Source organism: Duganella sp. AC237, from assembly GCF_979254035.1.
Map to the genome: position 1 here is coordinate 3,603,837 of NZ_CEEDEW010000003.1, position 56,668 is coordinate 3,660,504.

The 56,668-nt window shown below is 65.9% G+C and carries 50 protein-coding genes (2 of these 50 only partly in view); 21 read left to right on the top strand and 29 right to left on the bottom strand.

Features of this window, described 5'->3' with window-relative positions; all coding sequences use genetic code 11:
- Positions 1-209, top strand: partial view of an Hpt domain-containing protein gene (locus tag AC0IYS_RS16065; protein WP_471706089.1) — the 3' portion only. 202 nt of this gene lie to the left of the window's left edge; the window shows 209 of its 411 coding nt (coding positions 203-411); its start codon lies off the left edge, out of view; its stop codon occupies positions 207-209.
- 425 nt (positions 210-634) lie between these two features.
- The gene (locus AC0IYS_RS16070) at positions 635-1,039 is read left to right on the top strand and encodes a hypothetical protein (RefSeq protein ID WP_471706090.1); all 405 of its coding nucleotides are present in this window, start codon (positions 635-637) and stop codon (positions 1,037-1,039) included.
- Positions 1,040-1,139: 100 nt separating this feature from the next.
- On the opposite strand, the gene AC0IYS_RS16075 is transcribed toward AC0IYS_RS16070, so the two are convergent.
- Entirely contained in the window at positions 1,140-2,720 is a 1,581-nt protein-coding gene (locus AC0IYS_RS16075; protein WP_471706091.1) for a TIGR03013 family XrtA/PEP-CTERM system glycosyltransferase, read from the bottom strand.
- Positions 2,721-2,938: 218 nt separating this feature from the next.
- Between AC0IYS_RS16075 and nadB the strand changes: the two genes are divergently transcribed.
- Positions 2,939-4,552, top strand: coding sequence for an L-aspartate oxidase (gene nadB, locus AC0IYS_RS16080; protein WP_471706092.1), 1,614 nt, complete (start codon positions 2,939-2,941; stop codon positions 4,550-4,552).
- 10 nt (positions 4,553-4,562) lie between these two features.
- Complete coding sequence (locus AC0IYS_RS16085) at positions 4,563-5,105, top strand: GNAT family N-acetyltransferase (protein WP_471706093.1); 543 nt, start codon at positions 4,563-4,565, stop codon at positions 5,103-5,105.
- Here the strand turns inward: AC0IYS_RS16085 and AC0IYS_RS16090 are convergent.
- The 5 genes from AC0IYS_RS16090 to AC0IYS_RS16110 form a co-directional block, all read right to left on the bottom strand.
- The gene (locus tag AC0IYS_RS16090) at positions 5,092-5,844 is read right to left on the bottom strand and encodes a substrate-binding periplasmic protein (protein ID WP_471706094.1); all 753 of its coding nucleotides are present in this window, start codon (positions 5,842-5,844) and stop codon (positions 5,092-5,094) included. The two genes, AC0IYS_RS16085 and AC0IYS_RS16090, sit on opposite strands and share 14 nt — an antisense overlap.
- Positions 5,845-5,981: 137 nt before the next feature.
- The gene (locus tag AC0IYS_RS16095) at positions 5,982-6,770 is read right to left on the bottom strand and encodes a PEP-CTERM sorting domain-containing protein (protein WP_471706095.1); all 789 of its coding nucleotides are present in this window, start codon (positions 6,768-6,770) and stop codon (positions 5,982-5,984) included.
- A 100-nt stretch (positions 6,771-6,870) separates the two neighbouring features.
- Positions 6,871-7,737, bottom strand: coding sequence for a carboxylating nicotinate-nucleotide diphosphorylase (gene nadC / locus AC0IYS_RS16100; protein ID WP_471708891.1), 867 nt, complete (start codon positions 7,735-7,737; stop codon positions 6,871-6,873).
- Complete coding sequence (nadA, locus tag AC0IYS_RS16105) at positions 7,737-8,882, bottom strand: quinolinate synthase NadA (protein ID WP_471706096.1); 1,146 nt, start codon at positions 8,880-8,882, stop codon at positions 7,737-7,739. The genes nadC and nadA overlap by 1 nt, the downstream gene beginning before the upstream one ends.
- A 21-nt stretch (positions 8,883-8,903) precedes the next feature.
- Positions 8,904-10,505, bottom strand: a complete 1,602-nt coding sequence (locus AC0IYS_RS16110) for an ABC-F family ATPase (RefSeq protein WP_471706097.1) — start codon at positions 10,503-10,505, stop codon at positions 8,904-8,906.
- 149 nt (positions 10,506-10,654) lie between these two features.
- On the opposite strand from AC0IYS_RS16110, the gene AC0IYS_RS16115 reads away from it, so the two are divergent.
- The 3 genes from AC0IYS_RS16115 (at position 10,655) to AC0IYS_RS16125 (ending at position 15,581) form a co-directional block, all read left to right on the top strand.
- Positions 10,655-10,972, top strand: coding sequence for a hypothetical protein (locus AC0IYS_RS16115; protein WP_471706098.1), 318 nt, complete (start codon positions 10,655-10,657; stop codon positions 10,970-10,972).
- Positions 10,973-11,205: 233 nt separating this feature from the next.
- Complete coding sequence (locus AC0IYS_RS16120) at positions 11,206-14,928, top strand: TonB-dependent receptor (RefSeq protein ID WP_471706099.1); 3,723 nt, start codon at positions 11,206-11,208, stop codon at positions 14,926-14,928.
- Between the two features lie 140 nt (positions 14,929-15,068).
- Entirely contained in the window at positions 15,069-15,581 is a 513-nt protein-coding gene (locus AC0IYS_RS16125) for a hypothetical protein (protein ID WP_471706100.1), read from the top strand.
- Positions 15,582-15,584: 3 nt separating this feature from the next.
- Here AC0IYS_RS16125 and AC0IYS_RS16130 read toward each other — a convergent pair whose 3' ends face one another.
- From AC0IYS_RS16130 to queE, 5 genes are all read right to left on the bottom strand, one after another.
- A complete protein-coding gene (locus AC0IYS_RS16130; RefSeq protein ID WP_471706101.1) occupies positions 15,585-16,505 on the bottom strand; it encodes an LD-carboxypeptidase in 921 nt (306 codons plus the stop codon).
- Between the two features lie 27 nt (positions 16,506-16,532).
- Positions 16,533-17,480, bottom strand: coding sequence for an alpha/beta fold hydrolase (locus AC0IYS_RS16135; protein WP_471706102.1), 948 nt, complete (start codon positions 17,478-17,480; stop codon positions 16,533-16,535).
- Between the two features lie 106 nt (positions 17,481-17,586).
- Positions 17,587-18,069: a tRNA adenosine(34) deaminase TadA gene (gene tadA, locus AC0IYS_RS16140; RefSeq protein WP_471706103.1), complete on the bottom strand. Its 483-nt coding sequence runs from the start codon at positions 18,067-18,069 to the stop codon at positions 17,587-17,589.
- Positions 18,062-18,508 carry a 6-carboxytetrahydropterin synthase QueD gene (queD, locus tag AC0IYS_RS16145; protein WP_363495767.1) on the bottom strand — a complete coding sequence of 149 codons (447 nt, stop codon included), beginning with the start codon at positions 18,506-18,508 and terminating at the stop codon, positions 18,062-18,064. The genes tadA and queD overlap by 8 nt, the downstream gene beginning before the upstream one ends.
- An 11-nt stretch (positions 18,509-18,519) precedes the next feature.
- Positions 18,520-19,155 (bottom strand): 7-carboxy-7-deazaguanine synthase, encoded by a 636-nt coding sequence (queE, locus tag AC0IYS_RS16150; protein WP_471706104.1) that lies wholly within the window; start codon positions 19,153-19,155, stop codon positions 18,520-18,522.
- A 165-nt stretch (positions 19,156-19,320) separates the two neighbouring features.
- Here queE and AC0IYS_RS16155 point away from each other — a divergent pair, with 165 nt between their 5' ends.
- Complete coding sequence (locus AC0IYS_RS16155) at positions 19,321-20,220, top strand: sensor histidine kinase (protein WP_471706105.1); 900 nt, start codon at positions 19,321-19,323, stop codon at positions 20,218-20,220.
- Between the two features lie 80 nt (positions 20,221-20,300).
- A complete protein-coding gene (locus AC0IYS_RS16160; RefSeq protein ID WP_471706106.1) occupies positions 20,301-21,335 on the top strand; it encodes a GGDEF domain-containing protein in 1,035 nt (344 codons plus the stop codon).
- Here the strand turns inward: AC0IYS_RS16160 and AC0IYS_RS16165 are convergent.
- The 4 genes from AC0IYS_RS16165 to AC0IYS_RS16180 all read right to left on the bottom strand — a co-directional run bounded on the left by AC0IYS_RS16165 (position 21,319) and on the right by AC0IYS_RS16180 (position 23,591).
- Positions 21,319-21,573, bottom strand: coding sequence for a hypothetical protein (locus AC0IYS_RS16165; RefSeq protein ID WP_471706107.1), 255 nt, complete (start codon positions 21,571-21,573; stop codon positions 21,319-21,321). The two genes, AC0IYS_RS16160 and AC0IYS_RS16165, sit on opposite strands and share 17 nt — an antisense overlap.
- Positions 21,561-22,403 (bottom strand): DNA/RNA non-specific endonuclease, encoded by an 843-nt coding sequence (locus AC0IYS_RS16170; RefSeq protein ID WP_471706108.1) that lies wholly within the window; start codon positions 22,401-22,403, stop codon positions 21,561-21,563. The genes AC0IYS_RS16165 and AC0IYS_RS16170 overlap by 13 nt, the downstream gene beginning before the upstream one ends.
- A 208-nt stretch (positions 22,404-22,611) precedes the next feature.
- Positions 22,612-22,827, bottom strand: a complete 216-nt coding sequence (locus tag AC0IYS_RS16175) for a hypothetical protein (protein ID WP_471706109.1) — start codon at positions 22,825-22,827, stop codon at positions 22,612-22,614.
- Between the two features lie 107 nt (positions 22,828-22,934).
- On the bottom strand, positions 22,935-23,591 hold the full coding sequence (locus AC0IYS_RS16180) for an HAD family hydrolase (RefSeq protein WP_471706110.1): 657 nt from the start codon (positions 23,589-23,591) through the stop codon (positions 22,935-22,937).
- Between the two features lie 144 nt (positions 23,592-23,735).
- On the opposite strand from AC0IYS_RS16180, the gene AC0IYS_RS16185 reads away from it, so the two are divergent.
- Entirely contained in the window at positions 23,736-26,126 is a 2,391-nt protein-coding gene (locus AC0IYS_RS16185; RefSeq protein ID WP_471706111.1) for a diguanylate cyclase domain-containing protein, read from the top strand.
- A gap of 81 nt (positions 26,127-26,207) precedes the next feature.
- Positions 26,208-27,497, top strand: coding sequence for an NCS2 family permease (locus tag AC0IYS_RS16190; protein WP_471706112.1), 1,290 nt, complete (start codon positions 26,208-26,210; stop codon positions 27,495-27,497).
- Here the strand turns inward: AC0IYS_RS16190 and AC0IYS_RS16195 are convergent.
- Entirely contained in the window at positions 27,490-27,744 is a 255-nt protein-coding gene (locus AC0IYS_RS16195) for a hypothetical protein (protein ID WP_471706113.1), read from the bottom strand. The genes AC0IYS_RS16190 and AC0IYS_RS16195 overlap by 8 nt on opposite strands.
- A gap of 125 nt (positions 27,745-27,869) precedes the next feature.
- Between AC0IYS_RS16195 and AC0IYS_RS16200 the strand changes: the two genes are divergently transcribed.
- The gene (locus AC0IYS_RS16200) at positions 27,870-28,328 is read left to right on the top strand and encodes an Lrp/AsnC family transcriptional regulator (RefSeq protein WP_471706114.1); all 459 of its coding nucleotides are present in this window, start codon (positions 27,870-27,872) and stop codon (positions 28,326-28,328) included.
- Between the two features lie 140 nt (positions 28,329-28,468).
- On the top strand, positions 28,469-29,521 hold the full coding sequence (locus tag AC0IYS_RS16205; protein ID WP_471706115.1) for a GGDEF domain-containing protein: 1,053 nt from the start codon (positions 28,469-28,471) through the stop codon (positions 29,519-29,521).
- Here the strand turns inward: AC0IYS_RS16205 and AC0IYS_RS16210 are convergent.
- Complete coding sequence (locus AC0IYS_RS16210) at positions 29,500-30,507, bottom strand: SDR family oxidoreductase (protein ID WP_471706116.1); 1,008 nt, start codon at positions 30,505-30,507, stop codon at positions 29,500-29,502. The genes AC0IYS_RS16205 and AC0IYS_RS16210 overlap by 22 nt on opposite strands.
- Before the next feature lie 94 nt (positions 30,508-30,601).
- On the opposite strand from AC0IYS_RS16210, the gene AC0IYS_RS16215 reads away from it, so the two are divergent.
- Positions 30,602-31,528 carry a LysR family transcriptional regulator gene (locus AC0IYS_RS16215; RefSeq protein WP_471706117.1) on the top strand — a complete coding sequence of 309 codons (927 nt, stop codon included), beginning with the start codon at positions 30,602-30,604 and terminating at the stop codon, positions 31,526-31,528.
- 4 nt (positions 31,529-31,532) lie between these two features.
- Here AC0IYS_RS16215 and AC0IYS_RS16220 read toward each other — a convergent pair whose 3' ends face one another.
- Positions 31,533-31,937 (bottom strand): DUF4124 domain-containing protein, encoded by a 405-nt coding sequence (locus tag AC0IYS_RS16220; RefSeq protein ID WP_471706118.1) that lies wholly within the window; start codon positions 31,935-31,937, stop codon positions 31,533-31,535.
- A gap of 156 nt (positions 31,938-32,093) precedes the next feature.
- Between AC0IYS_RS16220 and AC0IYS_RS16225 the strand changes: the two genes are divergently transcribed.
- A complete protein-coding gene (locus AC0IYS_RS16225) occupies positions 32,094-32,843 on the top strand; it encodes a DUF481 domain-containing protein (RefSeq protein WP_471708893.1) in 750 nt (249 codons plus the stop codon).
- 31 nt (positions 32,844-32,874) lie between these two features.
- Positions 32,875-34,086 (top strand): formate-dependent phosphoribosylglycinamide formyltransferase, encoded by a 1,212-nt coding sequence (gene purT / locus AC0IYS_RS16230; RefSeq protein WP_471706119.1) that lies wholly within the window; start codon positions 32,875-32,877, stop codon positions 34,084-34,086.
- 42 nt (positions 34,087-34,128) lie between these two features.
- Here the strand turns inward: purT and AC0IYS_RS16235 are convergent, their stop codons facing one another.
- Genes AC0IYS_RS16235 through AC0IYS_RS16250 form a run of 4 tightly spaced genes read right to left on the bottom strand, consistent with a single transcriptional unit; the run spans position 34,129 to position 38,035 of the window.
- Positions 34,129-34,866 (bottom strand): LytR/AlgR family response regulator transcription factor, encoded by a 738-nt coding sequence (locus tag AC0IYS_RS16235; RefSeq protein ID WP_471706120.1) that lies wholly within the window; start codon positions 34,864-34,866, stop codon positions 34,129-34,131.
- A 53-nt stretch (positions 34,867-34,919) separates the two neighbouring features.
- Positions 34,920-36,107, bottom strand: coding sequence for a sensor histidine kinase (locus tag AC0IYS_RS16240; RefSeq protein ID WP_471706122.1), 1,188 nt, complete (start codon positions 36,105-36,107; stop codon positions 34,920-34,922).
- The gene (locus AC0IYS_RS16245; RefSeq protein ID WP_471706123.1) at positions 36,104-37,597 is read right to left on the bottom strand and encodes a carotenoid oxygenase family protein; all 1,494 of its coding nucleotides are present in this window, start codon (positions 37,595-37,597) and stop codon (positions 36,104-36,106) included. The genes AC0IYS_RS16240 and AC0IYS_RS16245 overlap by 4 nt, the downstream gene beginning before the upstream one ends.
- A gap of 9 nt (positions 37,598-37,606) precedes the next feature.
- Positions 37,607-38,035 carry a DUF2141 domain-containing protein gene (locus tag AC0IYS_RS16250; RefSeq protein WP_471706124.1) on the bottom strand — a complete coding sequence of 143 codons (429 nt, stop codon included), beginning with the start codon at positions 38,033-38,035 and terminating at the stop codon, positions 37,607-37,609.
- Between the two features lie 202 nt (positions 38,036-38,237).
- Here AC0IYS_RS16250 and AC0IYS_RS16255 point away from each other — a divergent pair, with 202 nt between their 5' ends.
- The 3 genes from AC0IYS_RS16255 (at position 38,238) to AC0IYS_RS16265 (ending at position 43,985) form a co-directional block, all read left to right on the top strand.
- Positions 38,238-42,050: a CHASE domain-containing protein gene (locus AC0IYS_RS16255; protein WP_471706125.1), complete on the top strand. Its 3,813-nt coding sequence runs from the start codon at positions 38,238-38,240 to the stop codon at positions 42,048-42,050.
- Between the two features lie 323 nt (positions 42,051-42,373).
- Positions 42,374-43,564 carry a porin gene (locus AC0IYS_RS16260; RefSeq protein ID WP_471706126.1) on the top strand — a complete coding sequence of 397 codons (1,191 nt, stop codon included), beginning with the start codon at positions 42,374-42,376 and terminating at the stop codon, positions 43,562-43,564.
- 10 nt (positions 43,565-43,574) lie between these two features.
- On the top strand, positions 43,575-43,985 hold the full coding sequence (locus tag AC0IYS_RS16265; RefSeq protein WP_471706127.1) for a type 2 periplasmic-binding domain-containing protein: 411 nt from the start codon (positions 43,575-43,577) through the stop codon (positions 43,983-43,985).
- Between the two features lie 67 nt (positions 43,986-44,052).
- Here the strand turns inward: AC0IYS_RS16265 and AC0IYS_RS16270 are convergent, their stop codons facing one another.
- The 3 genes from AC0IYS_RS16270 to AC0IYS_RS16280 all read right to left on the bottom strand — a co-directional run bounded on the left by AC0IYS_RS16270 (position 44,053) and on the right by AC0IYS_RS16280 (position 48,255).
- On the bottom strand, positions 44,053-45,435 hold the full coding sequence (locus tag AC0IYS_RS16270) for an MATE family efflux transporter (protein WP_471706128.1): 1,383 nt from the start codon (positions 45,433-45,435) through the stop codon (positions 44,053-44,055).
- Positions 45,436-45,542: 107 nt separating this feature from the next.
- Complete coding sequence (locus tag AC0IYS_RS16275) at positions 45,543-47,213, bottom strand: methyl-accepting chemotaxis protein (protein WP_471706129.1); 1,671 nt, start codon at positions 47,211-47,213, stop codon at positions 45,543-45,545.
- A gap of 91 nt (positions 47,214-47,304) precedes the next feature.
- Positions 47,305-48,255 carry a 2-hydroxyacid dehydrogenase gene (locus AC0IYS_RS16280; RefSeq protein WP_471706130.1) on the bottom strand — a complete coding sequence of 317 codons (951 nt, stop codon included), beginning with the start codon at positions 48,253-48,255 and terminating at the stop codon, positions 47,305-47,307.
- Between the two features lie 288 nt (positions 48,256-48,543).
- Between AC0IYS_RS16280 and AC0IYS_RS16285 the strand changes: the two genes are divergently transcribed.
- A complete protein-coding gene (locus AC0IYS_RS16285) occupies positions 48,544-53,523 on the top strand; it encodes a hybrid sensor histidine kinase/response regulator (RefSeq protein WP_471706131.1) in 4,980 nt (1,659 codons plus the stop codon).
- Between the two features lie 104 nt (positions 53,524-53,627).
- Positions 53,628-53,882, top strand: coding sequence for an NHLP-related RiPP peptide (locus AC0IYS_RS16290; RefSeq protein ID WP_471706132.1), 255 nt, complete (start codon positions 53,628-53,630; stop codon positions 53,880-53,882).
- A 41-nt stretch (positions 53,883-53,923) separates the two neighbouring features.
- Here the strand turns inward: AC0IYS_RS16290 and AC0IYS_RS16295 are convergent, their stop codons facing one another.
- The 4 genes from AC0IYS_RS16295 to AC0IYS_RS16310 form a co-directional block, all read right to left on the bottom strand.
- The gene (locus tag AC0IYS_RS16295; protein ID WP_471706133.1) at positions 53,924-54,985 is read right to left on the bottom strand and encodes a WD40/YVTN/BNR-like repeat-containing protein; all 1,062 of its coding nucleotides are present in this window, start codon (positions 54,983-54,985) and stop codon (positions 53,924-53,926) included.
- Positions 54,986-55,084: 99 nt separating this feature from the next.
- A complete protein-coding gene (locus AC0IYS_RS16300) occupies positions 55,085-56,233 on the bottom strand; it encodes a putative peptide maturation dehydrogenase (protein ID WP_471706134.1) in 1,149 nt (382 codons plus the stop codon).
- A gap of 50 nt (positions 56,234-56,283) precedes the next feature.
- Positions 56,284-56,577, bottom strand: a complete 294-nt coding sequence (locus AC0IYS_RS16305) for a type II toxin-antitoxin system RelE/ParE family toxin (protein WP_471706135.1) — start codon at positions 56,575-56,577, stop codon at positions 56,284-56,286.
- Positions 56,577-56,668: the 3' end of a TA system antitoxin ParD family protein gene (locus tag AC0IYS_RS16310; RefSeq protein WP_471706136.1), read on the bottom strand. Its footprint extends 130 nt past the window's final position; 92 of the gene's 222 nt are visible here — the last part of the coding sequence; its start codon lies beyond the right edge, outside the window; the stop codon is at positions 56,577-56,579. The genes AC0IYS_RS16305 and AC0IYS_RS16310 overlap by 1 nt, the downstream gene beginning before the upstream one ends.

The window sequence follows — 56,668 nt, forward strand, 5'->3', positions numbered from 1 at the left end:
ATAGCCTGCGCGGTTCCATCGGCACGCTGGGGGCGAAGCGCCTGGTGGCGTCGTCGCTCAAGCTAGAGCAGGCGATCGCCGAACGCCAAAGCGGGCATATCCCTCCCCTGTTCGCCGAGCTTGAATCAGAATATCAGCTGGTACTGCGGCAAGCAGAAGATTGGCTGCTGCTTAACTCTCCCCAAGACGGCAAGACGACACGGGCATAACGCCTGCAAACAGGTACCGGCGGGCTCCTCGCCTCTGTCTGCCTGCCACACTAAATCTCACTATATCGCTCAACAATCGTAACGAACGCTCATGTTGCAGTGCACACTGGTATGCTCGATTCAAGCATTTCGGGCCCCGTTAACGAATCGTTACAATTGTTACCCTCATTAGGGACTTGCAATCCAAAGTGAGAAAGTGTTCATGTTAATATCGCCACCATTCGATATCTCTCCTGCTATCACATAGCTGCGCCGGACGTGCGACACGGATTTCGTCAATATCGTAAGCTAACGGACAAGGTTCCGTCGTCTGCGTACTATTGCGTAATAGACAATTTGCCGAGATGCAAGTATAATGCTGCAATGCGTCTTAAATGGCGATTACCAAGGGTAACTAATATATGGATTTATTCAACAAGTCAGGTGTGTTGGTATCATCGGTTCTGGTTCTGGTCGGAGCGTTGATCGCCTGCCAGGCGCAGGAAGGTACCGTACCCGCCTCGACCGTGATTGAAGCCGCCGCGATGCAAATCGGTCCGCAAGGCCAACCAGCGGCGGAGCGACGTTTGCAAGAGTGGGCAGACCAGGGTTCCGCGGTTGCCCAGCGCGAACTGGCATTGCGGTATTTGTCCAACCCGGCCAAGCGCAGCGAAGCGATCGCCTTGTTCGAGCGCGCCGCCAGCGCCGGCGATGCCCAGGCGGCAGTCGGCCTGGTCGGCATGGCGCGCGAAGCGGGCGACGGCATGGGTGGCGTCGCCGCCGCCAACGCGGCGCGCACCGCCGGCCGCGTGATCAAGGAAGCGACCAGCGTCAACTACGCGCCGCGCTAAGGTTTTCCCTTACCACAGTTCCAAGCTCGTCATTAGCGCCATCAAACCGCGGCACCCCAGGTGCGGCGGTTTTTTTTGGCCTGGCGCCGAGCATCCGCTTTCAGGCCTTGGTATCCAGCTGGGCGATATACCAGCGCAGCGCCTGGTCCAGGCCGCGCCGCAGGTCGTGGGTCGGCACATAGCCGAGCAAACTGGACGCCTTCGAGATGTCCGCCTGCGAGTGGCGCACGTCGCCGGCGCGGAATTCGCCATAGGTGGGCTGGTAGTCGCGCAGATGTGGGTAACGCTCGACCAGCAAGCCATGCAATGTCAGATACAGCTCGTTCAGACTGGTGCGCGCATTGAGCGCGACGTTGTAGACCTGATTGACGGCGGCCGGCTTGTCGGTCAGCGCCGCCAGCAGATTGCGCACGGCGTCATCGACCGAGGCGCCGTAGCCGTGGCGCACCTGCGCCAGGCCGGTGATGCCCGGCTTGATGCCGTGACGCACATTGTAATAGGCGATCTCCTGGCACAGCTGCTCGACGAAGTAGGCGCGCTCCGGGCGCGGACCGACAAAGCTCATCTCGCCCTTGAACACATTGAGCATCTGCGGCAGTTCGTCGATGCGCAGCTTGCGAGTCCAGCGGCCCACCGCCGTCACGCGCGGATCGTCCTGCGAGGCCCATTTCGGCTTGCCGTCCAGCTCCGCGTCGACCCGCATGCTGCGGAACTTCAGCACCTTGAACGGCCGGTTGTCGCGGCCGACCCGCTCCTGCTGGTAGAACACCGGCCCGCCATCCTCGAGCTTGATCGCCAGCGCCGTCAGCAGCATCACCGGCAGCGCCGCCAGGCAAATCGCGCCGCTGGCCAGCAGGTCGAAGGCGCGCTTGACCGCCGCCCGGAGCGGGCTCTGGTCGAAGCCGCCGCCGAAGATCAAATAGCTCGGCTGCAGCGAATCGACGCGGATCTGGCACGCCTCGCGCTCGAAGAAACTGGCGGCGTCGGTGACGCGCACGCCGCCCAGCGCGCACTCGAGCAGCTGGCGCACCGGGAAAGCGCCATTGCGGCGGTCGCCCACCGAGACGATGATCTCGTCGGCGGCATGGCGCCGCGCCAGCGCCAGCAGCGACAGCTCCGGCGGCAGCAGCATCGTCAGCGGCACGCAGCGCAACTCGCCCTCGACCGGCACGCACCCAACCACCCGGAACTGGTGGAAACCGACGCCCGTGGTGGCCAGGTCCATGCACTCGCGCGCGGTGGCGCCGTCGCCGATAATGATCAAACGCTTCTCCAGCATGCTCGACTGCGCCGACGTGAACACCAGCAGCCGCGCCAGCAGCACCGACGCGCCGCCGACGACGAACACCACGCTGCCGAGCCGCACGAACTGCGTGCCAGGCAGCAGTTGCGCCAGCAGGCTGAACAGGATAAAACCCAGCACGAACGACGGCAGGATGCGCACGAAAGTACTTTTGATGTCCTCGCGCGACTGGTTGTGCTGGTACATGCCGAGGGCGCCCATGCTAAACACCAGCACCACCGCGAACGCCAGCGCCGGCGGATACAGGCTGTCGGGTGCCGGGCCGCCCTGGCGCCACAACGGCGCGCTCGCCACGGCGGCGGTTAACAGGACCAGCAGCTCCAGCATCAGCAGCATGAAGGCCATTTTCGACACGTAATGATGAAATATCCTGATCACAATAAGCTCCCTGCCGCGCTGAGCGGCGGAGCTTTCATGATGGAGACAACCGCGTCGGTTCACCTTGCGCGGCCACAACCGCAAACCGGCGCCAGCGCAAACCGGACGCGAAAAGGGGATAAACCCGGCCTAAAACCGGGGTAAAAGCCGGGGAATATGACGAAGATGTGACAAATAGTCTATAGTCATGCTTCCTTACAGCATTTCTACATGTGATCATGAAATTTGATGTTGCAATCGTCGGCAGCGGACTGGCCGGCCTCTCGGTCGCCCTGCACCTGGCCGAAACGCGCACAGTCGCGATTATCTCCAAACGCGCGCTCAAAGACGGCGCCAGCAACTGGGCGCAGGGCGGCATCGCCGCCGTGCTCGATTCCGGCGATAGCCACACCCAGCACATCGACGACACCCTGGTCGCCGGCGGCGGCCTGTGCGACGAAAGCGCCACGCGCTACATCGTCGAGCACGGCCGCGAGGCGATCGAATGGCTGATCGCGCAGGGCGTGCCGTTCACCCGCGACTCGTCGGCCGAACTGGGCTTCCACCTGACCCGCGAAGGCGGCCACAGCCAGCGCCGCATCATCCACGCGGCCGACGCCACCGGCCACGCGGTGCAGGTCACGCTGGAGGAAAAAGTCCGCGCCCATCCGAACATCACCTTGTTCGAGCATCACTGCGCGATCGACCTGATCACCTCCGACAAGTTGCATCCGGTCAAAAAAGGCCATTCCCAGCCGAAATGCTACGGCTTGTACGTGCAGGACGAAAAATCCGGCCAGGTGCACACGTTCGCCGCCGAGCACACCGTCTTGGCCACCGGCGGCGCCGGCAAGGTCTACCTGTACACCACCAACCCGGACACGGCCAGCGGAGACGGCATCGCCATGGCCTGGCGCGCCGGCTGCCGCATTTCGAACATGGAGTTCATCCAGTTCCACCCGACCTGCCTGTACCACCCGTACGCCAAGTCGTTCCTGATCACCGAGGCGATCCGTGGCGAGGGCGGCCTGCTCAAGCTGCCGCCTGAAGCCGGCGCCGCCGCCGGCACCCGCTTCATGCTGGCCCACGACGAGCGCGCAGAACTGGCGCCGCGCGACGTGGTCGCCCGGGCGATCGACTTCGAGATCAAAAAGCGCGGCCTCGACTACGTGCACCTGGACATCAGCCACAAGCCGGCCGCATTCCTGATCGAACACTTCCCGACGATCTATGCGCGCTGCCTGGAACTGGGCATCGACATCACCAAGCAACCGATCCCGATCGTGCCGGCCGCGCACTACACCTGCGGCGGCGTGGTCACCGACCTGTTCGGCCGCACCGACCTGCCCGGCCTGTACGCCGTGGGCGAGACCGCCTGCACCGGCCTGCACGGCGCCAACCGCCTGGCCAGCAACTCGCTGCTCGAATGCGTGGTCATCGGCAGCGCCTGCGCGCGCGACATCGCCTCCAAGGAAAAAGGCGAAGTGCCCTACCTGCCCGACTGGGACGAAAGCCGGGTCACCGACGCCGACGAGGAAGTGGTGATTTCCCACAACTGGGACGAGCTGCGCCGCTTCATGTGGAACTACGTCGGCATCGTGCGCACCACCAAGCGTCTGGAGCGCGCGCAACACCGCATCGCGCTGCTGAAGGAAGAAATCGACGAGTATTACCGCAACTTCCGCATCACGCACGACCTGCTGGAGCTGCGCAACCTGGTCGACGTGGCCAACCTGATCGTCAACAGCGCGCTGCAGCGCCGCGAAAGCCGGGGCCTGCACTTCAGCCGCGACTATCCGGAAACCTTGCCGAAAGCGTTGCCGAGCATCCTGATGCCGCCGCGCCGCAACTAGGACGGGCGCCATGACGGTCACCGTACGCGCCGCCGCGCCCGCCGACATTGCCGCCATGGAAGCGCTGATCAAGCGCTCCGGAATCGAACTGAGCGAAGGTTTTTACACCGGCGAACAGGCGCGGGCGGTAACGCAATACGTGTTCGGCGTCGACACCCAGCTGGTGGCCGACCAAACCTACTTCCTCATCGAGCAGCACGGCAAGCTGGCGGCGTGCGGCGGCTGGAGCAAGCGCAGCACGCTGTTCGGCGCCGACCGCACCAAAAAAAGCGTGGACGCCCTGCTCGACCCGGCCAGCGAACCGGCCCGCATCCGCGCCTTCTTCGTCGACCCGTCCGCCGCGCGCCAGGGCTTGGGCCGGCTGCTGCTGCAACACTGCACCGATGCCGCCGCCGAGGCCGGCTTTCATACGCTGGAACTGGCGGCCACCATGCCCGGCGTGCCGCTGTATCTGGCCTGCGGATTCGAGGAGATAGAACGCTTCGAGATCACCCTGCCCGGGCCGGTCCAAGTGCCGCTGACCCGCATGCGCAAGGCCATCAAGGCACGCTGACCAGGTGGCGCCGGGCCATGCGACGCAGTTCGCCGCTGCTCTTCAGTTCCGACAGCAACTGATCGAAGGCGCCGGCCAGCCCCTCGCCGATCGCGGTCTTGGGAAAGGCGAAATAGGCGTTCTGCGTATCGATCAGCGGGGCCACCGGCACCAGCTTGTCGGTCAAGCCCATGCGCTGTATCACCGGATCGGTGTCGCGCCGGTTGCTGGCGAACATATCCACATGGCCGTAGATCAGCATCATTAACCCGTTCTCGACGTTGTTGGCGACACTGATATTCAAGCCGACCGCCGCGGCCGTGAACGCTTCCCCGTAACTCCAGCCATTGAGCGTGACGATGCGCTTGCCCTTGAGCGCGGCGTAGTCGCCGCCCCAGAACACCATGCCCTTGGCGCGCGAATAAAACGCCACCTGGTCCTGGAAAAACGGCTGTTCGGTAAAGCGCATGGTTTGCTCGCGCTCGGCGGATTTATAGGGACCGACCAGCACGTCGGCCAGGGCCATGCTGACGCGCTGCTGCGCGCGCCGCCAGGGATAGACTTCGAACTGCACGGCGCGGTCCAGTCGCCGGGCCAGCAGCCGCACCACCTCCACACCCAGCCCGGAAAATGCGCCATCGGCGTGACGCTCGTACACGCCTTCGAAGCGCGTGCCGACCACCCGCAGCGGCGCTTTGTCGGCGCACAAAGCAAAATGCGGCAAAGCGCCGAGCGCGATGCCGCATGTGCCGAACAGCAAACGCCGTCGAACGAGAAAAGCTAACCGGTCTTTCTGAAACGCCGCGATCACGCGCAAGCAGCCTCCCTGCCGGAGCATCCGGCACAAAATACCTTGTACTGGGGGATTCTAGCAGCTCATCGCGGCATCGCCGCCATTTAAACCTTGGTGGATTTCTTGCGGCGGGCAACCCAGCCCATCATGCCCAGTCCCGCCAACATCATGGCGTAGGTTTCCGTTTCCGGAACTGCCAGCGCGACGGAACCGAAACCGTCGATGTAGGCATAGCCGGTGTGGGCGGTGGGCTCGCAGTCGGCTGCCAACAGCGACAGCGTGAAGTCGTGACCGGACAGGGACTGGTCGATGCTGAGTTGCTCGACCTGCCACTGCGGGGTATAGAAGTACTCGCCTTCGCTGAGGAAACGGGAATCGACGCCGCCGCCGCCATCGCCAGCGTTGTAAGTGCGGCTGAGGACCAATTGGCCGGTGGTGTTGTCGGTCAGGGTCAGGATCATCGCAGCCGATTCATCCTCGGCATGGCCGCCGTTTTCCAGCACGGCCTTCCAGGCGAAGTAGATATCGGTGTCGGTGTAGTTCTTGACTTGCTGGCTGATGACGGTGCCGAAGCCGCCATAAGTGGTATCTTCCGCACGGTACGAATAATCACCATAAAGAACTGTCGTACCGATCAGGGTGCCCACGTTGGGATCGACGTAATTCTTGTCGATGACCGCGCCGCGCTCTCCGCCGTCCGAGTTCAGAGCGCCACCAGCCAAGAAATCGCCCGGCGTGATGGAGGAGTTCGGGCTGCTGCCGCGATAGCCGCCACCGGTGCTCCAACCACTTGTGTCGCCGCTTTCGAAGCCGCCGTTGACAAAGCCGCCCGCCTGCGCCACACCGCTCAAACCCACCAACGCCATCATACCTACAATTTGCTTCAGACTCATAAACTAGCTCCCTGGTTAATAGTGGTAAAAAAACAAGGGAGATTATATTAGCTTTAAGTCATCTTTAACAATTGTATTATTTGCATATTTTTCAAATAATTTAATTGACAATTCGCAAAGAATAGTCTGTGGCGCGTATGTCTTTTGTCAAGCTTCCAATCGAGATGCGGTTGACGCCGGTTTCGGCGATGGCCCGCACGGTATCGAAGTTGATGCCGCCCGACGCCTCCAGCAGCGCCCGTCCGGCATTGATGGTGACCGCCTCGCGCATCGTCTCGTTGCTGAAGTTGTCCAGCAGGATGGACTCCGCGCCCGCCGCCAGCGCCTCGGCCAGCTCGTCCAGGTTCTCGACCTCGACCTGGATCGACACGCCCTTGTCCAGCCGCTTGGCCGCCAGCACCGCGTTGGTGATGCCGCCGGCCGCCGCGATATGGTTCTCCTTGATCAGGATGCCGTCATACAGGGCCAGGCGCTGGTTCTGCCCGCCACCGACGCGTACCGCGTATTTCTGCGCCAGGCGCAGCCCCGGCAAGGTCTTGCGGGTGTCCAGGATGGCCGCGCGGGTGCCGACGATGACGTCGACGTATTTGCGGGTAGCGGTCGCCACGCCCGAGAGCAGTTGCAGGAAGTTCAGCGCCGCCCTTTCCGCCGTCAGCAGCGCGCGCGCCGGACCCTGGATCGTGCAGACCACGCTGTCGGCCTTCATCATGTCGCCCTCGGCGTACTGCCAGTCGATCTCGATGCCGGCCTGCATGCAGTTCATCACGCCCTCGAACCACGGCGCGCCGCACAGCACCGCGTCCTCGCGCACGATCACGCGCGCGGTGGAGCGGCCGCCGTCCGGCACGAGCAAGCCGGTCAGGTCGCCGCTGCCCACGTCTTCCAGCAAGGCCGACAGAAGATTGGCCTCGAAGGCCGTTTTCAGCGCCTCGTCGAACGGCGCGAATTTATTCAACAAGGTACTCATCATGCGGGACCGATTCCTGAAAACAGTTGTGCTTCTTTGGCCAGGTCGGCGCCGGGCTGCACCCGGGCCTTCTTGGCCGCCGCGAAATCGAGCATGCGGTTGATCGACACCACCGCCTGGCGGCCGATCTTCGGATCGACATGGATCTCGTTGGTCGTGCTGGTTTCCATGTTCTCCAGCACGTCGGCCAGGTTTTGCAGGCCGTTCATCGCCATCCACGGGCAATGCGCGCAACTCTTGCAGGTGGCGCTGTTGCCGGCGGTCGGCGCCTCGATGAAGCGCTTGCCGGGCGCGGCCGCGCGCATCTTGTGCAGGATGCCGTTGTCGGTGGCGACGATGAAGGTATCGGCGTCGGACTCGACGGCGGCGTTGATGATCTGCGTGGTCGAGCCGACCACATCGGCCAGCGCCACCACGTTGGCCGGCGATTCCGGATGCACCAGGATCTTGGCGTCCGGATATTGCGCCTTCAGCAGGTCCAGTTCGACGCCCTTGAACTCGTCGTGCACCAGGCACGAGCCCTGCCACAGCAGCATGTCGGCGCCGGTCTGCTTCTGGATGTAGGAACCCAGGTGACGGTCCGGCGCCCACAGGATTTTTTTGCCCTGCGCGTGCAGATGGGCCACGATGTCGAGGCCGATCGACGACGTCACCATCCAGTCGGCACGCGCCTTGACGGCCGCGCTGGTGTTGGCGTACACCACCACCGTGCGGTCCGGATGGGCGTCGCAGAAGGCGGTGAACTCGTCGACCGGGCAACCCAGGTCGAGCGAACAGGTCGCGTCCAGGTCCGGCATCAGGATGCGCTTTTCCGGGCTGAGGATCTTGGCGGTCTCGCCCATGAAGCGCACGCCGGCCACGACCAGCGTCCTGGCCGGATGGTCGCGCCCGAAGCGCGCCATCTCCAGCGAATCGGAGACGCAGCCGCCGGTTTCCTCGGCCAGGTCTTGCAGGTCGCCGTCGACATAGTAGTGCGAGACGAGCACCGCCTCCTTCTCGACCAGCAGTTGCTTGATGCGGGCCTTGAGCGCGGTGCGCTGTTCGGCCGTCGGTGTCGCTGGCGTGCGCGCCCAGGCGTGGGCGGTGCAGCTGGCTCCGTCTTGAGGATGATCGTACTCGACGGATTTGATCTCTATGGTTTGCATGGTTCCGACGTGGCTAAGAAGTTAATCGATGCCCTGGCTGGTCAGGTAGTCCTCGTAGTTGCCGCGGAAATCGACCACTTCGTTTTCCTTGATCTCGATGATGCGGTTGGCCAGCGACGAGACGAACTCGCGGTCGTGCGAGACGAAGATCAGGGTGCCGGCATACTTCTCCAGCGCGATGTTGAGCGACTCGATCGATTCCATGTCCATGTGGTTGGTTGGTTCATCGAGCAGCAGCACATTGTGGCGGCCCAGCATCAGCTTGCCGTACATCATGCGGCCCTTCTCGCCGCCGGACAGCACCTTGACCGACTTCTTGACCTCGTCGCCGCCGAACAGCAGGCGGCCCAGGATCGAGCGCACGGCCTGGTCGTCGTCGCCTTCCTGGGTCCAGTCGCCCATCCAGTCGGTCAACGTCGTGTCCTTGGAGAATTCCTCGGTCGGATCCTGCGGCATGTAGCCGACGTTGGCGTTCTCGGCCCACTTGACGGTGCCGTGGTCGGCGTGCAGGCCGGCGATGTCGTCGCCGCCTATGCAACGCAGCAAGGTGGTCTTGCCGGCGCCGTTGGCGCCGATGATGGCGATGCGCTCGCCCGCCTCGACCATGATGCTGAAGTTATTGAACAGCTGGCGGTCGTATTTCTTGGCGATGCTGTCGACTTCGACGGCCAGGCGGTGCAATTTCTTCTCGCCGTCGAAGCGCACGAACGGATAGGCGCGCGACGACGGCTTGATGTCGTCGACCTTGATCTTCTCGATCTGCTTGGCGCGCGAGGTCGCCTGGCGGGCCTTGGATTTGTTGGCGGCGAAGCGGCGCACGAAGTCCTGCAGTTCGGCGACCTTGTCCTTGGCCTTGGCGTTGTTGGCCAGTTGCTGGTTGCGCGCCTGGGTCGAGGCGAACATGTACTCGTCGTAGTTGCCCGGATAGATCTTCAACGTGCCGTAGTCCATGTCGGCCACGTGGGTGCAGACCTGGTTGAGGAAGTGGCGATCGTGGGAAATGATGATCATGGTGGAGTTGCGGTCGTTCAGCACGTCCTCCAGCCAGCGGATGGTGTTGATGTCCAGATTGTTGGTCGGCTCGTCGAGCAGCAGGATGTCCGGATTCGAGAACAGCGCCTGGGCCAGCAGCACCCGCAGCTTCCAGCCCGGCGACACGTTGCTCATCGGGCCCTTGTGCAGCTCGATGTCGACGCCGGCGCCCAGCAGCAGCTCGCCGGCGCGCGACTCGGCCGTGTAGCCGTCGTACTCGGACACTTTGCCTTCGAGCTCGGCGGCCTTCATGTAATCGTCGTCGGTCGCTTCCGGATTGGCGTAGATGGCGTCGCGTTCCTGCATCGCGGCCCACATCTCGGTGTGGCCCATCATGACCACGTCGAGCACGCGCATCTCTTCATAGGCGAACTGGTCCTGGCGCAGCTTGCCCAGGCGCTCGTTCGTATCCAGCATCACGTTGCCGCCCGACGGTTCCAGATCGCCGCCCAGGATTTTCATGAACGTGGATTTGCCGCAACCGTTAGCGCCGATCAGGCCGTAGCGGTTGCCATCGCCGAACTTGACGGAGATGTTTTCAAACAGCGGCTTGGCGCCGAATTGCATGGTGATGTTAGCGGTCGATAGCATTCTGAATTGGGCTTTTCTTAATTAAATCATGCCGTTAGGCGGAAATGCGGGATTATACAGCACCCACCGCGCGGGACTGGGCGACAGGGGCTAAAACATGGCGTACAATTTTGTTAACGAAGGTGCTTGATACCCGGGAGGGACGCAAAATGGATGAGCGCATCGCCAGACTGGAGGAGTTCGCGACCGACGCCAGGGAAAGGCTGGCGCGGATCGAGGCGCGCCAATCTGAGCTGGCGGCGCACCAGCTGGACCTGACCGGTAAAGTGGGCGCCCTGCAAGTGGAAATGCACAGGGGCTTCGCCGACATGATCAAATGGGTGGTCGGCACCGCGATCGTCCTGGGCGGCACCGCGCTGACGGTGATCACCTTCGTCCTTAACAATGCCACGCCCAAAGCCGCCCCGTTAGCGCCGCAATCGGTGGTGGTGTACGCCCAGCCCGTGCCGGTCCCGCCGGCAAAATGAGGCAGCCCACGCAGTCCCAACGGCGCGATCCGCGCCGACGCTGATATCCAAATCCCCCCGCGAACACCTGTTTCCCCCCCAAATCAGTATTCCGCTCAACCGGGTGATTCTTTTCCATTTGCCAATCCGCGCGCCTGTTTTCGACACTAGACTGATTACCAATATATCAGCCGGTGTAACACCGCCGGCATTAAAAAATGGCCGCAAAGGCCAGTCAGGGAGAGAGAGACAACATGCACGGACACACCCATGGCGCGCGCGCCTATCCAGGTAAAAAGCCACTGAGCCCCACACCGGTCGCCTATGCGGTTTCGATCGCGCTGGCCTCGCTCGTCGCCGGCCACGCCGCCGCCCAGGACGCCAAACCGGAAGCGCCGGCGGCGCAGTCTCCCGCGCCCGCGCCGGCCGCCACGGACATCAAGACCGTCGTGGTCCAAGGCCAGCGCGCAGCCCAGCAATCGGGCATCGAACGCAAGAAGAACGCCGCCACGGCGATGGATTCGATCGTCGCCGACGACGTCGGTTCCTTCCCCGACCGTAACATCGGCGAGGCCATCTCGCGCATCTCCGGCGTCGCGCTCGACCGCGGCGACTTCGGCGAAGGCGTCAGCGTCGCCATCCGCGGCAACAGCGCCGACCTGACCCGCGTCGAAATCGACGGCCAGGGCGTGCAATCTGCCGGCGGCACCGACATGAACGGCGGCGGCAGCGGCCGCGGCGTCGAGTTCCGCTCGCTCTCGGCCGACCTGATCAAAAGCGTCGATGTCGTCAAGGGCGCCACCGCCGACATGACCGAAGGCTCGCTCGGCGGCGGCATCATCATCAAGACCCGGACCAGCCTGGACTTCAAGGACCCGTTCTACTCGCTGCGCCTGGCCGGCTCGCAGGGCTCGCTGAACAAGGAATGGTCGCCCGACACCAACCTGATCCTGACCCGCAAATTCTTCGACAACCGCTTTGGCGTCATGCTCAACGCCTCGACCTCGCGCGTGGTCAACGAGTCGCACTCGTCCGAGGTCGCCACCACCCGCAACGCCGGCTATTCGCGCAACGTCGATTTCGACAATTCGCCCAACAAGACCTTCACCTACCAGCCAGGTACCCTGTCACCCAACGACCCGGCCAGCACCGCGCCGACCTTGCGCTCGCCGCTGACGGCCGGCGGCTTCTTCGACCACGCCTCGCCGGCCGACATCCTGACCAAATCGGCGGCGGCCCAGACCAAGGCGGCGTGCTACGCCGCCTTCCCGGCGCTGACCACGGCCCAGGCCAACGCCGTCAACGGCAACACCGCGCGCAACGCCGCCATCAACGCGCGCGGCAACGAGCTGCTCAGCTGCCTGAACCAGTGGAACGACTACACGCCGTCGCTGGTGCGCTTCCTCGAGAAGCGCCAGGAGGAAAAACGCGGCAACGTCGACCTGCGCTTCGACTTCAAAGTCAACAACCAGCTGACCGTGTACGGCAAGGTCAACTACGCCCGCCGCGAAGTGGACGACAGCAACCAGACCTACGGCCTGGGCGGACTGAACACCAATCTGGCGACCGCCTACAGCCCGACCTACCAGGGCCCGACCTTCACCGACACGGCGGCCGGCGTGCGGAGCGCCGTGCCCGGTTCCGGCTACTACCTGTACGACGGCGCCAGCTACCGCGCCAACCTGACCCCGGCCACCGGCATCGTCGCCAACGTCGACCCGCGCTCGGTGGTGGTGGACGCCAACCACCACCTGACGCAATACACGATCAGCGACGCCAACGTCAATACCGACCAGATCCACAACGTCATGAAGACCACGGACCGCTACTTCCAGAGCGGCGGCGTGTACAAGGACGGCGGCTTCGTGGCGGAATTCTTTGTCGGCGACGCCCGCTCCAAGTGGCAGCGCGGCGACAAACGCACCAACTGGAGCTACAACTACGGCCCGACGACGATGAAGGTGCTGCCCAACGGCCTGTGGACCTACGAGCAGCCGGCCGGCAGCAGCTTCAACCAGGCCGATCCGACCATCTACGCGCAGGTGCGTCCGGCCGGCACCGACACCAAGGCGGTCGACGCCGGTCCGAAGGGTCCGGCCGTACCGGCCTACACCATCAACCAGCAGCCGCTGAGCACGCAGGCGCCGCAAATCACGTTCTCGCCGAAGATGGCCGAGACCGAGGAACGCACCGCCAAGGCCGACTTCAGCTATGCACTGAGCGAAAAAGTGCCGTTCTTCAAGCGCGTCAAGAGCGGCTTCAATTTCCGCCAGACTTCCGGCAGCAGCTGGGGCGGCGGCGGCTCGACCGTGCAAACGGCCGTCGGCGAGTTCGGCAAGCCCGGCTACGTGCCGGCGGTGATCCTGCCGAGCGCCAACGTACGCAGCTTCTTCTCCGGCTGCACCGACACCCCCGGCTCGCTCGGACCTGGCGGCAAACCCTGCGCAAGCGGCTACGTGCCCAACACCGATCCGGCCTCGGCCCGCTCCGGCAACACCTTCATGTCGCAGCAGCAGTTCCTCGACATCATCACTCAATCGATGGCGCAACGGAACACGCCGTTCTTCAACGGCATGCCGGACCGTCCGGCCGGGCTGATCGACGGCTGGAACCAGATCGACGTCGAAAAAGTGTTCAGCCTGGTCAACTCGCCCAACGTCAACTTCGACTGCGTCAAGGAATGCACCGCCAACGACGGCAAGGTCTATCAGCAGCCGGTGAGCACCTTCAAGGAGCGCACCACGGCGGCCTACCTGATGACCGACTTCGGCATCGACGAAATCCCGTTCACCAACCGTCGCCTGCCGTTCGGCATGGAGTTGGATGGCAACTTCGGCTACCGCGTGGTGCGCACCAAGGTCCACGCCACCGGCGTGATGAGCTTCACGTCCATCATCAAGACGGCCGCCTACGATCCGCTCAACCAGAACGCCGCCGGCGGCACCATCAGCGCCACGGCCAGCAAGCTGACCGCGCTCGACGCCAACACCACCGACTACCTGCCGATCCTGAACCTGTCGCTGTGGATGGTGCCCAACGAGGTGGTGTTGCGCTACAACCGCGCCAAGCAGGTCGCCCGTCCGCCGGTCAGCGCGCTGATCCCGGCCGGCACCTGCACCTATGACGAGCGGCGCCGCGACGACGAGGAACAGAGCTGCTCCGGCACCATCGGCAATCCGGCGCTCAAGGCCCAGACCAACCAGAACCAGAACCTGGCGCTGGAATGGTATCCGAACGACGATACCTCGTTCTCGGTGGGCGCGTTCCGGCAGGTGGGCAAGGTCGGCGGCAGCACGGTGGTCGGCAAGAGCGCCGTCGGCCTGTTCAGCGGCTCCGGGCTGGTCGATCCGCAGACCGGCCGCTCGCTCGACGGCCTCGGCTTCGACTACCGCACCTACGAGAATGGCGCCAACATCACGCGCACCGGCCTGGAATACGGCAGCAAGACAGCCTTCACCTTCCTGCCGTGGCTGCTGCGCTACACCGGGGTCGACCTGAACTACACCAAGCTGCGCTCGAAAAACACCGACCAGCGCGTGGTGGACCTGCTCACCGGCGAGGCGCTGCCACCCGTCGGCGAGTCGAAGTACACCTACAACGCCTCGCTGTGGTACGACGACGGCGCGCTGTCGATGCGCGTGTCGCTGCAGGCGGTCGGACAGAAGTTCAGCTGCATCGCCGCCTGCGGCGCCACGTCGGTCAACAATTACCCGAACGCGGCCGGCGGGCGCACCACCATCACGCCGTACAATCCGGGCTCGCCGAACTTCAAGAACGCCACCCGTTATGTCGACGCCAAGATCGCCTACCGCATCAACAAAAACATGGAGATCTTCGCCGAGGGCCGCAACCTGAACCTGAGCTCGACCACCAACAGCCAGGCCCAGTACGCCCCGTTCGCCGACGGCACGCCCAACCTGCTCGACACGTCCTACGCCGGCCGCCGCATCATGGTCGGGATGAATTTCAGGAATTGACGCGCTTCACCCGGCACCAAGAGGAGGCGGTCTCCCTCCTCTCTTCGACAGCCCGGCCGCTCACACGGCCGGGCTTTTTTCTTCCCGCCGCTGACCGGCCTATCGATATAATCAGCAAATCTCAATCTGGAAGGTATTCGATGAAAGCTTTGCTTGTTTTGCTGGCAATATCCGGTTCCGCGCTGGCCGACGATCGCGCCCTGCTCCACTGCCGCACCATCGCCGAGGTGGCCGGCCGCGTGGCGTGCTACGACGCGATACCGGTGACGGCGGCTGCCGCCACGGGCGCCGGGGCTGCGGCCGCCGTATCGGCTGCGGCTGCGGCGCCGGCGCCGGCATCGGCCGCACAGACCGCAGCGGCCGCTCCGGCCGCCAACACCGAAGCCGGCTTCGGGCTCGACACCATCGCCAAGGACAGAAAAGCGGACTTGACGTCCATCGAAAGCACCGTTGTCGGCAAAATCGAAGGCTGGGGTCCGAGCACGCAATTCAAACTGGCCAACGGCCAGGTCTGGCGGGTGGTGGACGGCAGCTCGGAGTGGTTTATAGAGCGCACGAATCCGAAGGTCGTGCTGAGCCGCAACGCCATCGGCACCATCTTCTTCGAGGTCGACGGCGCCAGGCAGCCGCCACGCGTGCGCCGGGTGCAGTAAGCCCTACAAGGTGGGGTAGTCGCGGATCGTCAGCTCGAAGCCGCGCGCGTCCGACACCAGCCGCGCCATGCCGCCATATGGCAAGGTGGCATGGCGCCTGATATGGCCGAAAGGCAAGCCGGTCAGCACCGGCAGCGGCAAGCGCGCGCGCAGGTAGGCCAGCATGGTCTCGAAGTCGTAGCCGTTCTCCAGCGCGCCTAATTTATAGCCGGAAAAATCGCCCAGCACCAGCGCACGCTGGCCGTCCAGCGCGCCCGCATACAGCAGTTGCAACACCATGCGCTCGATCCGGTAGGGATGTTCGGAGATATCCTCGATAAACACGATACCGTCGTCCAGCGCGTGGAAATATGGCGTGCCCAGCAGGCTGACCATCATCGCCAGGTTGCCGCCCCACAGCCTGCCGCCGACATCGACCACCGGATTGTCGGCGCCGCCGTCGGCCACCGCGCCGCGCACGGCATGCGCCGGACCGCGCAGGCAATCCCAGAATTGGCCCATCGTATAGGCATCCGGCTGCTCCGGGAGGAAATCGGCGCACACCATCGGCCCGCCGAAGCTGATGCGCCCGGTCTGCTTCATCAGCGCCATCTGGAAGGCGGTGAAGTCGCTATAGCCGACAAACAGCTTGCCGCTGTCGGCCATGGCGGCGAAATCGATCGCCGGCAGCAGCCGGGTCATGCCGTACGAACCACGCAGGGCGATGACGATCCGCACATCCGGATCGGCGGCGGCGGCGTCGAGCTGCGCCAGGCGGCCGGCGTCGGTGCCGCCGAACCGCAGGTGCCGCTTGTCGTGCTCGTAATAATTGTGGACCAGGAAACCCTGCTGTTCGAGGCGGGCGATGCCGGCCTGGAGCGCGCCCGCATCGGGCGCGGCGCCACCGGGCGCGACAATGGCGATGCCGATTTTTTTGGTGTTCAAGTTGTTTCGAGGCTCAATTGTGAAGCGCTATTGTTGAGGCGTGCCGCTGCCGGCGCGACGCGCGATCAGCGCGGGCAGTTCCGGCGTCATATTACCGCGCAGATGATTGTCGAGCAAGGCGAGCAGGCGCTCGATCAATTGCGGCGGCAGATCGTGGCCCATGCCCTCGATCACGTGCAGCTTGGCGCCGGGGATCGCCTCGGCCGTGTCGACGCCGCAGGCCAACGGCACCAGCGGATCGGCGGCGCCGTGGATGACCAGCGCCGGACAGGCGATCTTGCGCAGCAGCGGCGTGCGGTCGCCCGAGGCGACCACGGCCACCATTTGCCGGGCGACGCCGGCCGGATTGACATTGCGGTCGAGCGCGCGCTCGATATTGGCGCGCAACTGGCGTTCCGGCGTCGGAAACGACGGGCTGCCGATGATGCGGAACACGCCGACGGCGTGGTCGATCACCGCCTTGCGGTCGCCGGCGTCGCCGGGGCCGCGCATCAGCGCCGCCCGCGCGGCCGCCGTCGGCCCGGGCAGGCCGCGCCGTCCGCTGCTCGACATGATGGACGTCAGGCTCAAGGTGCGGGCGCCGAAGCGCGCGGCGAAGATCTGCGCGATCATGCCGCCCATCGAGGCGCCCACCACGTGGGCGCGGGCGATGCCCAGCGCGTCGAGCAGGCCGAGCGCGTCGTTGGCCATGTCGTTGAGCGTGTAAGCGGGCGACTGCGGCCAGCCGACCAAGGATTTAAGGTAGGCCAGCATCAGGTTGGGCTTTTTGAACTGGTCGAATTTGCTCGACAGGCCGATATCGCGGTTATCGTAGCGGATCACGTAATAGCCCTGCTCCACCAGGCCGTCGACCAGGTCCTGTGGCCAGGAGATCAGTTGCATGCCCAGGCCCATGATGAGCAGCACGGGGGTATCCTGCGGATTGCCGCTGGCTTCGTAGGTGAGCGTAATGCCGTTTGCTTTTGCGGTAGCCAAAGCGGTCTCCGGGAGGGTGCGGGCGGCGATGCCGACGATGCGCCGCGCATCGTGGCTTCAGCATACCATTTTTGCCCGCGTCTGGAAACGCGGGCCGGGGAAACCGCTATTCGGCGGCGTCGGCCCGACGGGCGGCGGCCGCCGCCGCGCGGCGGGCGGCGAAGAAACTCTTGAGCATGGCGCCGCACTCCTCGGCCATGACTCCGCCGCTGACCTCGGTATGGTGGTTCAGCTGTTCCTGTCCGAACAAATCGACCACCGAGCCGCAGGCGCCGGTTTTCGGATCGGTGGCGCCGTACACCACCTTGGCCAGGCGCGCATGCATCATCGCGCCCGAGCACATCACGCACGGCTCCAAGGTCACATACAGCTCGCAGCCCGGCAGGCGGTAATTGCCCAGCACCCCGGCGGCCGCGCGCAGGGCGACGATTTCCGCGTGCGCGGTCGGATCGTGCTTGCCGATCGGCTGGTTGTAGCCGCGCGCGATCACCACGCCGTCCTTGACGACGACGGCGCCGACCGGCACCTCGCCCAGATCCCACGCGTGCCTGGCCTGTTCCAGCGCCAGCCGCATAAACTCGTCAGGCATCGGTGATCTCTGCCCAGCAGTTGGGCGTCTCGTGCAGCACCAGCTTGTGCAGGTGCAAACCGGTGCCGTAGCGGTCCTTGTAGGCCGACTTCAGGATGGCGAAGGCGACATGGGCCAGGTTTTCCACCGTCGGAATGCGGTCGATGACGACGGTCTTGTGCCCTGGCAAGGTCGCCAGGAAATCGCGCACCGCCGCGTCCTTCTCGTAGACGATGAAGGCGTGGTCCCAGACATCGACCAAATGCTCTTTGGCCAGCGCCTTGATGTCGGAAAAATCCATGATCATGCCATTGTCGGAATTGCCTTCGGCGGTGATGATGTTGCCGGTCAGCGTGATTTCCAGGGTATAGCGATGGCCGTGCAGGTTGCGGCACTGGCTCTTGTGGTCGGGGATGCGGTGGCCGGCGTCGAATTCCAGCTTGCGGGTAATAGTCAGCATGACATCTTTTCTTAGGGTATTTGTAAAAGTTTATGGGTTTGCAGGCTCAGCTTCCATTTCGGATTGCGCTTGCAGGTCTCGATCGCCAGTTTGGTGTTGAATTCGGCCAAGGGACCGTCCATCGCCTGCACATAGAAATGCTCGAAATCGAGCTGTTCGTACGCCGCCAGGTCCTGTCCCGTCTGCGGAATCACGACCTTGATCTCGCTGCCCCGGGTCACCACCAGGGTCGAACCCATCTTCGGGCTGACGCAGATCCAGTCGACACCCTCGGGCACCGGCAAGGTGCCGTTGGTTTCGATGGCGATCGTGAAGCCGGCCGCGTGCATCGCGGCGATCAGCGCCGTGTCCAATTGCAACAGCGGCTCGCCGCCGGTGAACACCACATACTTGCTGGCGGGATAGACGGCCGGCCACAGCGCGGCGATCGTCGCTGCCAGCTCCTCCGCTGTCTTGAACTTGCCGCCGCCCTCGCCGTCGGTGCCGACGAAATCGGTATCGCAGAACTGGCACACGGCGCTGGCGCGGTCGCTCTCGCGGCCGGTCCACAGATTACAGCCGGAAAAGCGGCAGAAAACCGCCGGACGACCGGCGTGCGCGCCCTCGCCTTGCAAGGTGTAAAAGATCTCTTTGATGCTGTAAGTCACGATAATTCCTGATTGGACAACCCTCAATTATATCCCACGCGACACTTTCTCGCGGTTTCCGGCGCAACTTGACTTTGCACAATGCTGCTCTGCGGCAACCAAGGTACTTTCACAGGGTGGCGACCGACTGTATGCACCGGCGCCCGACCACAAGGGACGAACATCATGAACTACGCGCCGCAAGTCATCCAGATCGATCTCATCGTCACCGGCGTGTGCGCGCTGGCCTGGCTCGCCATGGCGCTGGTGTGGCGACAACGGCGTCAGCGCGGCGCGTTCGCCCGCGTCGAAGCGCGCCTGCAGGCCAGCCTCTCGCACGAGCGCGGCCGCCGGGCGCTGGCAGAGCAGGCGCTGACCGACACCCGGCGCCAGGTTTGTCACCTGAGCAAAAGCCAGCAATCGCTGCGCGACGCCGACCGCCGCCGCATCGCCCGCGACCTGCACGACGACCTGGGACAGCACCTGCTGGCGATGAGTTTTGAACTGGGCGCGCTGACCGCGCGCCATCCGGAGCTCAAAGAGGCGCTGCAAAAGGTCGACGAGCGGGTCGCCTCGACCTTGCGCTCGATGCGCTCCATCGTACGCGATTTGCAGCCCGAAGGCCTGCGCGACGGCCTGCGCGGCGCGGTCGAGGAACAAGTTGCGCAGTTCTCGCGCCTCAGCGGCATCCCCTGCCAGCTCGACGCCGAGGCCATCGCCGCGGTCGGCCGCGTCGATGGCGGCATGGACAAGGTCATCTACCGGATTTTGCAGGAATCGCTCAGCAACATCGCCAGGCACGCCAAGGCTTCGCAGGTCTCGGTCGGCATCAGCCGCGCCCAGGACCGGCTGAGCCTGACGGTGCGCGACAACGGCGTCGGCATCGCCGCCGGCCACGCTTTGGCCAACCCGTCGGCCAACGCTTCGACAAATCCGTCGGCCCCACCCGCCCATCCCACCATCGTCCGGCGCGGCCATGGCCTGCGCGGCATGGCCGAACGGGTCGCCGAGGCCGGCGGAGATTTCGATGTCGCCACCGCGCCCGGCCGGGGCACGGCGCTGACGATGTCGTTTCCGCTGCAATAACGCCACACCGGGCGCCCAGCACGGCGCCCGCACCGCACCTCCCTCCCAGACCACACCCCATATCCCCAAAGGCCGCCGTCATGACCCGCAAGCCCAAGATTCAACATGTGATGGAGTACCCCCAGCCGGAGCAGCCGCACGGATTCGCGCTCAAAATGATGGAGTTGCTGGTCATCCCGACCTTCGTGCTCGATTGCCACGGCAAAGTCATCATCTGGAACCGCGCCTGCGAGCGCCTGACGGCGGTCGACGCCTGGGAAGTGCTGGGTACCAACGATCACTGGCGCGGCTTTTACCATGAACAACGCACCACCCTGGCCGACCTGGTGCTCAAGGGCCGCGGCGCCGACCCGCACGGCCAGCGCCGCGCCGATCCCGACGGCAACCTGCGCGCGGAAAACTGGTGCGACATGCCGCGTATCGGCCGGCGCCGCTACTTGGCGGCCGACGCCAGCCCCATCGTCGACAACGAGGGCAAGCTGCTGGCGGTGGTCGAGACGCTGCGCGACGTGACGGACGAAAAATGCGCGCAGGTGGCGCTGGAACAGCTGGCCACGCGCGACGGCCTGACCGGCCTGGCCAACCGCCGCTGCTTCGACAACACGCTGTACGCCGAGTGGCAGCGCGCGCTACGCCAGCAACAGCCGCTGTCGTTGCTGATGGTCGATGTCGACAATTTCAAGCAGTACAACGATGCCTACGGCCACCTGGGCGGCGACGAATGCCTGCAACGGATCGCCAAGGCGGTGGCCAGCGAAATGCGCACCAACGACCTGGTGGCGCGCTACGGCGGCGAGGAGTTCGCCGTGATCCTGCCCAACCAGTCGCTCAAGGGCGCGGCCATCGTGGCCGAGCGCATCCGCTGCCGGGTCGAGCAGCTGCACATGCCCAACCTGGGCACGCAGGGCCACGTGGTGACGGTGAGCATCGGCGCGGCCACCGCGCTGGCGGCGCCGGACAACGATTCGAGCCAGCTGGTGGCGGCGGCGGACTCGGCGCTCTACCGCGCCAAGCACATGGGCCGCAACCGCATCAGCCTGCCCACGGCCGACGGCGACCTGGCGGCGGCCATTGCCGACGCCGTGCAAACACCGCCCGTCAATCGAAAGGATTGACCACCTTCGTAACGGACGGCGCCGGCAATGCGGCCGGCAGCGCCATGGCCTCCAGCCGCGCCACGATATCGACCAGCAGCCGCTGCAGCAGGCGCGCGTCGGCCAAGCCGGCCTGGTCGGCCGTCAAGTCGATATCGCCGCTGACGGTGACCCGGTCGACCCGGTTCTCGATCGTCAGGCGGCCGACATGCAACACGTCCGACTCGTTCGCATAGGGAACGAATTTCAATTGGCCCATTGCCTGCTCCTCTCCTTGCCCGTGCCCTTGCGCTGACGTACATTGGGCAGCCGCAACAGCGCCTGCTTTTGCTGCGCCGACAACGACGGTAACAGATCGATGCCGATCCTGCTTTCCAGTTCGGCGACGCCGAGCACCTCGTACTCCGCACCGGCCCGGTTTTCGACGAAATAGGCGGCCCCGGCGCGCTGACGCGGGCTGTAGACCAATTTGTACAAGTGGGTCGGCACCAGCACCTCGCCGACCTTGCGCACTTCCCGGCCGATGAAGGCCGGACCGGTGATGACATACAGATCGCCCTCCTTTTGCGCCAGTTTCCGCACCACCGCCTCGATGCCGGCCCACAGGTGGCGGTTGTTCTCGGCGTCCTGCGGCACCATGTTGGCCAAGGTGAAGCTTTCGTGCTGGGTGCGCCGGTCCGGCATGTCGCCGTTGGGCGCCATGTGGCCACGGTCGTAGCCGCTGCGGGCGTAGTCGTCCAGCTCGGCCCGGGCGCCTGGCGGCAAACGCTTTTCCGCGTGGAAGCTGTCTTCGCGCAATAAATCCCTGGCGGCGGCGAGATGGCCGGCGGTCAGGTGCTCGGCCGACCACAGCGGCGTGCGCGTGATGCCGGAATGCATGACGCCAAACACGCCGTAGCACAGTTCGGTGGTGGCGGCGCCCAGCTTGCGGTTGGCGATCTCCGGCAGGCGGCCATCGACATAGTGAACCGGGCAACGGGTTTTGACAGCGCCGGCCTCGAGCGCCGACGCGGGGGACGACAGGCCCGCCGCAATGATCAGGCCGCAAGCGATGGCCGTTGCGGCCACGCTTCTTTGAAACACATTCATATTTCCCTAGGGCAGATTTTGGAGGCGGCATTCTAGCGGACCGCGCCCCAAACAAAAAGGGCCGAATCCGTCAGGATCCGACCCTTTTCAAAACATCCGCCCTACCAGAGGCCTTGTTTTATATTTCAATAGCAATAACACTGGTTGTCATTTTACATTGTTTTTCGCGACGTGGGTGAAAAATTTGACAACCACCGACAAGTGGCCGTCACGACGGTTTGTTGCGCCGCGTGGTGTTGCGGCGGCGGTGGCCGGTGCCGGTGCGGCCGGGCGGCTGCTTGGCTTCGCCCGCCTCGGCCCGCTGTTTGTTGACGATCCGGGCCGCCACCTCCTCCTCGCGGCCGGAATATCTTCCTTCCTGTTCGAATTTGTGTTCCAGCTCCTTGTACTCGTGCTCGCGCTTGGGGCTTGCTCCTCGGGGCATGACGGACTCCTTTCTTCAGAACATGTTCAGCATCTACGCGAACCATGCTACTGAAAGCCCGTCGACGATGTCGCACGGCTGCTACGCCGCAATCGCTGTTTCGCTTGTCAGCTTTCCACCGACAGCAGCAACTCTATTTCCGCCAGTAACTGCGCCATCGTGTCGACCACCCGGTAGGCGCCGGGGAAATCGTGGCCGCGCGTGAGCGCGTTGCGCAGGATGATGCAGCGGATGCCGGCCGCCATCGCCGCTTGCAGGCCGCGCGGCGAATCCTCGACCACCAGCGCGTCGGCCGCCGCCACGCCCAGCCGGGCCAGTCCCAGCAGGTACGGGTCCGGGGCCGGTTTGCTGTGGGCGCAGGATTCGTGGGTGAGCACGAATTCGAAGTGCCGCCGCAGCGGCAAACGCGCGTGGATGATATCGAAGTGCTCGCGGATGGAACTGGTGACGACGGCCATGCGCACGCGTGGCGCCAGGCTGGCCAGCACCCCGGCCACGCCGTCGATGGCCGGGATGTGCTCCGACGCCAGCCGCAGTGCGTAACTGCGATTGCGGTGCGCGCGGTGCTCCGCCATTTGCGCTTCGCCCATGGCCGGTTCCAGCAAATGCCAGGCGCCACGGTTGTCGGCCAGGTACCAGTCGAAGAAGTGCTGTTCGCTCAACTCGAGGCCAAGCGGCCTGAATAACTCCCGGTTGGCCTCGTAAAACAGCCGTTCGGTATCGACCAGCACGCCGTCATTGTCCCACAAAATTGCTTGCAGCATACTCCGCATTCCTTGTAAAGGCCGCCGAGCGGCCGAGCGATGACCAGCACGGACGCCCCTCCGCCCCTTGGCAGCGGCGATTGTACCCGCTGGCCTTGCCCGTCAGGGTATGCAATACTTGCCCCCAACACATACAGGAGCGACATGGCCGTTTTCGCACGACTTCCGCGCAGCCTCAAATTCCGCATGACCGGGGTCGTCGTGATGCTGGTGCTGGGGGCGACGATGACCGTGGCCTGGGTTGCGCTGGTGCTCGCCGAGCGCGACATGAAAAGCGTCATCGGCGACCAGCAATACGCGCTGCTGTCGTCGGCCGCCGCCCAGGTCGACGCCCAATTCACCGCCAGGAAGGTGCTGCTCGCCAGCCTGGCGGACACCGTCGTCGAGGGCGACAGCGCCAGCCCGGCAGCCATGCAGGCGTTCGTCGCCCGCCACCCGGTGGCCCGCGCGCGCTTCCTCAACCTGCACATCTACAACCGGCAAGGCGCGCTGCTCAACACCGACGGCACCGGCGGTGGCGCCGGTAGTGGCGCGGGTGTTGGAGTTACCGCGCTGGACCCGGGCGAGGCCGCGCACGCATGGTTCGAACGCGCGCTGGCGGCCGGCAAGCCGGCCGTATCGCCGCCTTTCAAAAGCATCTTGACGGGCCGTCCGGCGATCATGATCGTCCATCCGGTGCTGGACGCCGGCGGCCGCGCGCTCATGCTGCTGTGCGGCAGCATCGACCTGGGCAGCCCCTCGTTCACCGGGCAGGTGGCGGCGCAGAAGCCGGGCAAGACCGGCTACACCTACATGATGACCGCCGACGGCGTGCTGCTGCACCACCCCAACCCGGCCTTCCTGCTCAAGCGCGTCGACCAGCGCCCGGGCCACAGCAAGGCCACCGCGCTGGCGCTGACCGGCTTCGAGGGCTGGACCGAGACCACCGGCCGCGACGTCGTGCCGGCCATCTATTCGTTCAAGCGGCTGCGGGCCACCGACTGGATCATCGGCGCCCGCTTCCCGGTCGACGAAGCGTTCGCGCCGATGATCGCCATGCGCCACAAGGCCATGCTGGGCGCGGCCGGCTTCGCCGCGCTGGCCGGGCTGATGGCGTGGATCGCGGTGCAGTGGATGCTGCGGCCGCTGGGCCGCCTGCGCGGGCACATCGACGACATCCGCGGCGGCCGCGCCGACATCGGCGTGCTGCAGCGCGGGCGCGCCGACGAAATCGGCGCCCTGAGCATCGCCTTCCACGAACTGATGGCCGAGCGCGAGGCCGCGCAAACGGCGATCCGCGACAGCGAGGCGCTGATCAGCAGCATCCTCGAGCGCGCTCCGGACGCCTTCGTCAGCTGCGAAGCCACCGGCATCATCACCAAATGGAACGCCGCCGCCGAGCGCAGTTTCGGCTGGACCCGCGAGGAGGCGATCGGCCGCGACATCGCAGAGCTGATCGTGCCGCCGGCGATGCGCGGCAAGCACGGCGCCGGCATGCGCGCCTTCGCCGACGGCCACGCCGGGCGCCTGATCAACTCGCGGGTGCGGGTGGCCGCGCTGCACAAGGACGGCGGCGAGGTGCCGGTCGAGCTGTCGCTTGGCGCACTGCGCCACGAAGGGGCGTACTACGCCACCGCCTTCCTGCACGACGTCACCGAGCGGGTGGCCTACGAGCGCCAGATCGCCGCCAGCGAAAAGCGCCTGCGCACCCTGGCCGACAACCTGCCGGTGCTGATCTCCTACCTGGACCACGCGCGCACCTTCCAGTTCCTCAACGCCACCTTCCTGCACTGGTTCGGCATGGACCCGGTCAAAATGATCGGCCGCCACCTGGTCGAAGGCATCGGCAACACCCAGTACGCGCTGGCGCAACCGCACCTGGACCGCGCCTACCAGGGCCGCAACGCCACCTACGAGCACACCGCCAGGATCGACGGCGGCGAGCACGCGCTGGAGACCACCTTCGTGCCGGAACTGGGGGCCGACGGCGCCGTCATCGGCATCTATACGCTGACCCACGACACCACGCGCATGAAGGAAATCGAGCAGCGCCTGACGCAGCTGGCGCGCATCGACACCCTCACCGGCATCGCCAACCGCCGCATGTTCGAGGAGATCCTGCAACTGGCGATCGTGCGCGCCAAGCGCCATCGCAAGCCGCTGGCGCTGGCTTACCTGGACATCGACCACTTCAAGGCCATCAACGACACGCGCGGCCACGGCGCCGGCGACGACGTGCTCAAGGAGTTCGCCGCGCGCCTGACGGCCAACGTGCGCGCCTCGGACACCGTCGCCCGCGTCGCCGGCGACGAATTCATCATCATTTTCGAACAGGTCGCGCACGTCGAGGAAGCGGCGCGCATGGCGCTCAAGATTGTCGAAGCGATCCGGCGGCCGTTCGCCGTGGCCGATGCCGACATGGCGGTCACCACCAGCATCGGCCTGGCGCTGCACAACGGCGAAGGGGAATCGGCGGCGGCACTGGTGGCGCGCGCCGACAGCGCGCTGTACGCCGCCAAGCACAACGGCCGCGACGGCTACGCGATCGCCGACTGAGGCCTTACAGCGCGATCTCCTGCTTCGTGTCCCGCCGGGGTCGTGCTATTCTTCGCCCTCCCGCGCTACCGTACTTCACCCATGTCACTCACGCAATTCTTCAAGCTCGCCGAGCACGGCACGACCGTCCGCACCGAGGTCGTCGCCGGCCTCACCACCTTCCTGACGATGGCCTACATTATCTTCGTCAACCCGGCCATCCTGGGCGACGCCGGCCTGCCGAAGGACGCGGTGTTTGTCGCCACCTGCCTGGCCGCCGCGCTGGGCACGCTGATCATGGGCCTGTACGCCAACTACCCGATTGGCATGGCGCCCGGCATGGGCTTGAACGCCTACTTCGCCTACGCGGTGGTGCTCGGCATGGGCGTGCCGTGGCAAACGGCCCTCGGCGCGGTGTTCATCTCCGGCTGCCTGTTCATCGTCGTCAGCGTGTTCAAGGTGCGCGAGCATATCGTCAACGGCATCCCGCACTCGCTGCGGGTCGCCATCACCGTCGGCCTGGGCTTGTTCCTGGCGCTGATCGCGATGAAAAGCGCCGGCCTGGTGGTGGCCAACCCGGAAACGCTGGTCACCGTCGGCGACATGCACAATCCGCACACCCTGATGGCCATCTTCGGCTTCCTGCTGATCGTCACGCTGGACCGGCTGCGCGTGCCGGGCGCGCTGTTGATCGGCATCGTCGCCGTCACCGTGCTGAGCTTTTTCTTCGGCGGCAATACCTTCAAGGGCTTCATGTCGCTGCCGCCGTCGATCGCGCCGACCTGGTTCCACTTCGACCTGGCGGGCGCCATCTCGATGGGGCTGTTCAACGTGGTGCTGGTATTCTTCCTGGTGGAGCTGTTCGACGCCACCGGCACCTTGATGGGCGTGGCCAGCCGCGCCGGCCTGCTGGTCAACGGCAAAATGGAACGCCTGAACAAGGCGCTGCTGGCCGACAGCTGCGCCATCGTGGCCGGCTCGGTGCTGGGCACCTCGAGCACCACCGCGTATCTCGAAAGCGCGGCCGGCGTGCAAGCCGGCGGCCGCACCGGCCTGACGGCGCTGGTGGTCGCGCTGCTGTTCCTCGCGGCGCTGTTTTTCGCGCCGATCGCCGGCGTGGTGCCGGCCTACGCCACCGCGCCGGCGCTGCTGTTCGTCGCCTGCCTGATGCTGCGCGACCTGGTCGACGTCGACTGGAGCGACACCACCGAAAGCGTGCCGGCGGCGATCACCGCGCTGGTGATCCCGTTCACCTACTCGATCGCCCACGGCATCGCCTTCGGCTTCATCACCTACGCCGGCCTCAAGCTGCTGACCGGACAGGCGCGGCAGGTCAAGCCGGTGGTCTGGATCATCGCCATCGTTTTCCTGATTAAATACAGCGTCACGTAATCTCGGCCAGCTCGCGGATCGCCTGCACGCCGATGACGTTGTGCAGGCGCATGCGGCACAACACCAGCGGATCCTCCTCCGGCGCGGCCAAGCGCAAATGCACCTCCAGTCCGTGGGCGCCGGCGGTCGTGCGCAACCCGCGCAGCTCGATGCCCAGGCGGCGAACGACTGCCAGCGCGGCCTCGAGGGTGGCGATGGGCGCATCCGGCTCGATGCAAAAACGGTAGCTTTTATGGGTGGTATTCATGCCACCAGAATATCCATAGTCGAGCGAAATAGGCTTCCTGAATTTCCGCCGATTCGCCCATTTTGCAGAATATCTTCCCTGAAGATGTAAAATCCACGGAATATTCATCTTCATGGGAGCGAAACGTGGACATCGACGAGATCGACCGCCGCATCTTGCGCGAATTGCGCCAGGATGGCCGACTGAGTAATACCAAGCTGGCCGAAAAAGTCGGCCTGTCCACCACGCCGTGCTGGAACCGCGTGCGGGCGCTGGAAGAAGGCGCCATGATCGAGGGCTACACCGCGCTGCTGAGCCAAACGGCGCTGGGCTACCCGGACACCGTCATCATCGAGGTCACCCTGGACCGCCACGACGACGACATCTTCGAAAAATTCGGCGAGGCGCTGGCCGAACTGCCCGAGGTGATGGAAGCCTATTTGCTGACCGGCGAATACGACTACCTGATCAAGGTGGCGGTGGCCGGGACGGCGGGCTACGAGGAGTTCCTGCGACGCAAACTCTACAAGCTGCCGGGCTTGCGGCACAGCCGCTCGACGTTCGTGCTGCGCTGCCTGAAACGCACTTATTCGGTCGCGCCCTGAAGCAGCACCGCTATTATTGCGTTTAAAGAATTGTTGATAAACAGTAGCAACTCCTGCGATTTCGCCCACATTTACATGAGAATTACTATTTTTTCCCGACCACAAGATTTATACTCTTGGGAAATTAAATGTGAACGTGCATGCGAAAACTCTTTGCCTACTCCTATTTCATCGGCGACCCGGAACAGCAGCGACAATTCTTTGTCGAGGGCCGTCCCGTCGTCATCCTGACCCAGGCCTTCGGACTGATCGCCTGGCTGTGCGCCATCACGTTGCTGTTCGGCTCGAACGGCGACGGCCACTTGAAAGTACTGCTGGGCGCGCCGGGCATCCTGGCCAGCCTGTTCATGACCGTCCGCGCGCGCGCGCTGCGCCAATTGATCGTCAGCGGCGTGCTTGGAGCCGTCACCACCGCTGTCGCGTTCCGGCTGTTCGTCGACCAGACTGCGCATCCGGTGTTTTGGGTCCTGCCGATCGGCATCGCCATGGCGCTGGCGGCGGCGCCGGTGTTTAGCGGGCTGATCAACTACGTCGCCACCGTCATCGTCATCTGGCTGGTCCTCGGCGCCGGCAATTTCCCGGGGCAGCCGGGGCAGCTCGACTTCAACCTGGCGCTGGTCGCCGTCGGCGGCAGCCTGTGCATCGGCGTCTATCTCAACATTTTCTTCCTGGCCTTACGCGTGGGCAATTTCCGCGCCAGGCAGGAGTTGACGGTATTGGCGTTCAAGGACGGCCTCACCGGCATGAGCAACCGCCGCGCGTTCACCCTGGACGCCCGCGCCGCCCAGCAAACCGGTGGTCCGCTGCACCTGCTGATGATCGACATCGACGACTTCAAGAAGATCAACGATACGCTCGGCCACGACGCCGGCGACGAAGTCCTGAAAAGAACCGCCGCCGTCATCGGCAAGCTGTCCGCCAGCCACCTGTGCGGACGGCTGGGCGGCGAGGAGTTCGGCGTCGTCTTCCACGGCAACCTCGCAGACGCGTGCGCGTTCGCCGGGCGCATGCTGGACGAAGTGCGGGCCGCCTGCGTGCCGGCGCGGACCATCAGCATCGGCATCGCCGAATTCGACAAGCAGGCCGACCTCTCGGTCAGCTACCGCCTTGCCGACCGGGCGCTGTATTCGGCCAAGCACGCGGGTAAAAACCGCTACGTCGTGGCGGACGATCAGCGCGAGGCGGCCGCCTGACGCCGATCCGGCGCTTCTTCTTCCGGTTCCTCCAGACAGCCCAAGCCGATCAGCGTTGCCCGCATCGCCGTATCGAGCGGCGTATGCGGCTCGCCGCCCAGCACCGCGCGCAGCCGCGCGTTCGACATCCGCAACGGTTGCCGCCACAGATAACGCATCTCGCGCAGCTCACGCAACACCGGCACGAAAGGCGATGCCAGGGTCAAAAGCCACCACGGGAAGGCGCGCGCCTTCAATTCCGGCCTGCCGGCGGCGCGCGCGATGGCGGCGACCATCCGCGTGCCGTCCGGATCCCAATGGCCCTCCATATGGTAAGTCGCGAACGTCGGCAACGCGTCGCCCTGCTCCACCAGCCGCACCATCGTCTCGGCGACATCTGGCAGGTAGGCCCATTGATGGCCGACGCCGGAACTGGACGGGTTGCTGATCGTTGTCACCGGCTTGCCCGGCTTGATCAAGCCTTGCGCCAGCCAGCTGTTTCCCGCCTTGGGTCCAAAGAAGTCGCCGGCGCGCACGATCACGGTGCGCACGCCATCGGCCGCTGCGGCCTTCAGGCGCGCCTCCAGCGCGACGCGGATCGCGCCCTTGCGCGTGACAGGATGCTGCGGCGAGTCCTCGCGCAGGTGGGGAAACGCATCGGGACCGTAGTTGTAGATGGTCCCCGGCAGCAGGATGCGCGCACCGCAGGCGCGGGCAGCGGCAATGGTGTTGTCGATCATCGGCAGCACCAGCGCGCCCCAGTTGCGGTAGCCGGGCGGGTTGACCGCATGGACGATCAGCGACACGCCCTTCGCCGCGCCGACCACATCGTCGTGCTCCATGGCGTCGCCGGACAGCCATTCGATGCCGTCGCCGCTGACGGCCACGCGTTCCGGCGCGCGGTGCAGCGCCTTGACCTTCCAGCCGCGCGCCAGCAGCAAGCGCGCGACTTCGCCGCCAATGCCGCCGGTGGCGCCTAATACCAATGCGGTGTTGATCTGTTCCATGCCGTTCTCCTGTGGGTAATCGATGGAGTCAGTGTGGACCGGATCGCGCTAAAAGAAAATTACCGAAAGCCGAATAGCCGCTATACAATTCTGTATGACTACCCCTGCGACCCCCAGCGAACCGAATTGGGATTTATACCGCTCCTTCCTTGCCGTGATGGGCGAAGGGTCGCTGTCCGGCGCGGCGCGTGCGCTGGGGTTGACGCAGCCGACGGTCGGCAGGCATATCGAGGCCCTCGAGCAAGCGCTCGGCTTGTCGCTGTTCACGCGCTCGCAGGCGGGCCTGATCGCCACCGACGACGCCCGCGCGCTGCGTCCGCACGCCGAGGCGCTGGCCTCGGCCTCCACTGCGCTGCTGCGCGCCGCGTCGTCGCTGGGCCACGGCGCCGGGACGATACAGGGAACCGTGCGCGTCACGGCCAGTGAAGTGATCGGCGTGGAAGTGCTGCCGCCGATACTGGCACGCTTGAAAGACCGCCATCCCGGCATCGCGATCGAACTGGCGATCTCCAACCGCATCGAGGATTTGCTCAAGCGCGACGCCGACATCGCCGTGCGCATGCAGCGCCCGCAACAGAATGTGCTGATCGCCCAGCGCATCGGCGATATTGAAGTGGGATTTCACGCGCGGCGGGATTATCTGGAACGGCATGGCACGCCGCATGGCTGGGCCGAAATGAAGGGGCATTGCTTGATCGGCGTGGCGACGGAAAATGCCTTCACCCGCAAGCTGTCACACAAACTAGATCAATTGGACGCCGGCGCGTATGCCCTGCGCAGCGACAGCGACCTGGTGCACCTGGCGGCGATCCGCGCAGGGCTGGGCATCGGCATTTGCCAGGTGTGGCTGGCGGGCCGCGATCCCTCGCTGGTGCGGGTGCTGCCGGATCTGTTGAATATTCCGCTCGAAACCTGGCTGGCGATGCATGAGAACCTGCGCGCCAACCCCGCGTGCGCCGCCGCATTCACGGCGCTGGCCGAAGGATTATCCGGCTACGCCAACGGCCGCGACATCACTTAGTCAATTAGCGCGACGCCACGCGGCCCTGACGACGCAACTCGTCCTGCATCTGCAAGGTGCTGCGGGCGGCCTGCAAAGTCATCGCGTCGGTGCCGCCGGTCTTGCGCATCGAGGGGCGCGGCAGATCGGCCCAGCGGCTGCGCGGCAAACCGGCGCCGCCCTGCACGGCCGGAACCACGCGTTCGACACCGCTGTTGATGATGATGCCCTCGGCGCCGGTGTCGCTGACGGCGGCTTCGTCGTTGGCGACACGGCTGCCCTGCGGGCATTCGGCATCGGTCAACAGCACGGAACCTTGGGCATCGACGCAGCGGTTGATGCCGGCGCTGGCGAACGAGGTGGCGGTGGCGGTGGCGGCGAACAGGCCGGCGCACAGCAGCATTTTTGTCAATTTCAGCGATGTCTTCATGATCGTTACCCCGTTCAGCTAATGGCGCAATGATCCTCCGTTGCCACCGCCCGCTCTGTACGGAACCACACGTAATCGGTGTCGGGTACAATAGTGCCTTCTTCCGTAACAAGATGACGCAGCGCCGGCCATGCCCGGCCCCGCCGTCCCATGCCTATGAAACCATTGCTGTTCGTACCCGCGCTCGCGCTATCACTCACCTGCGGCCACGCCGCCGCCGTCGATCTGGACCCGCCGTACGGCTGGAGCACCTCCGCCGAACTGGGCGCGATCTCCACCTCCGGCAACACCGTCGGTACCTCCGTCACCGGCAAAATCGATTCCAAGCAGGAACTTCCCGACTGGAGCAACGAGTACATCGCCGCCGGCTATTTCAAGGACGAGCAGGTCACCACTTCCGACGGCGAAAAAGTGCGCGAGCGTTCGGCGCAGCGCTACTCGCTGTCGGCCAAGGCCGCGTACAAGCTGATGCAGGACCGCGACCGCCTGTTCGCGCTCGCCACCCACGTCGACGACCGCTTCGGCGCCTACATCCGCTACTCGACCATCGGCGTCGGTTACGGCACCCAGGTCTACCAGTCCGAGACCAAGACCCTGGACGTGGAGATCGGTCCGGGCTACTTCCGCGGCGCGCGCGACACCGGCGAGACCGAGAACGGCATGACGATCCGCGGCGCGGGCAACTTCAAATGGCGCCTGAGCGAAAACGCGCTGTTCCAGCAAACGCTGATGGTCGAACGCGGCACCTCGAACACCCACTCGGAGGCGGAAACGTCGCTGCGCACCAAAATCAACAACACCATGCAGTTGAAGGCCGCGTTCAGCGTCCGCAGCGACACCAACGTGCCGGACGATAAAAAGAGCACCGACACGCAAACCTCGGTGACCCTGGTCTACTCTTTCTGACGCCCTTACTTCTCTTCTCTCTGAATTCAACATGAACACTCCACGCATCCTCGGCACGCCGCTGTCCCCCACCGCCACCAAAGTCATGCTGCTCGGCTCCGGGGAGCTGGGCAAGGAAGTCATCATCGCGCTGCAGCGCCTGGGCGTGGAAGTGATCGCCGTCGACCGCTATCCGAACGCGCCGGGCCACCAGGTCGCGCACCGCGCCCATGTCATCAACATGACCGACGGCGCCGCCCTGGCCGCGCTGATCGAACAGGAAAAGCCGGACCTGATCGTGCCGGAGATCGAAGCCATCGCCACCGACACGCTGGCCGCGCTGGAACAAGCCGGCAAGATCACCTGCATTCCTACCGCCCGCGCCGCGCAGTTGACGATGAACCGCGAAGGCATCCGCTGCCTGGCCGCCGAGACGCTCGGCCTGGCGACGTCGCCGTACCGCTTCGCCAGCAGCCTGGCGGAGCTGGAGGCGGCCACCGCCGCCATCGGCTTCCCGTGCGTGATCAAACCGGTCATGTCGTCGTCGGGCAAAGGCCAGTCGAAGATCGACAGCGCCGCCGAAGTCAAGGCCGCGTGGGACTACGCCGCCGCCGGCAGCCGGGTCGACTCGGGCCGCGTGATCGTGGAAGGCTTCATCGACTTCGACTACGAGATCACCTTGCTGACGGTGCGCTCGATCGGCGCCGACGGCCAGGTGGAGACGCTGTTCTGCGACCCGATCGGCCACGTGCAGGTGCAAGGCGACTACGTCGAATCGTGGCAGCCGTGCCGCATGGACCCGGTGGCGCTGGAACGCGCGCGCGACATCGCCGGCAAGGTGACCGGCGACCTGGGCGGCCTTGGCCTGTTCGGCGTCGAGCTGTTCGTCAAGGACGACATGGTGTGGTTCTCGGAAGTGAGCCCGCGCCCGCACGACACCGGCATGGTGACCATGGCGACCCAGGTGCAAAGCGAGTTCGAACTGCACGCCAAGGCGATCCTGGGCCTGCCGGTCAATGTCGCGCTCAAGGCGCCGGGCGCCTCGGCCGTCATCTATGGCCAGCACGAAGCGGCCGGCATCGCGTTCGAGGGCGTGGCCGAAGCGTTGCGGGTGCCGGGCAGCGACATCCGCCTGTTCGGCAAGCCGGAATCGTTCGCGCGCCGCCGCATGGGCGTGGCGCTGGCGACGGCGGACGATGTGGAAACGGCGCGCGCGCGCGCCAAGGAAGCGGCGTCGAAGGTCAGGCCGGTGATCGGCAAATAATCGAATGTCGGGCGGATGCGGCGCAACGCCGCCATCCGCCAGCTACATCTGCCTGAACAAATCCACGTAATTCCGGCTCACCACCAGCTGCTCGTCGCGCCCCTTCAGCTGCACCATCAAGCGCCCGCGAAAATCCTGCCGCGTCCCCGCCACATGCCGGGCCGCGACGATCACGCTGCGGTGTATCTGCCAGAATTGCCGCTCGTCGAGCTGCTCGCGCAATTTGCTGATCGGCGTGCGGATCAAACTCTCGCCATCGGCCAGGAACACGCTCGTATATTTGTCATTGCTCTGGAAGTAAATCACCTCGTCGATCGAGATCAAACGGGTCTGATCGCCCTGCGAGGCGCGTATCCACTGCAACGGCTCCGCAGCCGCAACGGGAGCCGCCACCGCTCCGCCCAGCTGCGCCAACAAGGCCTGCAACGCGGCCGCCGTCACCCCGCCCGCCGCCGCAGGCGCGTGCCCGGCTTCGCGCCGCGCCTGCAACGCGGCCTTCAACTTCCCCACCGTCTTCGCCAACCGATCCAGGCCGGCCGGCTTCAACAAATAATCCACCGCCGAATGCTCGAAAGCCTCCACCGCGTACTGGTCGAAAGCGGTGACGAACACGATGTGCGGCGGCTTCGGCCCCTCCACCAGCCGCGCCGCCACGTCCAGTCCCGTCATGCCCGGCATGCGGATATCCAGGAACACCACATCGGGCGCCTGCTCGTCGATCAGGCGCAGCGCATCGAGTCCGTTGGCCGCCTTGGCGACCACCCGCAGTTCCGGCCACACGGTGTTGAGCTGTCCCTCCAGGTAATCGCGCAGGTGCGCCTCGTCGTCGGCTATCAGGGCGTGGAAGGTATCGATGTCGGACTCGCGTTCAAAGGCAGCATCAGGCGCACCGTCATGCCGCTGGGTTGATTTTCCAGTAATTCTACCCGAGCCGCGCCGCCGTACAAACTGGCCAGGCGCTCGCGCAGATTGCTCAGGCCCACGCCGCCGCCGGGCTTCTTCGCCGCCCCTTGGCCGGCCAGGCCGGCGCCGGTGTCGCTGACCTCCACGCACACGCGATCGCCCAGCACGCGCGCGCCGATGACGATTTCGCCGCCCTCCACCTTCGGCTCCAGGCCGTGGGTGATCGCGTTCTCCACCACGGGCTGCAGCAGCATCGGGGCGATCGCGAAGCCGCGCAGGTCATCCGGCACGTCGATGCGGTAGCGCAGCCGCTCGCCCATGCGTACCGCCAGCACATCCAGGTAGGCCGCCAGCAGGGCCGCCTCGCTGGCCAACGTCGCCTGGTCGCCGCGGCTGGCCGCCAGGCTGGCGCGCAGATAGTCGATGAAGCGTTCCAGCATATGCTGCGCCTTGGCCGGCTGGGTGCCGATCAGGCCGACCACGTTGGCCAGCGTGTTGTACAAAAAGTGCGGCTCGATCTGCGCCTGCAACGCGCGCAGGCGCGCCTCCGCCAGCAGCCGCTGGCTCGACGCGATCAATGCGTTGTCGCGCGCCGCCGCCATCGCCTGCTGCATCCGCCGCTCCCCGCTGCGATGAACCAGGTACATGAATCCGGCGACCAGCACGCCCGTCGCCAGCGAATACACCCATACGCCGCGCTGGCCCAGCACCAGCAGAGGATTGGCTCTGTTCATCAGCACATTGCCCAGCCCTATGCCGACCGGCACGCTGAACGACATCAGCGCGACGTAGAACAGCATGCGCCGCGCACCGCGCAGGCGCGCCACCCAGCCGTCGAGCGAGCGGTTCAGCGCAAACATACCGCCATACACCAGCCCACCGATCAAGTTCGAGATGATCAGCGTCGTCGGAAAATCGCTGCGCAGCCTCTGGACGCTCGCGCCGCCGGCCATGTCGATCACCGTCAGCGCCAGCGCCACCGCACAGCTGAAGATGACGGTGTAGACAACGTTGCGGGGCACCGAATGCGGCCAGCGCCGGAAAAACGGGATGACTTCGAGCGGATGCGCGATCGGCGGCGGTTTGGCGCCCGGGATGGTGTCGTGGATAGTATTCATGTCGGCAGAAAGTTACCATGAAAGCAAACCGGCGCGCGATAAGACAATCGCGCGAGCGCCCTTGGACCGGCCTTGATGTTGTGCGCATCGAACACCGTCAGCACCGTCTGGCCGCGCCGCGTGTCCTGCGCCACGCCGACCAGATAGCCGTCGGTCTCCGAACGCGCCCCGCGCCGGGGCACCAGCACGTGCTCCTCCACCTGCCAGCCGGCGCCGAAAGCATAGCTATCGGCCTTGCCGCTGTCGGTGTCGATCAGATTGACGGTATTGAGGATCAGATCCTTGCCGACGCCGTCGGCGCCGAGCACCGCCAGCCGGCGGTGGCGCGCCGACACCACCTGCGGCGCCACGCGCGGGAACTCGCTGACGCCGAACAGCCGCGCCTCGCGCGCCTGGCCGGTGGCGTAGTCCAGGGTGATCTGCACCGTGGCGCTGCGTCCCGCGCCGTATTCTCGCATGTCGCCGCGCATCGGCAGCGCGGGATCGGGCAGGACGTCGCCTTCGTGCAGCACCGCGTCCAGACGCGTGCAGGCGCCGTCCTCGAACGCGTTCCCGAGGTGGAAGACGGAGCGCGCGGGCAGTTCGAACACCCGGCGCAGTTCCAGCGTATTCTTGTCGATGACGACCGCGCGCAGCGGCCGCGCAGCGCCGTCCCATTGCATGCGTTCGGCCAGACTGAGACCGGCATCGGCGCGCATGGCGTACGGCGGCACCAGGAAGATCAGGTGGCGGCCGCTGACGACGAAGTCGTGCACCATGTTCAGGCGCGGCACCGGCACCATGGCGGTGCGGGTCACCTCGCCGGCGGCGTTCAGGCGATAGATCACCAACTGGTCGCCGCCGGGCGGATTGCCGAAGTTCCACAGGCCGCCATCAGGGTCGATTTTGGGATGGGCGGAAAAAGGCATGGCTTTCAGGTCGGCGCGCCAGGTCTTGGCGCCACGCGTGGCCAGCGTCTCCGGATCGAGTTCGATCGCCGAGCCGCCCTCCCACAGCGCGTACACGGCGCCATTGAACGGCAGCAGATTGGTGTTGGCGACGTTGACGCTGTCGTTGTTCTTCACCGCGCGGCGCGCGATCGCAGTGCCGAAGGCCGGATACAGGAAGCGGCCCGCCTTGTTCTCCTCGTCGAATTTTTTCGTCAACACGAAACGGCCGCGATGAGCGACCTTGCCGCCACCGACTTGCCAGCGCTGGGCAAAGCCGTCGCCGTCGAACCAATGGTGATAGCGCTCGCCGCCCAACTCGAAGCGTCCCGGCCCGTTGCGGTAAAACACGCCGTTCAGGTCCGCCGGCATGCTGCCCGCAACCTGCGCCACGCCCGCCTGTTCGCCGCCGGTATCGGCGTACACGGACAGACGCGGATTGCGCTCAAGCGCCTGATGGAAGCGGCGCGAGGTCTCGCTGTCGGCAAAGGCCGGCCCGGTGGACGCACCCAGGGCGGCAAGGCCGATGCCACGGGAAAGAAACTGGCGGCGTTGGTTCATCATCTCCCCCTCTCAGCGCAGGGTGACGCTGACGGCGGCCCCGCCGGCGGCCACCTGGAAGCGCGCATCCTCGTAGCTCGGCGCGCTGCGATTGCCCATGGCGTTGTTGCTGAAGGCGTAGTCCTCGACCGGCATGCCGACCGCGTTCAAATCGAGCTTGCCGTTGCCGTTGGCGTCGTGATAGACCGCGAACGCGTAGTCGCCGGCCGGCAGTTCCTTGAACGCCAGCGTGACGGCGCCGGTCGACGCGGGAGCCATCCGCGCCAAGTACGGCTTGCCGCGAAAAGTCTCGGCGGCGTTATACAAGGCGACCATCAACCGGCCATCGGCGCTGGCCACGCCTTCGACCGTGATCGTGAGGTCGGCCGCGCTGGCGCCGGCGTTGACGCCTGCCGCGGCGAAGAGGAAGGCAAGGAAGGCTGTAGCGGTCTGGTATGTCATGGCGGGCTCCGGCGGTTGTGGTGGATGAAACAGGCGTCCACTGTAGCCAGGCGCGGTCCCTGCCGGCGGCCGATGCGACGAACGGCGCGCCAACGGCGCGAAATGCACGCCGCCGGCGCCAAATGTATGAACACGGCGCAAAGCCCGGCGCAAATACGATATAGTGGCCGGGTGCCACTCGAATAATTCAAAACATGCTGCCATGCGCGTAGGTCACGATACGGATTCCCCGGCCGCCTCCAAGCGCTCCCTGGTCTCCGCCTGGATCGGGGACGCCGGCGCCCGCAAGGCGCCAAAGCTGCTGGCCGGGCCGATGCATCTGGCGGCGCTGGCGCTTTGCTATGCACTGGTGGCCCGCGCCAGCCTGCTGCTGGCGTTCGCCAACACCAACGCCACGCCCGTATGGCCGCCGTCCGGCATCGCCTTCGCCGCCATCCTGTTGATCGGATACCGCGCCTGGCCGGCTATCATGCTGGGAGCCTTCGCCGCCAACCTCGCCACCTTCCACGCCAACGGCCTGCCGCTGGGCGGCGCCGTGGCGCTGGCCTCTGGCGCCATCGCCGCCGGCAACACCCTCGAGGCGCTGGCCGGGACCTGGCTGATACGCCGCTACGCCGACGTCACGCAGCCGGTAGGCCAGTTGCAGAACGTCTACAAGTTCGCGCTGGTCGCCATGGTCATGTGCCTGGTGAGCTCCGGCATCGGCGCCACCACCCTTTTGCTGTCCGGCCTGGCCAGCGCCGACACCTACGCCACCGTCCTGCTGACCTGGTGGGTCGGCGACACCGCCGGCGTGCTGCTGGTGACGCCGGCGATCATTGTCTGGTCGCTGGGCAGCCCGCGGGACTGGAACTGGCGCGGCGCGCTGGAGATTGCGCTGTCCCTGGCGGCGTTGCTGGCGCTGACCGCCGCGGTCTTCTTGCGCGCCTATTCGCCCGACGACCATCTTGGATGGCTGCCGTATCTGTTCGTGCTGTGCGTAGCCTGGGCGTCGTACCGCCACGGCCTGCGCGGCGCCAGCGCCGTCTGCCTGTGCGCCGCCGCCGGCGCCGTGCCGGGCACCGTCAACGGCCTCGGTCCGTTCGCCGCCGGGACCCTCAACGACGCGCTGATCTCGCTCGACAGCTTCATCGTGCTGTGCTGCCTGATCGGCCTGGTGCTGAGCGCCGACGCCAGCGAACGACAACGGCTGCAAACGACCGTCAAGGAACACGGCGCCGCGCAATGGGGCACCTTGCTGGTCGGCGTGGGCCTGACGGTGCTGGTGTGGCACCTGGTGGCGGTGGACACCGAACGGCGCGCGCGCGAACGGTTCGACGCGGAGGCCGAGGAGATCGCACAGCGCATCGTCCAGCGTATGACCCTGTACGAATCGGGCCTGCGCGGCGCCCAGGCGCTGTTCAAGGCCGAGCCGGAGCCGACGCGCGCGCAGTGGCGCGAGTTCGCCGCCGGCCTTGACCTGGCAAGCAACTTCCCCGGCGTGATGGGACTGGGCTACGCGGTTTTCCTGCGCCACGACCAGCGCGCCGGGTTGGAGCGCCAGGTGCGCCAGGAAGGCTATCCGGATTTCCGCATTTGGTCGCTGGATCCGTTGTCGCGCGATGCGGCGGAGGCCGCGCAGCCGCCGCCTTCGTCGGCGCCGGTCTACTATCTTGAGCCGTTCGACGAGCGCAATCGTCGCGCCTTCGGCTACGACATGTTCTCCGAACCGATCCGCAAGGTCGCGATGCGCAATGCCGCGCGATCGGGCATGCCGGCGCTCAGCGCCAAAGTGGAGCTGGTCCAGAGCGCCCGGGCCGGACACCAGCCGGGCTTCCTGATGTACTTCCCGGTCTACCGCAAACAGGCGGGATTGCCGGCCGGCGCGACGCCGCAGCAGCGCATGGCGGCCTTGCAAGGCTATGCCTACAGCCCGATCCTGGCGGAGGAATTGATGCGCGATCTGCTCGTCGCGGGCGGCCAGGCCGACAACCACGCCGGCACGCACGCGATCCGGCTGGAGATCTTCGACGGCGACGAGACCGACGCCAGGGCACGGCTGTACGCCAGCGCCGCCGACCGCACGGAGAACGACCGCCTGCACTATCCGAATCCGTTCGCGCGCGAGATGCCGCTCGAACTGCTCCAGCATCGCTGGACCTTGCGTTTCACGTCGCTGCCGGCCTTCGAGCGCTCCATCGACCGTCAGAAATCGCACATCGTGCTGCTGGCCGGCGTCATTATCAGCCTGCTGTTCTTCGGCGTGGTGCGGGCGCTGACCGCGCGCCACGTCTATGCCACCGCGCTGGCGCGGCAAATGACCGGCGCGCTGCGCGAGTCGGAACGCTCGCTGATCGCCGCGCGCGACCTGGCCGAAGCGGCCAGCCGCGCCAAGACCGAGTTCGTCGCCAACATGAGCCATGAGATCCGCACCCCGCTCAACGCCGTGCTGGGCATGACACATTTGTTGAACAACACCCCGCTCTCGCCGGCCCAGCAAAAGTACCTCGAGATGATACGCAGCTCGGGCAACTCGCTGCTCGGCATCCTCAACGACGTGCTGGACTTCTCCAAGATCGAGGCGGGCCGCATGGAACTGGCGCCCGCGCCCTTCCAGCTTGGCGCCGTGCTGGAGACGCTGGCCAATATCATGACCGTCAACGGCGGCGAAAAGGACCTGGAGCTGGCGATCGGCATCGAGCCCGGCGTGCCGCAGGCGCTGGTCGGCGATGGTCACAGGCTGCAGCAGGTACTCGTCAACCTGGTCGGCAACGCCATCAAGTTCACCGAAAAAGGCTCGGTGGCCGTGCTGGTGGAACTGGTGGCCGCCGCACCCGGCGCGCCAGGCGGGGAGCAGGCCCCGGCGGACGCCCGGGCCGCGCTGCTGCGCTTCACCGTCAGCGACAGCGGCATCGGCATCCAGGCCGACAGCCTGGCGCAATTGTTCGCGCCCTTCTCCCAGGCCGACGCCTCGATGACGCGCCGCTTCGGCGGCACCGGCCTGGGACTGGCGATCTCGCGCCGCATCGCCGCCTTGATGGGCGGGGCCATCGAGGTGCGCAGCACGCCGGGCGTGGGCAGTGAATTCATGCTGACGGTGCCGATGCTGCGCGCCGACGCGCCCACCGACGACGATGCTGCCGGCCTGCCGCCGCTACACCTGCTGGTGGTCGACGACGATCCGCTCAGCGCCCGCTATGTGTACAAAACCATCCGCGCGCTAGGTTGGCGCTGCGACTGCGCAGGTTCCGGCGAGCAGGCGCTGGAGGTGCTGCGCGGGTCGGGCGGCCGTTATGGCGCCGTGCTGGTGGACTGGAACATGCCCGGCCTGGACGGCGTGGCGACCATGGAGGCCATACGCGCCGCCGGCCCTGGCGCCCCGCCCATCGTCCTGATGGTCAGCGCCTTCGGCCAGGGCAAGCTGCTGGACACCGGCGGCGCGCAAAGCGCCGACGCGGTGCTGCTCAAACCTGTCACCGGCCAGCGCCTGCAAGATAGCGTGCGGCTGGCGCGCACCGCGCGCGACGCGTCGGCGGCGAGTCAAAAAAATTCGGAAAATGGCGGCGATCCGGCGGTCGCGGACTCCGCGCCCGCCACGGAAGCGCAATCGCCCGCGTCCGGGCCGCCTCCCGGCTTGCGCGTCGACGGCGTGCGCATCCTGCTGGTGGAGGACAATCCGATCAATCAGCTGGTCGCCCGGAGCATGCTCGATTACGCCGGGGCCACCATCGATTCGGTCGACAACGGCCGCGCGGCGGTCGACCTGCTGCGCACCGAATCGCACCGCTACGATCTGGTGCTGATGGACGTGCAGATGCCGGAAATGGACGGCTTCGAGGCGACCCGGTTGATACGCTCGGAATTGGCGCTGACGCTGCCCGTGCTGGCGATGACGGCCGGCGTGATGGCCTCGGAACGCGAACAATGCATCGCGTCCGGCATGAACGACTTCATCGCCAAGCCGATCGACGTTGAGGACATGCTGCGCGCCATCCTGCGCAACCTGCCAGCGACACCGCACGCCGACGGCCGCTGAACCCGGGCCTCCCTCACGGAAAGTGTGTCATGGCCGCGCCCGCTTACAGCCGTAAACCCTCCCGAAAAATCGCAGACATGGCTTAGGCAAGCTTGCCGTTTGAGCCACTTGATAGCGGTCCCATATCGAAAGTCGTTGCCCCATCACAACGGAATTGTGACATTTTCGTATAAATTTGACCCGCATCAACACCTTCCGGGCCACACTAAATAAGGCGAAGCAGACAAACATAGCGCCATTACATAACCACCGGAGGGTACACGATGAAACAAACAAGGCTTGCAAACCGCACTTTAGCTCGCAACCCAGTTTTTAATCCCGCGATGAAATCGCTGATGGCGCTGGCCATCCTTGGCGCTTTTTGCGCGACGGCCTACGCACAGGACAGCCTGCCGATCACCATCAGCGGTTTCGGCACCGGCGCGGTGACGCGGACCGATACCGATGACGCGGAGTTTTCACGCCTCAACCAGGCCAGCGGCGCGCGCAAGGACTGGCGCACCGGCGTCGATTCCAACCTTGGACTGCAGGTCACCGGCAAACTGAGCGACACCATCTCCTTCACCGCGCAAGGCCTGGTGCGCAAATACGGCGACGAGGACAGCTACGGCGCCGAATTGACCTGGGCCTTCGCCAAGATCAAGCTGAGCGACGACTTTTCCGTGCGCCTGGGCCGCGTCGGCCTGCCCGTCTATATGATCTCGGACGTGCGCAACGTCGGCTACGCCAACACCATGCTTCGCCCGCCGACCGAGGTGTATCGCCAGGTGCCATTCGACAGCGCCGACGGCGGCGACATCACCTACCAGCACGCGTTCGGCGACAGCACCGTGACCGCGCAGTTCGGGATCGGCAGGGCCAACGTGCGCCTGAACGACGGCGTGCAAGTGGACTTCAAGCCGGCCATGGCGGCGCAGGTGCTGCTTGAAAACGGGCCGTTCACCTACCGGCTTGGCCACTCGCGCACCAAGTTGACCATCAACGACAGCCCGAACGTGCAAACGCTCACCACCGCCTTCACGGCGCTGAAAATGACCGGCATCCTGGCGCAGATCCCGTCGCGCGACGTCACGGGCACCTTCAACTCGGCCGGCATCAGCATGGACTACCACAACATCATCGGCATGGCCGAATATGCCAAGCGCAAGACCGACACCCGCCTGGTGCACGACACCACATCCTGGTATGTGATGCTGGGCTACCGCTGGGGAAAATTCGTGCCGTTCGTGATGCACGGGGACGTGAAGCAGGACAGCATCCGCAGCTTCGCGACGCTGCCGACCACCGGTCCGCTGGCGCCGCTGGCGGCCGGCGCGAACAGCGCGCTCAAGGCGGGCCTGCAATCGAGCACCGCGATCGGCTTGCGCTGGGACTTCTACAAGTCGGCGGCGTTCAAGGTGCAGATGGACCGTGTCAAGACGCGTGACGGCAACGGCTACTTCCTCGCCCCCAAGCCCGGCTTTGCCGGCAGCACGGTGAATGTCTACGCCGCCGCCATCGATTTCGTCTTCTAAGGAGAACCACATGAAAACGACTATCGGCAAGCTGCTGCTGGCGGCGGGTGTCTGCGCGTTCGCCGCGCCTTCGTTCGCGGCGGAGATCGTGGTCATCGTCAGCCCGAAGAACCCCGCCACGCGCATGTTCAGCGAACAGGCCGGCCAGTTCTTCCTCGGGAAATCGACCTTGTTCACGCCCGTCGAACACACGGACGGCGCGCTGCGCAACGAGTTCTATAAAAAGGTGCTGGACAAGGATGCGACCCAGGTCAAGGCCATCTGGTCCAAGCTGGTCTTCACCGGCAAGGCCAGCGCGCCGAAGGAATACGCCTCCAGCGCCGAGGTGAAAAAGGCGGTGGCGGCCGATCCGACCGCCATCGGCTACATCGAGAAAGCGCAGGTCGACGACACGGTCAAGGTGATCCTCACCGTGCAGTAACGAAATGCGCTGAAAGATGTGCGATACGACGCCCGGCCGCAGCACAAAACGCGCGCCGGGCGTTTTTTCATCCCTCGACCACGATCGCCGGCCGCAGCCGCTTGCGCGACGCCCGCGCGTGCGGCACCCAGGCGTGGGTTTGCCAGCGGTGCCACATGATCAAGCCGCGTATCCATTCGTCGGCGACATAGGCGATCCACACGCCGACCAGGCCCCAGCCCAGCACCACGCCCAGCACCCAGCTGCCGCCGGCCAGTACCAGCAACATCGACAAGGCGCCCGCCATCACCGGAAAACGGGCGTCGCCGGCCGCGCGCAGCGCGTTGATCACCACCAGGTTGAAGGTGCGGCCCGGCTCCAGCAGCACCGTGATCCACAGTAGCGTGATGCCGGCGTCGACGATCTGCTGGTCCTGCGTGAACCAGCCTAGCAGCCAGCGGCCGCCCAGCGCGGCGGCGGCGGCGATCACCACGCACGCCACCAGGCCGATCTTCAGCGCGCGCCGCACCACGGCGTGCGCCTCGCGCAGGTCGCCCGCGCCGATCAGGTAACCGACCACGATTTCCACCGCCAGGCCGGTGGCGATACTGAACATCATCACCCCGCCCATCAACTGCAGCACGTAGGCCTGGGTCGCCAGCGAGGTGGCGCCCAGTTGCGCCGCCGTCGCCACGCTGAACATGAAGGCCAGGCGGTAGGCGATGTTCTCGGCCGCACCGGGCAGGCCGATATGCAGCACCGCCGCCAATTCGCGGCGCGGCAGGCGCCACCAGTCGCTGCGCACCAGGGTGACGCCGAGATGAATGCGCCACAGCCACAGATGCAGGGCCAGGCCGATGGCGCGGCTGACCGCCAGCGCCACCGCGAAGCCGGGCAGGCCCATGGCGGGCAGCGGCCCCCAGCCGTACATCAGCGGGATGGCCAGCGCCAGGTGGCTGACGTGCATGGCGATCAGCACCAGCAGCGTGTCGCGGGTGCGCAAATGGGCGCGCATCACGCTGGCCATCGAGGCGTTCCAGGCGTCGAACAGCAGCGACGGCGCTAGCGCCATCAACAGCGGCGCGGCCAGCGGGAATACCTCGGGTGGCGCGTTGAGCAGATGCAGCAGCCCGTTGGCGCCGGCCAGCGCGGCCAGCGCGGCGACCGCGCCGAGCCAGGTGCTGGCGCCGACCACCGCGCGCGCGACCTTGTCGGCGGCGTCACGCTGGCCGCCGCCGAGGTTTTGCGTGACGACCACGCTGACGCCGGCGCCGATGATGCGAAACAGGATGAACAAGGTGGCCGAGACCTGGCTGGCGATCGCGAAGGCGCCGCCGGCGGCGTCCGAGATGCGCGAGGCCAGCGCGGTGCCGACCACGCCGGCGCCTATCGCCAATCCCAGTTCGACCAGCAGCGGCCACGCCAGATTGAACATGGGCGGGGTGCCGGAGGGGGATTTGAGAGCGGACATGGGGAGTTCGGGATAGTTAGTAGTGCTGAGCTCCGTTAGTTTACAGCAATATCGGTCGGTGCATGGGCCGCCGCGACGCATGCATGGCGGATTACGCTGCGCTCAAGTCACTCCTGAAGGAGTGACGCTCGTTCGTTGGGCCCAAGGCGGATTGGCGGGCTTGTCCCGCTAATCCGCCCTACGTGGATCCGATGGACGCTGGATTTCGTTGGCATTGGTGACTTTGGCGCGGCGGCGTCGATCTTGAAGGAGCCGACCAGTTGCGCCAGCTCCTTCGCCTGCGCTTGCATCGCCGCCGCCGCCGCTGCCGCCTCCTCGACCAGCGCGGCGTTCTGCTGCGTGACGCCGTCCATCTCGCCGATGGCGGTCGTCACCTGGCCGATGCCGTGCTCCTGCTCGGCGCTGGCGCTGCTGATCGAGGCCATGATGGCGGTGACCTTGCGCACGCTCAGCACGATGTCGTCCATCGTCGCGCCGGCGTCTTCGGCAAGCGCGCTGCCGCTGGCGATTTGGTCGGCCGAGTCGTTGATCAGTTGTTTGATCTGCTTGGCCGCCGCCGCCGAACGCTGCGCCAGATTGCGCACTTCGGAAGCGACCACCGCGAAGCCGCGACCCTGCTCACCCGCGCGCGCCGCTTCGACGGCGGCGTTCAAGGCCAGGATATTGGTCTGGAAGGCGATGCTGTCGATCACGCCGGTGATGTCGACGATCTTGTGCGCGTAGTCGTTGATCGAGGCCATCGTCCGCACCACCTCCGACACCACCTTGCCGCCCTTTTCCGCGACCTCCGACGCCGACAAGGCCAGCGCGTTGGCCTGGCGCGCGTTGCCGCTGTTTTCGCGCACCGCCGACGTCAGTTGCACCATCGCCGACGCGGTCTCCTGCAGCGCCCCGGCCTGATGCTCGGTGCGGCGCGACAGATCCATATTGCCGTTGGCGATTTCGCGCGAGGCCGAATCGATCGCCACCGCACCGTCGCGCACCCGGCCGACGGTGTCGGCCAAGCGGCCCGTCATGTGGCTCAGCGCGTCGAACAGCTGGCCGATCTCGTCGCCGCGTCCATGCTCGATGAACACGTGCAGTTGGCCGGCCGCCACCTGTTCGGCCAGCGCCACCGCGCGTGTCAGCGGACGCACGATACTGCGGGTCAGCATCAGCGCCAGCACCGCGCCCAGCGCCAGGGTCGCCAGTCCTAGCCCGATCAGCAGCGCGCGGCTGCTTCGATACTGGCTGGCCGACAGCGCGGCCATCGTCCTGGCCTCCTGCGTTTGATACGCCAGCAGTTTTTGCAGCGCGCCGGTATAGGCGCCAAAGGCGCCGGCCAGGCGGGTGTCGAGCAAGTCGCTCACTTCCTGTATCCGTCCGCTGTCCTTCAATTTGAACAAGTCGGCGCGCAAGGCCAGATACGCGGCGCGCCTGGCGCCGACGGCCAGCAGCAGATCACGCTCCACGCCGTCGGCCGGCATCGCGGCCAGTTGGCGATCCATGCCCGTCGCCACCTTCTCGCCGGCGACCAGTTGCGCTTGGAAGATGTCGCCCACTTCGAGGCTGTCGCTGCGGGCGATGGAGATCGCCCGCAGGCCATTGAGCTCGGCCACGCCGAGCAGCTCGGATGTCAACTGCTGCTTGGCCAGCTTTTCATCGACCAGATTGGACGCGGTGTCGTTGGCGGACTGCAGGCGCCACAGCGACACGGCGGACATGCAGGCCATCGCCAACAGCAGCATGGCGAACGACGCCAGCACGCGCGCGCCGGTTTTCAATTGAGGGAGTTTCATCGCGACAGTTCTTCCGAGTAATTAATGTTATAACACCGACATTAATCACTATACGCGACGAATATGACGCCACAATTACCGTGAGGCAATTTTATGCGACGGGCGTGAGGAGTGCGCGTCCCTCGAAGTGGGCAACCAGATTATCCACCACCAGCTGCCCCATCGCGTGGCGGGTCTCCACCGTCAGGCTGCCCACGTGCGGCGCCAGCACCACGTTATCGAGCTCGCGCAGCGCGGCCGGAACGCGTGGCTCGTCGTCGAACACGTCGAGCGCCGCCATCCCCAGCGCGCCATCGCGCAGCGCCGCGATCAACGCCTGCTGGTCGACCAGCGAACCGCGCGCGATATTGACCAGGGTTCCCTCCGGCCCCAGCGCCGCCAGCACCTGCGCGTCCACCGCATGCCGCGTCGCCACGCCGCCCGGCGCACACACCACAAGATAGTCGCTGGCCCGCGCCAGCTCCAGCAGGGAGGCGCTGCGCTCCTGCGCCACGCCGGCGATCGCGCGCGGCTGGAAATACAGCGCGCGCATGCCGAACGCCTCGGCCCGCGCCGCCACCGCCTGGCCGATGCGGCCGAAACCGAACACGCCGCAGACCTTGCCGCGCAGGGCGCGCGTGGGCGCCAGCGGCTGCCCCGCCTCCCAGGCGCCGCTGCGCACGTAGCGGTCCAGCGCGGGCAGGCGCCGCGCCGCCGCCAGCAACAACGTCAGCGCCAGATCGGCCACGTCGTCGGTCAGCACGCCGGGCGTGTTGGTGACGGCAATGCCGCGCGCGCGCGTCGCCTCCAGCGCCACGGCGTCGGTGCCGATGCCGTTGACGGCGACGATTTCCAGCGCCGGCAGCTGGTCCAGCAGCGCCGGGCCGACGCCGATGGTGCCGGTGGTCAGCAGGCCGCGCACGCCGGCGGCCACGCTGCGGATATATTCCGGCTGCAGCTCGCGCGGCTGGCGCCAGGCGTGGTGGCATTCGAAGTGGGCGTCCAGTTGTTCCATGACGGCGGCCGACGGGCTGGCGGCCAGCACCAGGAGTTGAGGTTTCATGCGGGGGTTCCTTGTAAAGTGATGCTCACGGCGTGCTCACGGCGATTGTACAAGCGGGCGCGAATTCGCGCCGCAAGCATGGACTTTCGGCCTGCTATTCCGTATGCTGATAATCACTTGCCGGGAGAGTGCCCTGATTTGAACGTCCACGCCCTATCACTGCATGCCTGTATCGCCGCCCTTTTCCGGCTTGTTCGACTTGTTCGGCTGGTTCGGCTATGCCGTGTCGTCCCGCTGTCCCGTGTCGCCTTCGCGCCGGCGGCATGCGTATGCCTTCTGGCCGGCGCCATGCTGTCCGGCCCCGCCAGAGCCGGCGCCGAGCGCTGGGACAAACTGGCCACCCCGCTGTTCGAACATCTCGGCCTCGAACAAGGCTTGCCGCATCCGGTCGGCATGGCGCTGGCGCAGGATGGCGACGGCTATATCTGGATCGGCACGCAGAGCGGCCTGGCGCGCTGGGACGGTTACCGCGTGCGCAGCTTCCACCACAACGCCGGCGACCCGACCAGCCTTCCCGGCGATTTCATTCAAACGCTGCACGTCGACGCGCGCGGGCGCCTGTGGGTCGGCACCGCCACCGCCGGCCTGGCGATGTACGACAATCGCAAGGAGCATTTCGTCCGCTTCAACGAGGAGTTGGGCCAGGGCCTGGTCAGCGCGATCGCCAGCGACGCCAAGGGCAATCTCTGGATCGGCACACCCGCCGGCCTTAAATTCTATGACGCCATCGCCGGCACGGTGACCAGCCATACCCGCGAAACGGCGCCCGGCCTGCCGGACAACCAGGTCCGCGCGCTGCTGGTGGACCGCGCCGGCAACCTGTGGATCGGCACCGGCACCGGGCTGGCGCGGATGAAACCCGGCGGCGCCATCACCGCTATCCCGGTCGGCGCCGCCGGCCAGGGTGGCTGGAGCGACACCGTCATGGCCCTGGGTGAAAACAGCCGGGGGGAGATCGCCTTCGGCACCCTCAAAAGCGGCGTCGGCACGGTCGATCCGCTAGCCGACCGCGGCCGTCTGCTTGCGCTCAAAGGCGTCAAGGACATGGAATCGAACATGGTGCTGTCGGTCGCGGAGAGCACGCCGGGCAACTGGTGGGCCGGCACCTATGGCGGCGGCATCGTCGAGTACCACGCCGCCACCGGCCGCGCCAACCGCATACTGCACCAGCCGGCCGTTCCGCTCAGCCTCAGTAACGACCGCACCGCCGCATTGCTGCGCGACCGCAGCGGCATGCTCTGGGTCAGCACGGAGCGCGGCGTCGACATCCACGATCCGCACAGCGAGAGCATCGACTCGGTGTTCGGCGGCGAGGGCAAGCTGGAGGCGGCGGTCACCGCGCTGATGACCGACAGCCGCCGCGAGGTATGGATCGCGCTGGCCGACCAGGGCATCGACATCGTGGCCACCGACGGCGCGCGGCGCGCGGCGCTGCGGCCCGACCCGCACCAGCCGGAAACGGCGCTGCCCAACCGCGTTGTGCTGGCGCTGGCCGAGGCCGAGCCGGGCGAAGCCTGGATCGGCACCCAGCTCGGTTTGTACCGCACCCGGGACGGCGGCCGCGCCGTCAGGCGTGTCGCGCTGCCGCAGGAGAATCGATATCCGCGCATCGGCACCATCCTCAAACGCGACGGCCAGCTCTGGCTGGGCACTTTCGACGGGCTGCTGCGCTACGATGTCGCCGCCGGCACTGTCAAGCGCTACGCCCAGGGCGCGCCGGAAGCCGGCGGCTTGACCGACAACCGTATCCACGCGGTGGTCCCCGACGGCGACGGCGCGCTGTGGATCGCCACCCGCAACGGCCTCAATCGACTCGATCCGGGGAGCGGCAATATAGAGCAGATCCACGCCGCGCCGGCCCTGCCCACAGCGCTCTCGGAGGCCGTCATCAGTTCCCTGGTGATCGACGGCCGCGGCAGGCTGTGGGTGGGCACCTACGGCGGCGGCATCTGCGTGATGACGGGCCGCGACGCCAGGGGCACGCCGGTGTTTCAGCGCGTCGGCGTCGCCGAGGGGCTGTCGACCGGTACCATCATGGCGTTGCAGTCGGACCCCGCCGGCCGCATCTGGGCCGCCACCTCCGACAGCATCGCCGTGGTCGACGCCACCACGCTCAAGGCGCGCGCGCTGGCCCGCGCCGACGGCCTGGCGTTCCGCACCTTCTTCATCGGCGCCAGCACCGTCACCAACGAGCGCGAGCTGCTGTTCGGCGCCACCTCCGGCATGGCGGTGGTGTACAGCGGGCGCCTGAACGACTGGGGCTACCGTCCGCCGCTGGTGATCAGCGCCGTGCGGGTCGACCAGCGCGCGCTGACGCCGGAGCAGCTCAGCGCGCCCGAGGGGCCGACCCTCACCTTGACGCCGGACACCCAGAGCTTCGAGGTCGAACTGGCGGCGCTGGACTACTCCGCGCCGCAGCGCAACCGCTACGCCTACCTGCTGGAAGGCTTCGACCGCCGCTGGACCGAGGCCGACGCCAGCCGCCGCGTGGCCAGCTACAACAGGCTGCCGCCGGGCGCCTACCGCCTGCGCCTGCGCGGCAGCAACCGCGAGGGCTTGTGGAATGTCGACGAGCTGTCGCTGCGGGTGGTGGTGCTGCCGGCCTGGCACCAGACCTGGTGGGCCAGGACCGGCTACCTGCTGGCCGCCGGCCTGCTGGCGTGGGCGCTGGTGCGCTGGCGCGTCCGGCAGCTGCACAACAAGGGCGAGGCGCTGCAGGCGCTGGTCTACTCGCGCACCCGGCATCTGGAAAAACTCAACGCCATCGTCAAATCGATCAACGAGCAGCTGGACTTCGACGCGCTGTTGCAGACCATCCTGCAGGAATCGACTGTCATCAAGGGCATCGATTCGGCACTTGCGCTGGTGCGCGAAGCCGGCACGGAGACACTGACGTTGCGCGCGGCCTGGGGCCGCATCGACGCCGCCGCCGACATCTACAGCATCGACCTGCGCCGGGCGGAGCTGCGCTACGCCCCGCCGGAATCCATGATCGCGCCGGACATCTTCGAAATCCACCATCCCAATTCGCTGCCGGGCGACGTCTGCGCGATGCTGGCGGTGCGCGTGGTGATCGACGGCCAGGTCGAGGGCTATCTGATTTTCGAGAACTACCAGTACCAGACCAGGTTCGAGGCGAGCGATCTCGATCTGCTCAAGGCGCTGAAGGAACCATTCGTGTCGGCCTACCAGAAGGCGCGGGCGCTGCGCATGATCGAGCAGGCGCGCGCCAACGCGGAGGCGGCCACCCGCGCCAAGAGCGAATTCCTGGCCAACATCAGCCACGAGATCCGCACGCCGATGAACGCCATCCTCGGCTTTGCCGGCCTGGGCACCCACCTCGACCTGCCACCGCAACCGCTGGACTACTTCCGCAAGATCGGCCGTGCCGGACAAAGCCTGCTCGAGATCATCAACGACGTGCTGGACTTCTCCAAGATCGAATCGGGCAAGCTGGAACTGGAGGCCCTGCCCTTCGACCTGCCCGACACGCTCAACCAGCTGGCCGACCTGTTCTCCTGGCGCGCCGCCGAACGGGGGCTGGAACTGGTGATCTGGTCGGCCCCGGACGTGCCGGCCAACCTGCTGGGCGATCCGCTGCGCCTGAGCCAGATCCTGGTCAACCTGGTCGGCAACGCGCTCAAATTCACCGCGCGCGGCCACATCGAGCTGCGGGTGGAACTGGACCCGAACATCGCCGCCGCCGACGTCGCCCCGGGCGCGTACGCGCTGCGCTTCACGGTCGAGGACAGCGGCCTTGGCATCAGCGGCGAACAGCAGGCGCGCCTGTTCCAGGCCTTCGCCCAGGCCGACGCCAGCACCACGCGGCTCTATGGCGGCACCGGACTGGGACTGGCGATCTCGCAGCAACTGGTGCGCAAGATGGGCGGCGTGATCGCGGTCGACAGCGAACCTGGCGTCGGCAGCAGCTTCAGTTTCACGGTGCAGCTGCACCCGGCCGCCGACCAGACCCCGCGCCTGCTGCCGCTGCCGGCGCAGGTGCTGGGCAAGCGCGTGCTGGTGGTCGACGACTGCGAAGCGGCGCGCCACATGCTCAAGATCCAGCTGGGCGGCCTCGGGCTGCGGACGCGCGCCGTGGCCTCGGGCGCGGCGGCGGTGGCCGCCCTGCAGCTGGAACCCTACGACATCCTGCTGATCGACGCCGACATGCCGGACCTGGACGGCATCGAAACGCTGCACCGCATCGGCGCCGACCCGGAACTGGCGCGCGTTCCGGCGATCCTCATGGTCACCGCCTACGCGCGCGAACACGATACCGACGCCGCCGCGCAAACCCGCCGCATGCCTTTCATCGACAAACCGGCCAATCCTTACCTGCTGCGCAGCGCGATCCTGACGGCGCTCGGGCTGGACGCCGGACAAGCCGCCGTCAAGGCGCCCGCGACGCCCTCGTTCGCGGTCCAACGCGTACGCGGCGCGCATGTGCTGGTGGTCGACGACAACAGCATCAACCAGCAGGTGGCGAGTGAAATTTTGCAGCGCGCCGGCGTCCGGGTCGATCTGGCCGCCAGTGGCGACGAGGCGGCGCGCATGGTCCAGGCGCGCCGCTACGATGCGGTGTTGATGGACATCCAGATGCCCGACATGGACGGCTACCAGGCCACGGCGCTGATCCGCGCCGACGAGCGCCACGCCGCGCTGCCGATCATCGCCATGACGGCGCACGCGGTGGCCGGCTACCGCGAGCGATGCCTGGACATGGACATGAACGATTACGTCACCAAGCCTATCGATCCCGACACGCTCTACGCGGTGCTGGCCACCTGGGTGCGGCACGACGCCGCGCGCGCGCCCGTGGACGAGCAGGAGACGACGCCGGCGCCGCGCGCGCAGGGCCTGGCGCCGGCGGCGCAGTCCAACGCGCGTCCGGGCATCGACATGCAGGCCGCGCTGGAGCGCCTGGGCGGCCACAGCGCGCTGCTGACGCGGCTTCTGGGCCTGTTCGCGCAGGATTTCGGCGCCACTTTGCAACACATTCATGATGCAATCGACGCCGGCGACCTGGCGCGGGCGGCCGAACTTGTGCACAAGATCCGTGGCGCGGCCGGAAACATTTCCGCGCCCGATCTGTTTGAGGCCGCCACGGCCCTGGAGCAACGTCTCAGAGAGCACGAGTCGGCATTACCGCAGTTATTGAGCGATTTCGAGCAGGCGTTCGAGATCGTCATGCACAGCGCGCGCGACGAGATCGCCAAACAATCTTCGGGCCCGCCGGCAGCCAGGGAAAACACCGGGCAAACCCACTAGCATGTTGCTATGTTGAAACCTCTTGAGGTCGGTCATGCTTTGTCCTAGCATGGACTTGCGTATTGATACGCGTCAACCCGCCCCCTCACATGAAAGGTGATGACATGGCCTCGCATTCCCCGCAAGATCTCGACCTGCTGCTGTCCAAACTGTCCGGCGACGACAGCTTCCGCCAGCGCTTCCTGAGCGACCCGCAGCTCGCGCTCGGTGGCCTGGGCATCCGCATCGACGCCGCCCAAATTCCGGCCATGCGCAGCCTGCCGTCCAGGGAGGTCATTGCCGCCAATCGCCACGCGATCAAAGGCAAACTTGAAAACGCCGCCGGTGCGATTCCATTCTTCCTGTCCGGCCAGCGCTGAACACCGGCCGCGCGCAGTCGAAACACCTGGGTCGACGCACCTCAGTCGAACTTCACCCGCGCGAGTGCTCCCTTATCGCCGCTGGCCCAAGCCGTCTTGCGGCCGGCGGCAAAGCTGATCGCGTCGAAACCGGCCACCGCTGCCGGATAGACCAACGGCGTCCACGTCTTGCCATCGTCCCGCGACACATCCGCGCCTGACGGCCCCACCGCCACCAGCGCGTTTTCGCCACCGTTCCCACCGCCGGGCACATATTTCACCGCCGAGCGGTAACCGGACAATCCCTTTTCGCGCACCAGCGACCAGCTCTTGCCGCCATCGCCGGTGAAGGCGACGTTGTTGACGGCCGCGCCCTCCCGCTTGTAGTCGCCGCCGACGATCACGCCATGCAGCGCGTCGCGGAAGGTGATGGAGAAGATGCCCGCCGACGCGCTGCTATCGAGCGGCGCCTGCACCACGCTCCAGGTCTTGCCGCGATCGCCGGTATGCAGCACCCGGCTGCCGGTGGCGATCCAGGCGTGGTCGCGGCCGACCATGGCGATATTGGAACCGCTGGCCGAGAACGATCCCTCGTTCGGCAACGCCGGCGGCAGCGCGGCGGCGGGAATCTTGTTCCATGTCGCGCCGCCGTCGGTGGTGCGCAGAATCTGAAAACGGCCATCGATCGAATCGCCGATCACCAGGCCGTTGTCGGCATCCCAAAACGTCATCGCGTCGAGGAAGCCTTTTTCATCGGGATTGACGTACTGCTGCGTCCAGGTGACGCCGGCGTCGGTGGTCTTGAAGATGCGCGAAGCGCTGGAAGGCCCAATGCTCAACAGGTAGGCGGTGTGGGCGTCGACGGCGTCGATATCGCGGAAGTCGAGCGGCGTGGCCTTGGCATCGACCGGCGGTGTCAGGCTGCGCCAGGTGGCGCCGCCATCGGCGGTACGCAGCACGGCATTGCCCGCGCCGCTGGCCCAGGCCACGTTGTCATCGACGGCGCTCACGCCGCGCAACCGGCCGGCGACACCGCTGGCCTGCTTGGTCCAGGTGACTGACGGCGCATCGGCAAACGCGCACCCGGCGAAAAAAACAATCGGCAGCAAAAAAAGAGTTTTCATGGGCGGAGGATGTCTAAGTGAACCGACATCATAACCACGTAGGGCGGATTAGCGAAGCGTAATCCGCCATGCATGCACCGTCCGCAACCACGCTGCGAATCACGGCTCGTAGCGCATCTCCACCGTATCCTGCGCGCCCGACGCCGCGCCGCACCCGCAAACCGCCACCACCATATCCTTCAACGGATCGAGCCCCAAGGCCCGCTCGATATCGACCTCGTTGACGGCAGCGGTCACAAAGGCCGGCATCCCCGCCTCGGTCGCCAGCAAATAAAACGTCTGCGACAGATGCCCCGCGTCCAGCAACAGCGCCCGATAAGCCTTGGCGTGATTGCGGTACTTCCAAAAATTGCGCTCCACGCGCGCCGCCAGCACCACCATCATCGGCGCATCGACAAACCAGTCCTGATCGGCCACCATGCGCATCGCCAGCTCCGCCGTCTGCCTGGTGTCCATCGCCACCAGCGGCTCCAGCGCATGCCGCACCGGGTGGTAGTGATACAGCCCGGGCGCCACGCCTTCCACACGCTGCGCCAGCACATACGCCTCGGTCGGATGCAGGCCGCCGGCGGAGGGACTGAGCTTCTTCAGCACGAAGGCATCCGGCGCCATCTCACGCTCCCCCTGCGACCCGAAGGCGCGTTGCAGCAGCCGCGAGGCGGTGGCCAGCGGCAGCGTGGCGACGGGATCGAAGTTACGGCCGGTGTAGCGTTTGAACAGCGTCTCGTCCAAACCGGCCCGCTCGGGAATCGGCAGCATCAGCGCGTCAATGGCGGGGCCGCGTTCGATGGCCGGTCCCGGCGGCGTGCCATACGATTCTACCAGCTCCTCAAAGCTGGGAAACTGCATGCCCTTGTCGACCCGCATATCGCCCCAGCGGCTGAACATATGCGCGGCGGCCGACAAAGGTCGCCAATGCTGCGAGCGCAGCACCTCGTCGCGCTCGCGCATGGCCGCGCCTTCGGGCGCATCGCTGAGCAACAGCCCGTGTCCAAGCAAAAGCGCGATGACGTCGGCCGACGACTTCTGCTCGCAGGCGGCGCGCTCCTGCCACAAGGTCAGGCTGATACAGCCCAGGGCCAGCATCTCGTCAGTGCCGATCTCCACCTCGGCGCCGAGATGCGGCGCCAGCGCGAGCCAGCGAACGGTCGCCCCCAGCGCGCTCTCGCCGGCGAACAGCGAAGACCAATCGATATCGAGATCCTCGCGGGGCTCGACAAACAGCACGGCGCAGCGTCTGATCAGCATGGTGGTTTACCTCTTAACAAGCAGCCAGCGCCAGGGCTCCAGGACTTTCGTTAATTCTGTCGTTTCAATTCCGTATAAAAATTCTCGTGCGATCCGATACTTAGCAACAGAACAGAGACAGGGGCAATTCTATTGGGACGAAGCTGATATGCCAGCAAAACCTCTTGCTTGTTAAGCTTGAATTTATGCACAAAGATTGCGGCCAAGTCGCCTTTTTTTTCTTCACCGATTGTAGGATCGGTAGCAATAGCCTTTACGGCCTTGTCTACAACCATCTTTTGCTTGGGATGCAGCTTTTTGAGGGCTTTTGCAAAGGTTGGAGTGACAAGGACCTCAAGCATCATCAATCGCCGAATTTGTATGGCGTAAGCATCCCGGCTTTAGCCTCCTGTGCTGCGAGCAAGGTATCCTTGATGAACTGCAGCGGCAAGGTTG

What these genes read in the sequence shown, in the direction of transcription:
- AC0IYS_RS16115 (WP_471706098.1), top strand. Translation starts at nt 10,655, where the DNA reads ATGGATGAGCGCATCGCCAGACTGGAGGAGTTCGCGACCGACGCCAGG.
- AC0IYS_RS16095 (WP_471706095.1), bottom strand. Translation starts at nt 6,770, where the DNA reads ATGAGTCTGAAGCAAATTGTAGGTATGATGGCGTTGGTGGGTTTGAGC.
- AC0IYS_RS16265 (WP_471706127.1), top strand. Translation starts at nt 43,575, where the DNA reads ATGAAAACGACTATCGGCAAGCTGCTGCTGGCGGCGGGTGTCTGCGCG.
- AC0IYS_RS16180 (WP_471706110.1), bottom strand. Translation starts at nt 23,591, where the DNA reads ATGCTGCAAGCAATTTTGTGGGACAATGACGGCGTGCTGGTCGATACC.
- AC0IYS_RS16175 (WP_471706109.1), bottom strand. Translation starts at nt 22,827, where the DNA reads ATGCCCCGAGGAGCAAGCCCCAAGCGCGAGCACGAGTACAAGGAGCTG.
- queD (WP_363495767.1), bottom strand. Translation starts at nt 18,508, where the DNA reads ATGCTGACTATTACCCGCAAGCTGGAATTCGACGCCGGCCACCGCATC.
- AC0IYS_RS16270 (WP_471706128.1), bottom strand. Translation starts at nt 45,435, where the DNA reads ATGTCCGCTCTCAAATCCCCCTCCGGCACCCCGCCCATGTTCAATCTG.
- AC0IYS_RS16165 (WP_471706107.1), bottom strand. Translation starts at nt 21,573, where the DNA reads ATGGGCCAATTGAAATTCGTTCCCTATGCGAACGAGTCGGACGTGTTG.
- AC0IYS_RS16250 (WP_471706124.1), bottom strand. Translation starts at nt 38,035, where the DNA reads ATGACATACCAGACCGCTACAGCCTTCCTTGCCTTCCTCTTCGCCGCG.
- nadA (WP_471706096.1), bottom strand. Translation starts at nt 8,882, where the DNA reads ATGCAAACCATAGAGATCAAATCCGTCGAGTACGATCATCCTCAAGAC.
- AC0IYS_RS16125 (WP_471706100.1), top strand. Translation starts at nt 15,069, where the DNA reads ATGAAAGCTTTGCTTGTTTTGCTGGCAATATCCGGTTCCGCGCTGGCC.
- purT (WP_471706119.1), top strand. Translation starts at nt 32,875, where the DNA reads ATGAACACTCCACGCATCCTCGGCACGCCGCTGTCCCCCACCGCCACC.
- AC0IYS_RS16215 (WP_471706117.1), top strand. Translation starts at nt 30,602, where the DNA reads ATGACTACCCCTGCGACCCCCAGCGAACCGAATTGGGATTTATACCGC.
- tadA (WP_471706103.1), bottom strand. Translation starts at nt 18,069, where the DNA reads ATGCCTGACGAGTTTATGCGGCTGGCGCTGGAACAGGCCAGGCACGCG.
- AC0IYS_RS16245 (WP_471706123.1), bottom strand. Translation starts at nt 37,597, where the DNA reads ATGATGAACCAACGCCGCCAGTTTCTTTCCCGTGGCATCGGCCTTGCC.
- AC0IYS_RS16225 (WP_471708893.1), top strand. Translation starts at nt 32,094, where the DNA reads ATGAAACCATTGCTGTTCGTACCCGCGCTCGCGCTATCACTCACCTGC.
- AC0IYS_RS16205 (WP_471706115.1), top strand. Translation starts at nt 28,469, where the DNA reads ATGCGAAAACTCTTTGCCTACTCCTATTTCATCGGCGACCCGGAACAG.
- AC0IYS_RS16170 (WP_471706108.1), bottom strand. Translation starts at nt 22,403, where the DNA reads ATGAATGTGTTTCAAAGAAGCGTGGCCGCAACGGCCATCGCTTGCGGC.
- AC0IYS_RS16285 (WP_471706131.1), top strand. Translation starts at nt 48,544, where the DNA reads ATGCTGTCCGGCCCCGCCAGAGCCGGCGCCGAGCGCTGGGACAAACTG.
- AC0IYS_RS16085 (WP_471706093.1), top strand. Translation starts at nt 4,563, where the DNA reads ATGACGGTCACCGTACGCGCCGCCGCGCCCGCCGACATTGCCGCCATG.
- AC0IYS_RS16240 (WP_471706122.1), bottom strand. Translation starts at nt 36,107, where the DNA reads ATGAATACTATCCACGACACCATCCCGGGCGCCAAACCGCCGCCGATC.
- AC0IYS_RS16195 (WP_471706113.1), bottom strand. Translation starts at nt 27,744, where the DNA reads ATGAATACCACCCATAAAAGCTACCGTTTTTGCATCGAGCCGGATGCG.
- AC0IYS_RS16185 (WP_471706111.1), top strand. Translation starts at nt 23,736, where the DNA reads ATGGCCGTTTTCGCACGACTTCCGCGCAGCCTCAAATTCCGCATGACC.
- AC0IYS_RS16255 (WP_471706125.1), top strand. Translation starts at nt 38,238, where the DNA reads ATGCGCGTAGGTCACGATACGGATTCCCCGGCCGCCTCCAAGCGCTCC.
- AC0IYS_RS16120 (WP_471706099.1), top strand. Translation starts at nt 11,206, where the DNA reads ATGCACGGACACACCCATGGCGCGCGCGCCTATCCAGGTAAAAAGCCA.
- AC0IYS_RS16275 (WP_471706129.1), bottom strand. Translation starts at nt 47,213, where the DNA reads ATGAAACTCCCTCAATTGAAAACCGGCGCGCGCGTGCTGGCGTCGTTC.
- AC0IYS_RS16280 (WP_471706130.1), bottom strand. Translation starts at nt 48,255, where the DNA reads ATGAAACCTCAACTCCTGGTGCTGGCCGCCAGCCCGTCGGCCGCCGTC.
- AC0IYS_RS16160 (WP_471706106.1), top strand. Translation starts at nt 20,301, where the DNA reads ATGACCCGCAAGCCCAAGATTCAACATGTGATGGAGTACCCCCAGCCG.
- AC0IYS_RS16290 (WP_471706132.1), top strand. Translation starts at nt 53,628, where the DNA reads ATGGCCTCGCATTCCCCGCAAGATCTCGACCTGCTGCTGTCCAAACTG.
- AC0IYS_RS16155 (WP_471706105.1), top strand. Translation starts at nt 19,321, where the DNA reads ATGAACTACGCGCCGCAAGTCATCCAGATCGATCTCATCGTCACCGGC.
- AC0IYS_RS16210 (WP_471706116.1), bottom strand. Translation starts at nt 30,507, where the DNA reads ATGGAACAGATCAACACCGCATTGGTATTAGGCGCCACCGGCGGCATT.
- nadC (WP_471708891.1), bottom strand. Translation starts at nt 7,737, where the DNA reads ATGAGTACCTTGTTGAATAAATTCGCGCCGTTCGACGAGGCGCTGAAA.
- AC0IYS_RS16190 (WP_471706112.1), top strand. Translation starts at nt 26,208, where the DNA reads ATGTCACTCACGCAATTCTTCAAGCTCGCCGAGCACGGCACGACCGTC.
- AC0IYS_RS16220 (WP_471706118.1), bottom strand. Translation starts at nt 31,937, where the DNA reads ATGAAGACATCGCTGAAATTGACAAAAATGCTGCTGTGCGCCGGCCTG.
- AC0IYS_RS16295 (WP_471706133.1), bottom strand. Translation starts at nt 54,985, where the DNA reads ATGAAAACTCTTTTTTTGCTGCCGATTGTTTTTTTCGCCGGGTGCGCG.
- AC0IYS_RS16110 (WP_471706097.1), bottom strand. Translation starts at nt 10,505, where the DNA reads ATGCTATCGACCGCTAACATCACCATGCAATTCGGCGCCAAGCCGCTG.
- AC0IYS_RS16305 (WP_471706135.1), bottom strand. Translation starts at nt 56,577, where the DNA reads ATGATGCTTGAGGTCCTTGTCACTCCAACCTTTGCAAAAGCCCTCAAA.
- nadB (WP_471706092.1), top strand. Translation starts at nt 2,939, where the DNA reads ATGAAATTTGATGTTGCAATCGTCGGCAGCGGACTGGCCGGCCTCTCG.
- AC0IYS_RS16300 (WP_471706134.1), bottom strand. Translation starts at nt 56,233, where the DNA reads ATGCTGATCAGACGCTGCGCCGTGCTGTTTGTCGAGCCCCGCGAGGAT.
- AC0IYS_RS16260 (WP_471706126.1), top strand. Translation starts at nt 42,374, where the DNA reads ATGAAATCGCTGATGGCGCTGGCCATCCTTGGCGCTTTTTGCGCGACG.